Annotated in this window: 37 protein-coding genes; all 37 read left to right on the forward strand. The window is 40.8% G+C overall.

The features are described 5' to 3' along the window. Nucleotides 1-84: 84 nt before the first annotated feature. The 37 genes from H8S07_RS13020 (at nucleotide 85) to H8S07_RS13200 (ending at nucleotide 44,609) form a co-directional block, all read left to right on the forward strand. Nucleotides 85-567, forward strand: coding sequence for a hypothetical protein (locus H8S07_RS13020; RefSeq protein ID WP_186856171.1), 483 nt, complete (start codon nucleotides 85-87; stop codon nucleotides 565-567). Between the two features lie 177 nt (nucleotides 568-744). Beyond that, nucleotides 745-1,176 (forward strand): TIR domain-containing protein, encoded by a 432-nt coding sequence (locus H8S07_RS13025; RefSeq protein WP_173903444.1) that lies wholly within the window; start codon nucleotides 745-747, stop codon nucleotides 1,174-1,176. 115 nt (nucleotides 1,177-1,291) lie between these two features. Next, entirely contained in the window at nucleotides 1,292-2,278 is a 987-nt protein-coding gene (locus H8S07_RS13030; protein ID WP_186856172.1) for a DUF3991 and TOPRIM domain-containing protein, read from the forward strand. 15 nt (nucleotides 2,279-2,293) lie between these two features. Beyond that, the gene (locus H8S07_RS13035) at nucleotides 2,294-2,605 is read left to right on the forward strand and encodes a hypothetical protein (protein WP_186856173.1); all 312 of its coding nucleotides are present in this window, start codon (nucleotides 2,294-2,296) and stop codon (nucleotides 2,603-2,605) included. Nucleotides 2,606-2,793: 188 nt separating this feature from the next. After that, nucleotides 2,794-2,880: a DUF3789 domain-containing protein gene (locus H8S07_RS13040; protein ID WP_101872451.1), complete on the forward strand. Its 87-nt coding sequence runs from the start codon at nucleotides 2,794-2,796 to the stop codon at nucleotides 2,878-2,880. 120 nt (nucleotides 2,881-3,000) lie between these two features. Then, nucleotides 3,001-3,987 carry a DUF5688 family protein gene (locus H8S07_RS13045; RefSeq protein ID WP_186856174.1) on the forward strand — a complete coding sequence of 329 codons (987 nt, stop codon included), beginning with the start codon at nucleotides 3,001-3,003 and terminating at the stop codon, nucleotides 3,985-3,987. Next, nucleotides 3,984-4,646 (forward strand): plasmid mobilization protein, encoded by a 663-nt coding sequence (locus H8S07_RS14530; protein WP_243060418.1) that lies wholly within the window; start codon nucleotides 3,984-3,986, stop codon nucleotides 4,644-4,646. The genes H8S07_RS13045 and H8S07_RS14530 overlap by 4 nt, the downstream gene beginning before the upstream one ends. Nucleotides 4,647-4,664: 18 nt before the next feature. Continuing rightward, a complete protein-coding gene (locus H8S07_RS13055) occupies nucleotides 4,665-5,039 on the forward strand; it encodes a TnpV protein (protein ID WP_118519678.1) in 375 nt (124 codons plus the stop codon). A gap of 10 nt (nucleotides 5,040-5,049) precedes the next feature. Further along, nucleotides 5,050-5,340 (forward strand): hypothetical protein, encoded by a 291-nt coding sequence (locus H8S07_RS13060; protein WP_118519677.1) that lies wholly within the window; start codon nucleotides 5,050-5,052, stop codon nucleotides 5,338-5,340. Nucleotides 5,341-5,538: 198 nt separating this feature from the next. Further along, nucleotides 5,539-6,261, forward strand: a complete 723-nt coding sequence (locus H8S07_RS13065) for a TetR/AcrR family transcriptional regulator (protein ID WP_186856175.1) — start codon at nucleotides 5,539-5,541, stop codon at nucleotides 6,259-6,261. Next, entirely contained in the window at nucleotides 6,254-7,828 is a 1,575-nt protein-coding gene (locus H8S07_RS13070) for a hypothetical protein (RefSeq protein ID WP_118519676.1), read from the forward strand. The genes H8S07_RS13065 and H8S07_RS13070 overlap by 8 nt, the downstream gene beginning before the upstream one ends. A 421-nt stretch (nucleotides 7,829-8,249) precedes the next feature. Continuing rightward, nucleotides 8,250-9,134 carry an AAA family ATPase gene (locus H8S07_RS13075; protein WP_118519674.1) on the forward strand — a complete coding sequence of 295 codons (885 nt, stop codon included), beginning with the start codon at nucleotides 8,250-8,252 and terminating at the stop codon, nucleotides 9,132-9,134. Between the two features lie 190 nt (nucleotides 9,135-9,324). Continuing rightward, nucleotides 9,325-10,458 carry a plasmid recombination protein gene (locus tag H8S07_RS13080; RefSeq protein ID WP_243176034.1) on the forward strand — a complete coding sequence of 378 codons (1,134 nt, stop codon included), beginning with the start codon at nucleotides 9,325-9,327 and terminating at the stop codon, nucleotides 10,456-10,458. Then, nucleotides 10,413-11,294 (forward strand): site-specific integrase, encoded by an 882-nt coding sequence (locus H8S07_RS13085; protein ID WP_243060415.1) that lies wholly within the window; start codon nucleotides 10,413-10,415, stop codon nucleotides 11,292-11,294. Before H8S07_RS13080 ends, H8S07_RS13085 begins: the two co-directional genes overlap by 46 nt. 335 nt (nucleotides 11,295-11,629) lie before the next feature. Next, nucleotides 11,630-13,612 carry an excinuclease ABC subunit UvrB gene (gene uvrB / locus H8S07_RS13090; RefSeq protein WP_118519673.1) on the forward strand — a complete coding sequence of 661 codons (1,983 nt, stop codon included), beginning with the start codon at nucleotides 11,630-11,632 and terminating at the stop codon, nucleotides 13,610-13,612. Between the two features lie 83 nt (nucleotides 13,613-13,695). Then, nucleotides 13,696-16,536 (forward strand): excinuclease ABC subunit UvrA, encoded by a 2,841-nt coding sequence (uvrA, locus tag H8S07_RS13095; RefSeq protein WP_118660312.1) that lies wholly within the window; start codon nucleotides 13,696-13,698, stop codon nucleotides 16,534-16,536. 129 nt (nucleotides 16,537-16,665) lie between these two features. After that, entirely contained in the window at nucleotides 16,666-17,655 is a 990-nt protein-coding gene (mreB, locus tag H8S07_RS13100) for a rod shape-determining protein (protein ID WP_021861648.1), read from the forward strand. Between the two features lie 23 nt (nucleotides 17,656-17,678). Further along, entirely contained in the window at nucleotides 17,679-19,883 is a 2,205-nt protein-coding gene (gene recD2 / locus H8S07_RS13105; RefSeq protein ID WP_117538126.1) for an SF1B family DNA helicase RecD2, read from the forward strand. After that, complete coding sequence (locus H8S07_RS13110) at nucleotides 19,876-20,628, forward strand: ComF family protein (protein WP_021861646.1); 753 nt, start codon at nucleotides 19,876-19,878, stop codon at nucleotides 20,626-20,628. The genes recD2 and H8S07_RS13110 overlap by 8 nt, the downstream gene beginning before the upstream one ends. 57 nt (nucleotides 20,629-20,685) lie before the next feature. Then, a complete protein-coding gene (locus H8S07_RS13115; RefSeq protein ID WP_021861645.1) occupies nucleotides 20,686-21,081 on the forward strand; it encodes a hypothetical protein in 396 nt (131 codons plus the stop codon). A gap of 1 nt (nucleotide 21,082) precedes the next feature. After that, nucleotides 21,083-22,222 (forward strand): hypothetical protein, encoded by a 1,140-nt coding sequence (locus tag H8S07_RS13120; RefSeq protein ID WP_021861644.1) that lies wholly within the window; start codon nucleotides 21,083-21,085, stop codon nucleotides 22,220-22,222. Nucleotides 22,223-22,254: 32 nt separating this feature from the next. Further along, entirely contained in the window at nucleotides 22,255-23,139 is an 885-nt protein-coding gene (gene cdaA, locus H8S07_RS13125; RefSeq protein ID WP_021861643.1) for a diadenylate cyclase CdaA, read from the forward strand. Continuing rightward, nucleotides 23,117-24,406 (forward strand): CdaR family protein, encoded by a 1,290-nt coding sequence (locus tag H8S07_RS13130; RefSeq protein ID WP_186856176.1) that lies wholly within the window; start codon nucleotides 23,117-23,119, stop codon nucleotides 24,404-24,406. The genes cdaA and H8S07_RS13130 overlap by 23 nt, the downstream gene beginning before the upstream one ends. A 15-nt stretch (nucleotides 24,407-24,421) precedes the next feature. Then, nucleotides 24,422-24,685: an HPr family phosphocarrier protein gene (locus H8S07_RS13135; RefSeq protein WP_021861641.1), complete on the forward strand. Its 264-nt coding sequence runs from the start codon at nucleotides 24,422-24,424 to the stop codon at nucleotides 24,683-24,685. A gap of 75 nt (nucleotides 24,686-24,760) precedes the next feature. Further along, nucleotides 24,761-26,161, forward strand: a complete 1,401-nt coding sequence (locus H8S07_RS13140) for an LCP family protein (RefSeq protein WP_186856177.1) — start codon at nucleotides 24,761-24,763, stop codon at nucleotides 26,159-26,161. After that, complete coding sequence (locus H8S07_RS13145) at nucleotides 26,158-28,368, forward strand: SH3 domain-containing protein (RefSeq protein ID WP_186856178.1); 2,211 nt, start codon at nucleotides 26,158-26,160, stop codon at nucleotides 28,366-28,368. Before H8S07_RS13140 ends, H8S07_RS13145 begins: the two co-directional genes overlap by 4 nt. Before the next feature lie 154 nt (nucleotides 28,369-28,522). After that, entirely contained in the window at nucleotides 28,523-29,923 is a 1,401-nt protein-coding gene (locus H8S07_RS13150) for a sugar transferase (protein ID WP_021861638.1), read from the forward strand. Continuing rightward, complete coding sequence (locus H8S07_RS13155; RefSeq protein ID WP_186856179.1) at nucleotides 29,907-31,034, forward strand: CDP-glycerol glycerophosphotransferase family protein; 1,128 nt, start codon at nucleotides 29,907-29,909, stop codon at nucleotides 31,032-31,034. Before H8S07_RS13150 ends, H8S07_RS13155 begins: the two co-directional genes overlap by 17 nt. Nucleotides 31,035-31,048: 14 nt before the next feature. Then, on the forward strand, nucleotides 31,049-32,092 hold the full coding sequence (locus tag H8S07_RS13160) for an NAD-dependent epimerase/dehydratase family protein (protein WP_021861636.1): 1,044 nt from the start codon (nucleotides 31,049-31,051) through the stop codon (nucleotides 32,090-32,092). A 49-nt stretch (nucleotides 32,093-32,141) separates the two neighbouring features. Beyond that, on the forward strand, nucleotides 32,142-32,903 hold the full coding sequence (ispD, locus tag H8S07_RS13165; RefSeq protein WP_021861635.1) for a 2-C-methyl-D-erythritol 4-phosphate cytidylyltransferase: 762 nt from the start codon (nucleotides 32,142-32,144) through the stop codon (nucleotides 32,901-32,903). Between the two features lie 109 nt (nucleotides 32,904-33,012). Next, complete coding sequence (locus H8S07_RS13170) at nucleotides 33,013-33,819, forward strand: ABC transporter permease (RefSeq protein WP_021861634.1); 807 nt, start codon at nucleotides 33,013-33,015, stop codon at nucleotides 33,817-33,819. 21 nt (nucleotides 33,820-33,840) lie between these two features. After that, entirely contained in the window at nucleotides 33,841-34,662 is an 822-nt protein-coding gene (locus H8S07_RS13175) for an ABC transporter ATP-binding protein (protein ID WP_021861633.1), read from the forward strand. 296 nt (nucleotides 34,663-34,958) lie between these two features. After that, a complete protein-coding gene (locus H8S07_RS13180) occupies nucleotides 34,959-36,839 on the forward strand; it encodes a polysaccharide pyruvyl transferase family protein (RefSeq protein ID WP_186856180.1) in 1,881 nt (626 codons plus the stop codon). Further along, nucleotides 36,832-38,499: a CDP-glycerol glycerophosphotransferase family protein gene (locus H8S07_RS13185; RefSeq protein ID WP_186856181.1), complete on the forward strand. Its 1,668-nt coding sequence runs from the start codon at nucleotides 36,832-36,834 to the stop codon at nucleotides 38,497-38,499. The genes H8S07_RS13180 and H8S07_RS13185 overlap by 8 nt, the downstream gene beginning before the upstream one ends. Nucleotides 38,500-38,656: 157 nt before the next feature. After that, the gene (locus tag H8S07_RS13190; RefSeq protein ID WP_243176035.1) at nucleotides 38,657-40,681 is read left to right on the forward strand and encodes a L,D-transpeptidase family protein; all 2,025 of its coding nucleotides are present in this window, start codon (nucleotides 38,657-38,659) and stop codon (nucleotides 40,679-40,681) included. A gap of 130 nt (nucleotides 40,682-40,811) precedes the next feature. After that, nucleotides 40,812-43,652 (forward strand): CDP-glycerol glycerophosphotransferase family protein, encoded by a 2,841-nt coding sequence (locus H8S07_RS13195; RefSeq protein WP_243176036.1) that lies wholly within the window; start codon nucleotides 40,812-40,814, stop codon nucleotides 43,650-43,652. A 66-nt stretch (nucleotides 43,653-43,718) separates the two neighbouring features. Then, nucleotides 43,719-44,609 carry an acyltransferase family protein gene (locus H8S07_RS13200; protein ID WP_186856182.1) on the forward strand — a complete coding sequence of 297 codons (891 nt, stop codon included), beginning with the start codon at nucleotides 43,719-43,721 and terminating at the stop codon, nucleotides 44,607-44,609. Nucleotides 44,610-44,645: the final 36 nt, after the last annotated feature.

Consider the following 44,645-nt stretch of genomic DNA (forward strand, 5'->3'; position numbering starts at 1 on the left):
CAGTGGAACTAAAAAATTGTGGTGCTACAAGAGTTTATAGCTTTACTCATGATGAAATCGTTAAAGCGATAAGAGGATGGTAATATGGATTCGTTAGAAATTTCATATGATCATTATAAAGAGACGTGTGAATTAAGTAGGCAAGCGCAAAGTAGGAGAAATAAAAATTTTGTAATTTTATGTGTATTAGAGGCAACGTCATTTTTATTTTTAGTAGAACCTGAAAAAACTTATGAACTTATTCAGGAAGGAATACATCAAAAATTAAATATGACTGTACAATTAAGTAATACACTTATACAGACATTGCTATGGCTGATAATTACTTATGTGATGATTCGGTATATACAAGATATGTTGTATATAGAACGGCAATATAAGTATATGGAGAAGTTGGAAAAGCATATTGCTAATGAATTGGGAGTATTTGAACGAGAGGGGAAAAATTATCAAAAAAATTATCCAATGGTTCTTAATTTCATTGATTTGTTTTTTGAAATTTTCCACTCTGTATATATTTTCACTATATTAATTGCCAAAAAGAATATCGGCATTAACATCTTATAAAACAAATCTATAGCGTTGGTGAGTGATAGTATTTTATTTGTGGCAATTTTTATTATTGTATGGTTTTATTTCTTTGAAATACATTCTAAAATAACAAAATTTTGCAAGAAACATATACCGCTTGTAGAACGGGCTACAAATATTTTGAGAAAAATTCTTGAGGAGGTTTAGACGATAATGGCAAAGAAAAAAGTATGTTGTTCATTTGATTATGAAAACGATAGGCATTATTATAATTTGTTGGAAGCTTGGAATGAAAATGAAAATATAGATTTTTCAATAAATGATTGTACTCCGAGTGAGATTCAGAGTGAATCTATTTCAAAAATAAAGCAGGTTTTAAGTACGAAAATCGGCCAGGCAAATTATATGATAGCTATTATAGGAGAACATTCTAATGATGAACATCCAGATAGCGAAGAAATAGGATATAAAAATTGGCAAGCATATGAAATTGATAAAAACAATGAGAAAGGCAATGGTTTAGTAGTTGTCAGATTAGACAGCTCATATTCAGTACCAGATGAGGCATATGGAATAGGTGCGAAGTGGGTGTATTCTTTTAATTTAGATGATATTTTAGAAGCATTAGAAGAACTGAAAAATTAAAATAGATCATTTATACATAGCCAGTTGGTTCCAGCTCAAGGAATCACCTGGCTATTTTCATGCCTGGCTATTATTCCAATAATATCAATCCAAGGCAGGAAAGGAGATGAAAATTATGCCATATATACCACCATCAGTTGTGCAAGAGGTCAAGCGGATGGATTTGCTCACGTACTTGAAAAATTATGAACCATACGAATTGGTTCACTTTTCTGGCAACACCTACACTACCAGAACACACGATAGTTTGAAAATATCAAATGGGAAATGGATGTGGTGGAGTCAGAGAACCGGTGGCAGATCAGCACTGGATTATCTGATCAAAGTAAGAGGATACAGTTTTTTAGAGGCGGTTGAATTGCTTGCAGAACGGGCAAATATTCAGCCGCCTCTTTTTGTATCTGAGAATGTTCCGATGGAGAAAAAGTTACTGTTGCCAAAGAAAAATCAAGATGATCAGAAAGTGATTGCGTATCTTTTAGGACGTGGGATTGATAAGGAAATCATTCAGTTTTGTTTGGAGTCCGGAAGAGTTTATGAAAGTGCATTTCATCATAACGTAGTGTTTGTAGGGATGGATGAGAAAGATAATCCGAAATATGCAGCTCTTAGAGGAATCGGAACCAGCTTTATAGGAGAAGCAAATGGAAGCGATAAGAATTATTCTTTTTCCATTTTTGCAGAGAAATTCAATGATACGGTGCATCTGTTTGAGTCAGCCATTGATTTGTTATCCTATGCGACGTTGCAGAAATTAGACGGGAAAGAGTTGAGGAGAGAACATTTATTGTCACTGGCAGGTGTCTATCAGCCAGCAAAAGAAATTGAAAAAAGTAAAGTCCCTGCAGCGTTGGCCAGGACATTAAAAATGCATCCAGAGGTGAAGACAATCGTTCTGCATTTGGATAATGACCGTATTGGAAGACTTGCCACAAAAGCAATTTCTACAGTACTTCCGAAGCAATATCAGATAAAAGATGTACCACCAAAACAAGGAAAAGATTACAACGATCTGCTCTGCATCAAGTTAAATCTGGCAATTACCAAGAGAGAAAAAAGCATGAAAAAGAATATGTCTGGTCATGAAAAATATGAGAGATAGAAGGTGAAAAAAGATATGAAAATTGCAAGATATGAGCTGAAGGTTGTGTATAAGAAAGAACTGATTTTGATGATGGAAGACGATGTAGACAGCGAAAATCTGTTGAAGATTTTTCTGGAAACACAGTTGAAAGAGGAAAAAGAACAGAGTGAATTACTTGGAATTATTGCTGAAAAAGTGTCAGAAGAAAGCTGTACGGAGCAGTGTGAAAGTTGTCAAAAGTATTGTCCGGCAAGTGAAGAATGCATGGAAACTGATGAAAATGTACGATGCACAGAGTGTGAATATTTGTGTGAAACTTGCGGGATTTGTGAACTAAAAGAATAAAAAAGCATTTGCTTTTCGGCAAGTAAATCTTCTGATACCCGGAACCGTGAGACGGGTGCAGAAGAATACACAATACCAGCAAGCAACGCCTTTGGATTGCCACACAGGTTTCCTGTCTGTCAGTCCGGCGGCTGCTTGTTAGGGAGAATCCCTGTGACCCTCGGAAAATGAAAAAGGAGAAAGTAACAATGTTGAAGTTTATTTGTGGAGTATTAGTAGGTGGCATTATAGGAGTAGTGTTGATGTGCCTGTTGCAGATTAACAAGATTCAGTAGACAAAAAGAAAGGAGATACAAGATGCAGGTTGAAGTATCAATGAAAGACAAAAAGACAGCAGAAAGACGATATCAGGAATATTTAAAGAAAATGAACAAGAAGAAGGGAGAACAGAAGAAATGATTGCAAGAGAAATGATAGCAGAAAAAGTGTTTGCGGAAAGTGTAGCAAAGGACATCAGGAATTTTCTCCCAGAAAAATATGAGAATGCAGAATTTCAGGTAATGCAGATGAATAAAAATAATGGAGTCCAGATGATAGGAGTACAGGTAAGACTACAGGAAGAAAATGTGTGCCCAGTTGTTTATGTAGGGTCGTTCTTTAATGAAATACGTTTGGGTGAACCTGTTGAGAAAGTGATGAATGAAATTGCAAAATGCATGGAAGAAGCAGGCAATGTCCCGTTTGTGGACTGTGGTATCAACCCAATGGATTATGATTCAGTGAAAGAACATCTGGCAGTGATGCTTGTGAACACGCAGGCAAACAAACGAATGTTACAGGAAATGCCTCATGAAAATATGGAAGATCTGTCGGCTATCTGTTATGTGGATTTCCCGGTAGAGTCTAACGATGGAAAAGCGACTATGAAGGTGAAAAATGAACATCTTAAGATGTGGAATGTGGATGCAAAGGAAATATTTCGGCAGGCAAGAGTAAATACACAGCCTGTAAATATACCGATTCTTCAGTCAATGGACGAAATGTTGTTGAGTATTTTTAATGAAGAAGGACATGCAACAAATTTATTAGATGAAAATGTTGATTTTGGATTTCGTTCACATGATATGTTGTATGTACTTACGAATGTAGAAAAGCAATATGGGGCATCTATGATCACGCAGCCAGAAGTTTTAAATAAATTGGAACAGCTTTTTCCAGAAGGATTTTATGTGTTACCGTCATCTGTGCATGAAGTTCTGATCGTTCCGGATAATGGAGAGATGGAACCGAAAATGCTTGGTGAAATGGTACGGGAAGTAAATAAAAATGAAGTGGAACGGCAGGAAGTCCTTTCAGACAGAGTTTACAGCTACGATAAAGAAAAACACCAGATTCGCCAGGAACCAGATTCTATACAGAAAGTAAAGGAGCTGGAGCGTTGAGAAAACGTAATGTAGCAATCCTTTTTCGATTGAACAAAAAAGAAGCAGAGGTATTGGATAAGAAAGTAAAGAAAAGTGGACTGAACCGGGAAGCTTACCTGAGACAGTTGATTTCCGGTGTTGTTCCAAGAGACGCACCGCCACCAGATTATTATTCCATGATGCGGGAACTTCATAAGATTGGAAATAACTTAAATCAGATTGCACAGAAAGCACATGTGTTAAATGTGATAGATGCCGAGCAAGAAGCGGCGGAAAAAGCAAAGCGCAAGAAGAACCGGCAGCGTGAGAGCAATGCTGCGCATAGAGCCAAAACCAAGGCGGAACGCTGGGCGGCGAATGACGGGCATAAGTACCCGAAGCGTATCTGCGAACAGTGCGGTAAGGAGTTTTATCCGAACAGCACAAGGCAGAGGTTTTGCAACACCGACTGTACAAAAGCCCATCAGCAGGCAGAAAAAGAGAAGAAACGCTTTGCCGAAAAGGGAGAGCACACCTTCCGTCAAAAGGTCTGCAAGATATGCGGCAATCCCTTCTGGCCGTCCAACGGTCAGGAGGTGCTGTGCTCCGAGGAATGCAAAACCATCAATCGCAACCAAAGACAGCTTGCCTATTATCACCGTAAGCAATCCGGGCAGAAAGCCGGAGAAGCAATATAATTCAAGGAGGACGATACAATGGAAGAATTCATCACAGACGAAAGGACAGGCTTGCGCTATGAGCTTGTCGGGGACTACTATCTGATCGCCGGAGAGGACGAGCCGGAGGGCAGACCCATCGGCATTTGGGGACAGCGACACCTGCGATACATTCGCAAGCACAAGACCAGTCTGTATGCCGAGGTGCTGACCACCGGCAAGCTGAACGATTACCTTGCAGACCTCAATGAGCAGGCAGAAGCAATGCTTTCTCGGCTGGTAAAGCAGCTTTCCGAAAAGGAGGGCGTTATGGAAGCCCTCAAAGCGGAAAATCAAATGCTGTGGGTGCAGAGGATGAACAACATCCGCAGTGCTGCTATGGAAATCGTTGCAAACGATTTGATTTACTGTTAGGAGGACGGCTATGAATGTCAAGCTGGACGATTATGAGGTGCGAGTGCTGATAAACGGCTTGATACAGCAGCACAGGAGCTATGACGCAGAAACCAACGGTCAGATTGACTCACTCGCCCTTCGCCTGTGTGACATTGCTGAGGCAATGAAGCCGGGGCGAAAGAAGAAAATCCCCTTTGAGCCGGTAGAAATCAGAGTAATTTGTCAGTGCCTTATGGAGTGGCGAAATCGAGAGATACAGGTGAAAAGACACGGCGCAGTGGATGCTATAAATGAACTGCTGATACGGTTTACCCGCTAAAGAGAAAAGTCGCTGTCAACAGACGGCGGCTTTTCCTTTGCGGGTAGTATTCAAGAAGTCATAAAGTTCCGTGAGTAATGGAAGAAGCCAGCGTTTGCGGAAATGTCACAATTTACGGAGGTAAAGTTTCAAATACCGCTTGCCTTTTTGTACTTGCTATGATATTATTAGTATACGTACTAAAGCGTTTAAAGAGAGGTGATATATTTGCGGAGAGACAGCAGTGGAACAAAGAGGAAAATACTGACCGTGTGCGTCCGTCTCTTTCTGGAACAGGGGTATAAAAACACCTCTGTCAGTCAGATTGTGGATGAAGCAGGTGTTGCAAGAGGAAGCTATTTGAATCTGTTTCCCACCAAGGATAAAATTTTGCTGGACTTGACCGAAACGATGTTCGGCGGACAGTTCGGCGTGGCAAGAAGCATTGCAGACAGCAAGCTGCCGCCAGTTTACGCCTATGCGGTGGAAACGGCGATCCAACTGACACTGACTGAACTGAATGAGAACCTGCGAGAAATCTACATTGAAGCCTATTCCCTGCCCGACACGTCGGAATATATTTACCTGCAAACCACAGCAGAGCTGAAGCAGATTTTTGGTGAAAATTTTCCCGATGATACCGAGAGCGACTTTTATGAGATGGAAATTGGCACGGCGGGATTGATGCGCAGCTATATGGCGAGAAAATGTGATATTCATTTTCCGTTGGAACGCAAGCTCAGTCGCTTTCTGACGGCGGCGATGCGGGTGTATCGTATACCGGAGGAAGAACAGGCAAAGGTGCTTGCCTTTATTCAATCACTGGATATTGAAGCAATTGCTACAGAGGTTATGTATAAGCTGTTTGCAATGCTGGAAATGAAATACGATTTTAAGCTGTCAAAGGACAGCAAAGGAAAGGAGAGGAAACTATATGAATAAGAAAATTTTGAGCGTTGTGCTCATACTGTGCGTGATGCTGGCTGTTATGCCTATGACGGCATATGCGGCGGATATTGCGTTTTGTTCTAAATGCAACCGGATACAAACAGTAAGGTTGACTTATCAATACTCAAATGATGAATGGCACATATGCAATGTTACATGCACGGTGTGTAATAATATATGGTTTTACGGAATGTCACACAAATGGAGCGGAACGGCGACTTGCACAAGCGGAAGGACATGCACGGAATGCGGCGGATCTTCCGAACCGCTTGGGCACGACTGGGGCACTTGGACGCAGAACAGCGATGAAAAGACCCACACCCGAATCTGTAAGCGTGACACCAGCCATACGGAAACCGAGAATTGCCACGGCGGCACGGCCACCTGCACCCAAAGAGCAACATGCACAGTTTGCGGTGCGGAATATGGCGATGCTCTGGGACATGATTTTACTACCAGTTGGACACATGATGATAACGAGCACTGGAAGCAGTGTTCCCGTTGCGATGCAAAGGATGACGTAAGCCCTCATACTTGGGACAGCGGTACGATAACAACAGCGCCTACCTGCACAAAAGCGGGCAAAAAGACATATAGCTGCACCAAGTGCGACGCAACAAAAATAGAGCCGATTCCAGCTACGGGCCATAGCTGGAAGTCCGATTGGACGTCCGATGCAACGCATCACTGGTATGAATGTGACAATAAAAACTGCGATGTGACGGATAACGCGGGAAAGAAAGGCTACGCGGAGCACTCCGGCGGCAAAGCGACCTGCACCCAAAATGCCGTCTGTGAGTTTTGCAAGGCTGAGTATGGCGAAAAGCTGCCCCACGACTTCACGGCGGAGACAGTGGATGCAAAGTACCTGAAATCCGCCGCCACCTGCACGGAAAAGGCAGTCTACTACAAGTCCTGCGCAGTCTGCGGTCTGAGCTCCGAGGGCACGGCGGATGAGGCGACCTTCTTCTCCGGCAATGCGCTGGACCACAACTGGGGCGCTTGGACGCAGAACAGCGATGAAAAGACCCACACCCGAATCTGTAAGCGTGACACCAGCCATACGGAAACCGAGAATTGCATCGATGCAAACAAAGACCACAAATGTGATATCTGCGATTATATAATCAGCGAGTGTGCAGACGATAACAAAGACCACAAGTGTGATTATTGCGGCAAGAAGCTGACTGAGCACACCGGCGGGAAAGCGACCTGCAAGGACAAGGCAAAGTGCGAAGTCTGCGGTGCGGAATACGGTGAGCTTGATGCGAAGAACCACACCGACTTAAAGCACTTCCCGGCAACTACGGCGACCAAGACCACCGAGGGCAATATCGAGTACTGGTACTGCGAAGGCTGCGGTAAATATTACAGCGACAAGGACGGTACAAAGGAAATCAAAAAAGCCGACACCGTAACGGCGAAGCTGAAGGACGATTCCAAATCTTCGCAGACCGGCGATACAAGCAACCTTGCTTTGTGGATTGCCTTGCTGTTTGTCAGCGGCGGTGCAGCCATTGGCACAACGGTTGTCAGCAGAAAGAAAAAGTACAACAGATAATTGAATAGCGTTCCCTTGCCCCATCTTCCGAGCAAGACAAAAGCGTCGTAGCGATACGGCGCTTTTTTGTTACCCGGAAGCGACAAACAGCGGCTTTTGAATGGTTGGCGGTAAAGGATACCGCCGCTAAAACAAAGCCGCTCATATCGAAAGAAAACGCCCAAAATCGCCCCGAAACTATACAGTGGGAAACGGTTTTGGGCATTTCTGCGTTTCGGGAGCAAATCGGCAGTGAAAAGGAGGTGCTCGCTATGCCCCGTATGCCGAAATACCTCAAGGAAGAATGGGCGTTCTTTCTTGATGAGCGTGGCAGGAAGAAATACAACGAGCTTTGCAGGAAATGCGAAAGGAGCTGCAAGCAGAGCTTCCGTGCCGCCGTTATCCAATGCCCACACTATCTATCGAAAAGGAGAACAAGACAATGACAGACTATGCGAACAACACCCCAGCAAAGCTGGAAATCATCAAGGCAAGCGAGATTATACCCAAGGAGGTGCTCTGGCTGTGGTATCCCTATATCCCCTTCGGCAAGGTCACACTGCTGCAAGGCGACCCCGGTGACGGCAAGAGTAAGCTGATGCTTTCTCTTGTCGCTTTGCTTTCCAAGGGTGCGCCGCTGCCCTTTGCCGATGAGGACGAACAAGGCGAGCCGATGACGGTTATCTATCAGACCACCGAGGACGATGCAGACGATACCGTTGTGCCGAGATTTAATTCGGCGGGCGGTGACGGTGATAGGCTCATCTTCATCAAGGAGGACGAAAAGAGCCTGACCTTTGGAGATGACCGTATCCGTGAGGCCGTGGAGAAGTACAACGCCAAGCTGCTGATCCTCGACCCAATGAGTTCATATATCGGTGACACCTGCTCGATGAACAACGCCAATGAAACGAGAGCCGAGTTCAACCACCTGATTGCCGTTGCCAAGGACACCGGCTGCGCCATCGTCATCATCGCCCATATGAACAAGGCGAAGGACACAAGCCCCCTCTATCGCACCAACGGCTCTATCGACATTGCCGGTGCAGCGAGAAGCATTCTTGCTGTCACACGCACGGCAAACAAACAGAACCCCGCTGAGCGTTATCTGGTGCAGGTCAAGAGCAATCTTGCGCCGATGGGCTCGGCTATTCTCTTTGAGGTAGCCGACAAGGGCGTGAACTTTCTTGATGAGCTGGAGCTGAATGCGGAGGATGCTTTCTCTGCTTCTGCGCCGAGGATGGGCAGACCGAATGCCTGTGAGGAAGCGGCAACGGACTTTATCCGTTCCCTGCTGGCGGGCGGTAGGCGGCTGGCTTCCGATTGAGAATGGGCAGGAAGTCACGGACGAGGACGACCTGCCTATTTGATTGAGGTTTTGAGGGAGGTCAAGGGAGGAAAGCCCTTGCCCACGACATCTTTGCAGCGAAGCTGAAAGTGTCATAGTGGGTTACGCACTTTGAAAAAGTTGCGTAACCCGCACCCCCCTCCCTTTCCGCTGACTGGAGGTGATGAGAATGGCGGAAGGAAATTGGAGCGTTATCCGAGTGGAGAAAATCTCCGCAGAGGGAGCGCAGAAAACCGAGCGACACAACGAGCGCAAGAACGAAAGCTACGCAAATCTTAATGTGGACACCGAGCAAATTGCCCGCAATGTTCACTTTAAGGACACCGGCGGTCTGACCTACAACGAGTATTTCCAGCGGCTCATTGATGAGGGCAAAATCTCCACAAGAGGACAGAAAGCCGGGGCAACGGTCTTTAACGAGCTGGTCATTGATGTGAACACAAGGTACTTTGAGGAGCACGGCGGCTACGAATATGCCAGGCAGTTCTACGAGGAAGCCTACCGTTTGGGCTGTGAGATTTACGGCGAGGAGAACATCGTGTCGGCGGTTATGCACGCCGATGAAATCAACAAGGCGGTGTCCGAAGAACTGGGCAAGCCGGTCTACCACTACCACCTGCACATCGTGGCAATCCCCACCGTCAGAAAAGAAATCTTGTGGTCGAAACGCTGCAAGGACGAAGCCCTGAGAGGAACGGTCAAGGAGGTCATCAACCAAGTTTCCCACTCGAAGAAATGGAAGAACGCCGTTCCTCTGCTGGACGAAAACGGGCAGCAGGTTATCAGCAAATACGGAAAGCCGATGTTCCGCAAGTCCTACTCCGTTCTGCAAGACAAGCTCTTTGAGCATATGACCGAAGCGGGTTTCACCGGCTTTGAGCGTGGCGTATTGGGCAGCACAGCGGAGAATTTGAGCAGCCTGGATTATCAAATTCAGAAGGACAAGGAACGACTTGCCCACATTCAGGAACGCATTGAAGCCGAGCAGGTACGCTATGAACCTGCTCACGAAGTCCGCAAGACAATGGCAGAGATTGAGGGTATGGGGCAGAAAACCATCACCGGCAAGATTTCCGTTTCCAAGGACGATTATCAACAGCTCACGGCACTTGCCAAGGAGGGTATCACAAGCCGCAGTGAAATCCAAGATTTGAAAAGCAGCGTTTCCTACTATCAAAGGCAATATTTCAATGCGTCCTCTGCCGTGGAACGATTGCAGGAACGCTATGACCGGCTCAAAAAAAATGCCAGCCGTTTTTGCAGGCACTGGAACACTTCCCAAAGCTGGTGGAGGTCTTTGTAGAGAAGGTCAAGGAGCTTTTCAGTATCAAGGAAGCACAGGAAGGAATCAATTTACCGAAGAAAATAAAAAAGACAGAGTATCGTGTCCTGAAAATTGACGAGAAGAAAACATTGACACTTCCGCAGGTGCTTCGGTTGATTGAGGCAAGCAAGGAGACACCGATTCATATGCAAATTCTGTTTGCGGTATTGATGGGACTCAGAAGAAGTGAAATAAATGGTCTGAAATACAGTGATGTCGATTACATTCACAGGATGTTGAGAGTAGAGCGTCAGTTGGGAAAGAAGCCAAACAGTAAAGCAGAAGACTGTGCACCTAAGATGCTGACAAAGCAGGAAATTAAAACAAAAACACCTGCTGGTGTGCGTGAACTTCCAATACCGGATTATGTATTTGAAGCAATTCTGGAAGAACGGAAAACTTATGAGAAGAACCGCAGACGCAGACCAAAAGAGTTCCGGGACTGGAATTATATTTGTTGTTCTACATATGGGAATCCAAGGAGTAAAGGTTTTCATCAGAAATACTATAAAGACTTGTTGAAATCCTTGGATTTGCCGGATATTCATTTTCACCAGTTGAGAAATACCTATGCAACTATTTTGCTGAAGAATAGCTTTAATTCAAAAGGTGTTTCGCATTTATTGGGACATGCCAAGGAAATCATATCAGTAGATGTCTATGGAGATACGCAGGAAATCATAGAAGACTGTCTGGATGTATTGGAACCATTTATTGAAGAAGTTATTCCAAAAGAGAGGAAAGATCAGTATTATGATTATTCAGAAGTGATTGAAATAGACTTAATTCTGGAGGAATATTTCAACGCAGCATGATAAAAAATAGAATAGTAGTAAGATAGAAAAGTACAAATGAGAATCGAACGTTTGTACTTTTTTCTTGCTTTCATCTATATACTTTCAAAAAAATGTTTGATATAATAGGGACTGTTACAAGAACAAACAGTAAAAATATGACAGAACCGGAGCCTAGTATCATCAGGCATTTCCGAGTGCTGTTTTATCCGCAAAAATGAATTTTGTGACTTTTATTCGTAACGAAACAAAAATGACCTCTATTCGAGACAAAAATAAGCATTTCGTTACGAATCTGATTACGAATTTTTGGCTGATAGTGATCGTACTAAAAGTCATAAATGGAGGAATTTACCATGAATGAGTTCAAATTAAAAGCCCCATATGAGCCAACCGGAGACCAGCCACAGGCGATTGCAGAGCTTGTGAAAGGGTTCAAGGAAGGTAATCAATGCCAGACTTTACTAGGGGTTACGGGTTCTGGAAAAACTTTTACGATGGCAAATGTGATTCAGCAATTACAGAAGCCGACGCTTGTCATCGCTCATAATAAGACGTTAGCAGCTCAGTTATACGGAGAGTTCAAGGAGATGTTCCCCGAGAACGCAGTGGAATATTTTGTATCCTACTATGATTATTACCAGCCGGAAGCCTACGTTCCGTCATCCGACACTTACATTGCGAAGGATTCTTCTGTAAATGAAGAGATTGATAAATTAAGACTGTCGGCAACAGCGGCGTTGATCGAACGGAGAGATGTAATCGTAATTGCCAGTGTATCCTGTATTTATGGTTTGGGCGAACCGGAGAACTTTGAGCAGATGATGGTATCATTAAGACCGGGAATGGAGAAAGACCGGGATGAAGTACTGCGTCAGCTGATAGATATTCAATATGACAGAAATGATATGGATTTCAAGCGTGGAACGTTTCGTGTGCGGGGAGATACAGTAGAGATTGTGCCGGCAGACCGTGGGGATACTGCGATCAGAGTTGAGTTTTTCGGGGATGAGATCGATCGGATTTCAGAGATTGATATGCTTACCGGTGAGATTAAAAATACATTGAATCACATTGCAATATTTCCGGCTTCTCATTATGTCGTTCCAAAGGAACGTATGGAGAAAGCAATTCATGATATTGAGCTTGAATTGGAAGGCCAGGTGAAATATTTCAAAGGCGAAGGAAAGCTTCTGGAAGCACAACGTATTGCGGAACGGACAAATTTTGATGTTGAGATGATGAGGGAGACTGGCTTCTGTTCCGGAATTGAAAACTATTCCAGACATCTGGCAGGACTGCTTCCGGGACAGCCGCCGAATACGCTGCTGAATTATTTCCCAGACGATTTTGTAATGATGATTGATGAGTCGCATAAGACAGTTCCGCAGATTGGTGGAATGTATCATGGAGATCAGTCGAGAAAACGTACCCTGGTGGAATATGGTTTCCGTCTGCCATCGGCACTGGATAACCGTCCGCTTAGTTTTGATGAATTTGAAAATAAGATTGACCAGGTACTTTTTGTTTCGGCTACGCCAGGCACTTACGAAGAAGAGCATGAACTTCTCCGGGCAGAGCAGGTAATCCGGCCGACCGGGCTTCTGGATCCTGAGATTGTAGTGCGTCCGGTAGAAGGACAGATTGATGATCTGATTGGTGAAGTGAATAAAGAGATCGTAAAAAAGAATAAAGTACTGATTACAACACTTACGAAACGAATGGCAGAGGATCTGACCGATTATATGCGGGAAGTAGGCATCCGTGTAAGATATTTACATTCGGATATTGATACGCTGGAGCGTACAGAGATTGTCCGTGATATGCGACTGGATGTCTTCGATGTGCTTGTCGGAATCAATCTTTTGCGTGAAGGTCTGGATATTCCGGAGATTACACTTGTGGCAATTCTTGACGCGGATAAAGAAGGATTCTTACGTTCAGAGACGTCACTGGTACAGACGATCGGCCGTGCTGCGCGTAATGTGGAAGGACATGTTATCATGTACGCGGATACGATCACGGAATCTATGCAGAAAGCGATGGATGAGACGTCAAGGAGACGTGAAATCCAGATGAAATATAATGAAGAACATGGAATCACACCAAAGACGATACAGAAGAGCGTCCGTGATCTGATCAGTATTTCAAAGAAAGTTGCTGCATCTGAGATGAAGATGGAAAAAGATCCGGAGTCTATGAGTGCAAAGGAACTGGAGAAGCTGATCGCAGATGTGACAAAGCAGATGAAGAAAGCGGCAGCAGAGCTGAATTTCGAAGCGGCAGCAGAGTTGCGTGATAAATTAATAGAATTAAAGAAGCTACAGAAGGAAGAATAAAGAAAAATGGCAGATAAAAAGCCAGATAGAATAAAAAATGCAGCAGCTGCAGAAACAATTAAAATAAAGGGGCATAAAAAACGGTGGATAGAAAAGAGAACAATCGATATATAAGAATACGGGGAGCCAATGAGCATAATCTGAAGAATGTAGATTTGGATATTCCAAGAGATAAACTGGTTGTCCTTACAGGACTTAGTGGTTCGGGAAAGTCTTCTTTGGCGTTCGATACCATTTATGCGGAAGGACAGAGACGATACATGGAATCGCTGTCTTCTTATGCAAGACAGTTTTTGGGACAGATGGAAAAACCGGATGTAGAGAGCATTGAGGGACTTTCACCAGCAATTTCTATTGACCAGAAATCTACGAACCGGAATCCGAGATCTACGGTTGGAACGGTAACGGAGATTTATGATTATTTCCGATTATTATATGCAAGAATCGGAATCCCGCATTGTCCAAAGTGTGGAAGAGAGATCAGAAGACAGACGGTCGATCAGATGGTAGACCAGATTATGGCACTTCCGGAACGGACGAAGATCCAGCTTCTTGCGCCTGTAGTCCGTGGCAGAAAAGGACGCCATGAGAAACTTTTAGACCGTGCAAAGAAGAGTGGATATGTCCGTGTGCGGATTGACGGGAATCTGTATGAACTCTCGGAAGAGATCAAATTAGATAAGAATATCAAACATAACATTGAAATTGTCGTAGACCGTCTCGTTGTAAAACCTGGAATCGAAAAACGACTGACAGATTCGGTGGAGAATGTGTTACACCTGGCAGAGGGCCTGATGATGGTAGATATTATTGACGGAGAAACGATGAATTTCAGTCAGAGCTTTTCATGTCCGGATTGCGGAATCAGTATTGATGAGATCGAACCAAGAAGCTTTTCTTTCAATAATCCGTTTGGTGCGTGCCCGGAATGTTTCGGACTGGGTTATAAGATGGAATTTGATGAAGATCTGATGATTCCGGATAAGAGACTGAGCATCGCCGAAGGTGCGATTACGGTACTGGGATGGCAGTCGTGTACCGATAAGAAGAGTTTTACCTATGCGATTCTCGATGCTTTAAGCAAGGAGTACAAATTTTCACTGGATACACCTTTTGAGGAATATCCGAAAAAAATCCACGATATACTGATTCATGGAACGGATGGAAAAGAAGTGAAAGTCTATTACAAAGGTCAGCGTGGAGAAGGTGTGTATGATGTCGCTTTCGAAGGGCTGCTCCGCAACGTGGAACGCAGATACCGAGAGACGGGTTCCCAGACAATGAAAGCAGAATATGAAGAATTCATGAGGATTACGCCGTGCAGTGCCTGCAAAGGGCAGAGGCTAAAACCGGAAGCGCTGGCAGTAACTGTCGGAGGATGCAATATTGCCGAACTGACAGACCTCTCTATTGAAAAACTGCATCAGTTCCTGGAAACATTGGAATTAGACAAACAGCAGATGTTGATCGGGGGACAGATTTTAAAGGAAATCCGTGCAAGAATCCGGTTTCTTCTGGATGTTGGGCTGGATTATCTGACACTTGGAAGAGCAACCGGTTCGTTATCCGGAGGGGAAGCGCAGAGAATCCGGCTTGCAACACAGATCGGTTCCGGCCTGGTAGGTGTGGCATATATTCTGGATGAGCCGAGCATCGGACTTCATCAGAGAGATAATGATAAATTATTAAATACGCTGAAACATCTGCGTGATCTGGGTAATTCAGTTCTTGTAGTAGAGCATGATGAAGATACAATGCGGGAAGCAGATTATATTGTTGATATTGGACCGGGAGCGGGAGAACATGGCGGAAAAGTTGTAGCAGAGGGAACTGCTGAAGAAATCATGGCGAATCCGGATTCGATAACAGGAGCATATTTAAGCGGCAAGAAGAAGATACCGGTGCCGGAAGTGCGGGAGAAACCATCAGGCTGGCTGAAAATTACCGGTGCAGAAGAGAACAATTTAAAAGGGATCGATGTGGAGATTCCGCTTGGCATTATGACTTGCGTAACCGGTGTCTCAGGTTCGGGAAAAAGTTCTCTTGTAAATGAAATTTTATATAAAAGACTTGCCAGAGATTTGAACCGTGCCAGAACAATTCCGGGAAAGCACAAGAATATTGAAGGACTGGAACAGCTTGACAAAGTAATTGCCATTGACCAGTCTCCAATTGGGCGTACACCGAGGTCAAATCCTGCCACGTATACCGGTGTCTTTGATCTGATCCGTGATCTTTTTGCGTCAACAGCGGATGCCAAAGCAAGAGGCTATAAAAAAGGAAGATTCAGTTTCAATGTGAAGGGCGGACGATGTGAAGCCTGCAGTGGAGACGGTATTTTAAAAATAGAGATGCATTTCCTGCCAGACGTATATGTGCCTTGTGAAGTTTGTCACGGAAAGAGGTATAACAGAGAAACTCTGGAGGTAAAATACAAGGGTAAGAGTATTTATGATGTGCTGAATATGACGGTGGAAGAAGCATTGCATTTTTTTGAAAATGTACCAAGTATCCGCAGAAAAATGGAAACTCTGTACGATGTAGGACTTTCTTATATCCGCTTGGGACAGCCTTCGACACAGCTCTCGGGAGGAGAAGCGCAGAGAATCAAACTTGCAACAGAACTGAGTAAGAGAAGTACAGGAAAGACCATCTATATTCTGGATGAACCGACAACCGGACTGCATTTTGCAGATGTGCACAAACTTACGGAAATTTTGCGCAGACTTTCCGCAGATGGAAATACCGTTCTTGTGATCGAACATAATCTGGATGTTATTAAGACTGCGGATTATATCATTGATATGGGCCCGGAAGGCGGAGATAAGGGCGGAACTGTTATTGCGCAGGGAACACCGGAACAGGTGGCTGACAATCCGGTTTCCTACACAGGCAGATATATCCGACAGGTGTTAGATAAATAATAGTTCCATTCGACAGGATACACGTTTGCTTCACAAATAATTAAGGAAAAAGGGCTTTCTATTTTAGAGGAATTTGATTATAATGATACATGCATGAAAACCAGATGCAGAAATGAAAGGGGATTGAACATGTCGGTCGATATTGGGATTGATTTAGGCACTGCCAGTGTTCTGGTATATGTAAAAGGAAAGGGAGTTATCTTAAAAGAGCCATCTGTTGTGGCTTTTGACAGAGATTCAAATATAATAAGAGCGATCGGAGAAGAAGCAAGACTGATGCTCGGGAGAACACCGGGAAACGTTGTAGCGATCCGTCCGCTGCGCCATGGTGTGATTTCAGATTATACTGTGACGGAAAAGATGATCAAATATTTTGTACAGAAAGCAATGGGAAAGCGTTCATTTAAAAAGCCACGTATCAGTATCTGTGTACCAAGCGGTGTGACAGAAGTGGAGCGTAAAGCGGTAGAAGAAGCTACTTATGCGGCAGGTGCGAGAGATGTGAAACTGATCGAGGAACCGGTTGCGGCAGCGATTGGTGCCGGAATTGACATTTCCAAGCCATGTGGCACATTACTCGTAGATATCGGTGGAGGAACAACAGATGTAGCTGTGATCTCTCTGGGGGGAACAGTTGTGAGCGCCTCACTGAAACTTGCAGGAGATGATTTTGATGAAGCCATTGTCCGTTACATGAAGAAAAAACACAATCTTCTGATTGGTGAGCGGACAGCAGAAGATATTAAGATTAAGATCGGAACGACCTATCAGATGATGGAAGACGAAGTGATGGAAGTGAAAGGCCGTAATCTTGTAACCGGATTACCAAAAGTCGTAACAATTTCTTCGTCGGAGACGGAGCAGGCATTAAGGGAGACAACGGGACAGATCGTAGAATCAATTATGAACGTATTGGAGAGAACTCCGCCGGAGCTGTCAGCAGATATTTTGGAGCGTGGCATTGTTCTGACTGGTGGAGGAGCAATGCTCCGCGGGCTGGAAGAGCTGATTGAAGAGCGTACCGGTATTAATACAATGACTGCTGATGAACCGATGCAGGTAGTTGCTATTGGAACCGGACAGTATGTTGAATTTATGAGTGGACAGAAAGAATATTAAAATACAAATACGAAGAAGCACATATGGAAGAGATAAAAGGTTATGTAGAACACATTGTATACCGGAATGAAGAAAATGGTTATACAGTTTTTAATTTAAATAATGAAGATGGTGAACTGACCTGTGTAGGAAAGTTTCATTATATAGAAGAAGGCGAACTTCTGGAGCTTGAAGGCGAATATACGGTACATAAGCTGTATGGAACACAGCTTCAGGTATCGGCTTCACGAGTATGTGCGCCGGAAGATCTGATTTCCATTGAGAGATATCTTGGCTCAGGCGCAATTAAAGGCGTGGGAGCGGCACTTGCGGGACGTATTGTCAAGAAGTTTAAGGAAGAGACATTCCGGATCATTGAAGAAGAGCCGGAACGTCTGGCAGAAGTCAAGGGAATCAGCGAGCGGAAGGCAAGAGAGATTGCTGTTCAGGTAGAAGAGAAAAAAGAAATGCGGGAGGCAATGATCTACCTGCAGAATTATGGAATATCTACGACTCTTGCAGCAAAGATTTATCAGCATTACGGGCAGAATGTTTACCGTGTGATAGAAAATAATCCATATCAGATTGCAGATCATGTGCCGGGTGTTGGCTTTAAAACTGCTGATGAGATCGCATCAAAAGTTGGAATCCATACAGATTCCGATTTCCGGATCCGCAGCGGTATTTTTTATACTTTGCAGGAAAGTGTCATGGAAGGACATATTTACCTGCATAAGAAGGAACTGCTGTATCGCGCGGGCGAACTGCTTGGCGTACGAATTACAGATCTGGAGCCATATCTGATGGATCTTTCTATGGAAAAGAAAATCGTTGTAAAAGAAGACAGAATCTATGCTTCGCATTATTATTATATGGAACTGAATACAGCAAAGATGCTGCATGATCTGAATACAAGGGATGAAATTGCAGATGTAGTCCTTCTCCACCGCATTCATGAAATTGAAAAAAATACAGGGATGCAGTTGGATGAAATGCAGCAAAAAGCGGTCATGGAGGCGGCGAGAAACGGGATTATGGTGCTGACCGGAGGCCCGGGTACAGGAAAGACAACAACCATCAATGCAATGATTCATTTTTTTGAAAGCGAAGGAATGGAGATTGCGCTGGCTGCGCCTACCGGACGTGCTGCAAAAAGAATGACAGAGACAACCGGATATGAGGCACAGACGATTCATCGTTTGCTGGAAGTGAATGGAAATCCGGAGGAGGAAGACACTCCATCCGGATTTGGAAGAAATGCGGAGAATCCGCTGGAAACAGATGCAATTATCATAGATGAGATGTCGATGGTGGATCTGCCACTGATGTATGCACTGCTTGGTGCGATTGTTCCGGGAACCCGTCTGATCCTTGTGGGTGACCGGAATCAGCTTCCAAGTGTAGGTCCGGGAAGTGTCTTAAAAGACATTATAGCTTCGAAATGTTTTCCGGTCGTTATGCTGACAAAGATTTTCAGACAGGCGGGAGAAAGCGATATTGTAGTGAATGCGCATAAGATCAATCAGGGAGAACCGATTGTACTGGATAATAAGAGTATGGATTTTTTCTTCCTGAAAAGACAGGATCCGAATGTGATCATTAGTATTGCAATTACACTTGTCCAACAGAAGATGCCCAAATATGTACACGCAAAACCATATGATATCCAGGTCCTGACACCGATGCGCAAAGGTCTTCTTGGAGTGGAACGGCTGAATCGGATTTTACAGGAATATCTGAATCCGTCACAGAAGAATAAAAAGGAAAAAGAATATGGAGAACGGCTTTTCCGTGAAGGTGATAAAGTTATGCAGATTAAAAATAATTATCAACTGGAATGGGAAGTATCTACAAAATATGGAATGACCATAGACAAAGGGCAGGGCGTTTTTAATGGAGATACCGGAATTATCCGTGAGATTAATACATACGAAGAAACTGTGACGGTAGAGTTTGATGAACAGCGGAAAGTCAAATATCCGTATCAGCTGTTAGATGAACTGGAACTTGCATATGCAATCACGATTCATAAAGCGCAGGGAAGTGAATATCCGGCGGTTGTCATTCCGCTTTTGCAGGGACCAAGACAACTTTATACGAGAAATCTTTTGTATACAGCAGTGACACGGGCAAAACAATGTGTGACACTTGTGGGGAGTGAAACCGTATTTCAGGAAATGATTCGTAATACACACGAACAGAACAGGAATACGAGCCTGGCAGAACGAATCCAGGAGTTTATTGATTAAGAATAAAGACAGCAATAGTAAAGCAGATAATAAAGAAAAAATATGGAAGTGGCTGTTAAAACTTTTATGGCCGGAGAGGTGTCCATTCTGCATGAGGGCATACAGAACGGGGATCTGCCCTGAATGCCAGAAGAAGCTTAAGCCACTTTTTGTGACTGAACCAAGATGTGTACAGTGCGGAAAGCCACTGCATGTATCTGAAAAAGAATACTGCTATGACTGTGCAGAGGGACAGCACTATTTTGATGCCGGAAGTGCAGTGTGGGTGCATAAAGAACCGGTGAGCAATTCTATATATCAATTTAAATATCATAATCAAAGAGCATTCGCTAAAGAATACGCAAAAGTACTGGTCGGACAATTTGAAAAAGAGATCCGAAGATGGAATCCGGATGTACTCATACCGGTTCCGTTACATAAAAAGAGAAAAAAGAAGAGAGGCTATAATCAGGCAGAACTTCTTGCTGCAGAGATCGGCAGACTTATGAACCTGCCTGTGGAAACAGATCTTGTAGTCCGCACAAAGAATACAAAGCCACAAAAAAACCAGGGACACAGAGGAAGAAAGCAGAACCTGAAACAGGCATTTGGACTAAAATACCGCTTCCGGAAAGGCTGTACGATTGTTGTTGTAGATGATATTTATACAACCGGAAATACGATCGATGCAGTATCATTTCTGCTGAAAAAAGCAGGCGCTGAAAAAGTCTATTTTTTAACTATAAGTATTGGACAAGGATACTGATATTTGTTATACTTAAAATGATGTTTAAAAGTAGAAAATAGAAGTTTGAGGTGGATTATGTTAGATAGAAGCAAAGTGAAGTTGATGACAAAACTTGCTTTATATGAACAGACACAGGGAAAAGAAGATTTTAAGATCAGTGAATACTATAGAAAAGATTATGTCGGCTTACATTCAATCTGCTCATTTTTGTGGGTTACGGTTGGATATATCTGTGTGTGGATGCTGATACTGTTGGCGGGATTTGACCTGATCGTAGGTCATATGTCATTGCTGTTAATGCTCATTATGATGCTTGTTGCAGTAGTAGGATATGTTGTGATACTGGCGATATATGCCGGTGTGACAAGCCATGTGTATAATCAGAAACATAAGGATGCAAGACAGAGAGTGAAGATGTATAATCATGATCTGATAAAACTGCTTAAACTGTATGAAAAGGAGAAACAATAATATGGATAATCTGTTTGTAATACGAGAAAAAATGCGGGAACTGTATGCAGCACATTCCAGAGTATTCGATAAGGGAATACAATTTGTGCTCGCACTGGTGACGTTTTATCTGATCAATGGTAATGTCGGCTTTATGAAAGCGGCGGCATCACCGGTAGCAACGCTGGCTCTTGCTGTGATCTGTACATTCTTCCCGATGATCATCACGGTACTTCTTGCTACAGCGCTGATTCTGGTACATATGTTTGCAGCATCCGTTTCGGCACTGGCAGTTACAGCGTTGATTTTTCTTGTTATGTATATTTTTTATTTACGCCTGACACCGAAAATGGCAATTGTAGTATTGCTGACACCAATCGCATTTGCGTTCAATATTCCATACATTATTCCAATCGCATTAGGTCTGGTTGCAACACCGATCAGTCTGGTAGCTGTAATTTGTGGAACGATTGTATATTATATGATGGCATATGTGAAGAAAGCAGCTCCGGGAATGGAAAGTTCCGGGAAAGCAAAAATGATGACAGAGATTACTGCTTATGTAAAGCAGGTGTTTCAGAATAAGGAAATGTGGATTGCAATTGCAGCATTTATCATCTGTTTGTTCCTTGTATATACGATTCACCGTCAGGCGGCAGATCATGCATGGAAGATTGCAATTGCTGCCGGAGCAGTAGCGAATATTATCGTGATTGCAATCGGAGATGTGGCACTGGGAGTTCATACTTCTTATGTAGGTTTGATCTTTGGCAATATATTTGCGGTGATCATTGGACTGATTCTTGAATTGTTTTTCTTCTCTGTGGATTATGCAAAAAGTGAGAATTTGCAATATGAAGATGACGAATACTATTATTATGTAAAAGCAGTTCCGAAGCTTTCAGTGGCAACACCGGAGAAGACCGTAAAACGGATCAATGAAAGACATGGAACGGAGATCATGGATACAAATAAGATCCGCAAGAACAGACAGCCTAAGAATGACAGAGCTGAAAAAGTACATCCGAATCAGAGGCAGAGCAATCAGGGACGGAAGAGACCGACAGCTAAAAAAGGTCCTTCTGCAAAGAAACATGATATTGATGAAGTAAATAAACTGCTTTTGACACAGAGTTTGAAAAAAGATCTTAATATGAAATAAAGAATGCGATAAAAAAAGAAGGAGGTGACAGAATGGAACAGCGTATTTCTCATTTTTTGCAGAAATATGTAACAGAGGTGTATTTTCCTAATATAAGGATTACAGATATTGTAGAAGTATTGATTCTTACATTTCTGATCTATCAGTTGATGATCTGGGTAAAGAATACAAAGGCATGGATGCTGATGAAAGGAATCCTTGTGCTGGCTGTGTTTATTCTTGTTGCCGCAATTTTCCAGATGCATACGATTTTGTTCCTTGCCAAGAACGCAGTTACGGTTATGGCGACGGCAGCAGTTGTCGTTTTCCAGCCGGAACTTCGTAGAGCTTTGGAAAAGCTGGGAGAAAAAAGTGTACTTTCTTCTATGGTTCCGTTTGATACGACAAGAGACAGAGTGCGGTTCAGCGAGGATACGATCACAAGTATTGTAGAAGCTTCTTATAGTATGGGAAGTGTGAAGACAGGTGCGCTGATCGTAGTAGAGCAGGCAATCCGTCTGACAGAGTACGAGAGTACAGGAATTCATTTGGACTGCCTGATTTCCAAACAGGTTCTGGAACAGATTTTTGAACATAATACACCACTTCATGACGGTGCGATTATTGTGCGTGGAGACAGAATTGTGTCGGCAACCTGTTATCTGCCGTTGTCGGACAACATGGAACTTAGCAAAGATCTGGGAACAAGACATCGTGCAGCTGTGGGGATGAGCGAAGTCAGTGATGCAGTGATCATTGTTGTTTCTGAGGAAACAGGTGCTGTTTCAGTTGCGCACAGTGGAAAACTTCTTCGTGATATTACACGAGAGGAATTAAGAGCGAGTCTGGAACAGATCCAGAACCGCAAGGTGGAGTCCGGTAAATGGTATTCTTTGCGGAAAGGAAGGCGTAAGAATGAGAACAAGACTGTCGAATAATTTTAGTCTTAAGATATTAGCCTTTCTGGCTGCAGGTTTGTTGTGGCTTATAGTGGTTAATATTGATGATCCGATCATGGATCAGAATTTCAGTAACATTCCTGTAACAGTGATCAATACAGAAGTGCTTGCTTCAGAGGATTCTCCAAAGACGTATCAGATTCTGGATGATACACAGAATGTTACAGTTACGGTAAAGGCAAAACGTTCTGTTTTGAGTAAATTAAGTGCAAATGATATCACTGCTGTTGCTGATATGAAGGAACTTACATTGGAGACACAGATACCGATTGAAGTTACGGTGAAAAATTATAAAGTAGCGGATGCATATGCGACACCACGCAATATGCAGGTGAAACTGGAAGATGAGGAGACAAAGAAATTCCCAATCGTTCCAAAGACAACAGGTACGGTACGTGATGGATATGTTTTAGGACAGATTGAGGCTATGCCGGAGAAAGTATCGATCCGTGGACCGAAATCCGTAATTGATAAGATCAGTAAAGTAGAAGCTACAGTCAGTGTGTCTGGTTTATCCAAGACATCAACGCTGGAATCTGAGCTGAAACTATATGATGAAGATAACAATGAGATTGACCAGAATCTCTTGAGCAATAATCTTGGTACAGAAGGTGTAGACATTCACGTTGAACTGCTTCGTACAAAAAACGTACCGTTGAATTTTGACACTTCAGCGATCCAGGCAGCAAATGGTTATGAATTTTCAAATATTAAATACGAACCGAAAGAGATCAGTGTGTCAGGAGATGTTGATAAGCTTCAGCAGCTATCAGAGATTCAGATTCCGGCGTCAGCGCTGGCAATGGAAAATCTGAAAGAAAAGACAGAAAAGGTTATAGATGTTTTGGAGTATCTTCCGGATGGAATCGTACTGGCTGATGAGAATGCAAATTCTGTGGCAGTAACGATCCTGATAGAAAAGGACGGAACAAAATCTTTCGAAATATCAGTAGGTTCTGTATCGGTTCTGAATCTTGACAGTGATTTGTCTATCAATTATGAATCCGCAGATGCACTGGATATTCAGATTCGTGGACCGGAAGATGCGCTCAATAAGATAAATATCGATGAAAGTGTAAGTATTGATCTGGCAAAATATACGGAACCCGGAACTTATAATGTTCCAATTCAGGTATCACTTCCGGAACATTGTACGTTGGAGAAGAGTATGAGCATTAAAGTAGTGCTTGAAAATAAAGCGAAGGCGAATGTCAAGGACGAAGAAAAAACGAAAGAAAACAATTAAGAGAAAGGCAACAATATGTTAAAGCAGGAAGTAACGATCAGTAATCCGACGGGGCTTCATCTGAGACCTGCGGGGGTATTCTGTAATACGGCGAGCTATTATAACTGCAAAGTGCTGTTTCAACATGAAGAGACAGTAGCAAATGCAAAAAGTGTGCTGAGTGTGCTTGGAGCATGTATAAAAAAAGGGGATAAGATTGTCTTAATCTGCGACGGCGAAGACGAAGCTGATGCAATGAAAGCGATGGTCAGCGCTGTAGAAGACGGATTGGGAGAGTAAAAGTAAAAACAGTTTTTCCAACAGGAAAAACTGTTTTTTGTTAAGGAACTCGGATATACAGAAGGGAGATAAATAATGGCTAAGGATATAGATGAATTGTATAATGAATTAGATCATTTGCCAAATCAGGAACGAAAATACAAGAGAAGCAGGAAAGGATACAGTGAAGATCTGTATGATGAATATAGCAGACGGTCTGGAAAACAGAGATATTGCGATACGGATCCGTATACAACAGGACGGAGATACCGTGATGCAGATCCGTATACAGCAAGATCCGGTAATCAGAAGAGAAGAAAACGTAAAAAACGCCGGGATGACTGGAGACCGGTAAAGATTGGTGCAGTTTCTCATTTGTTGTGGATTCTGCAGGTTCTTGCTTCCATTGCAGCTTTTGGTTCCATGATTATTCTTGGAATTTTACCGGTGCCATATATGGTGGGATTTGCAGCGATATTGCTGATATTTGCATGTATCGTTAAGATTATGCAGATGCGGGCTGTGCGTTACGGGAAACGCAGAGTGAATGGCAGATGGAAAAAGAAATCAACCGGAAAATGGATTTCTCTTGTGACGGCGGCGTTGATGTGTATTCTCTGTTTTTATGGATTAAAAGTTAATTCGGCGCTGGATACGATCGCAATTGGTGAAGAAAGCGGTAAATACACGGAAGAAAAATCAATTGATGTAATACAAAAGCCGTTCAACGTTTATATCAGCGGTATTGATGTTTATGGTAATATTAATAAAAAGAGCCGTAGTGATGTGAATCTGATTGCAACTGTGAATCCGCAGACACATAAGATTCTTCTTACGACAACACCGAGGGATTATTATGTGACGATTCCGGGGGTGTCCGGAACACAAAAGGACAAGCTTACGCATGCAGGAGTATATGGAATCGACACATCGATTGCAACTTTGGAAAATCTATATGATATAGAGATTCCGTTTTTTGTACGTGTAAACTTTTCTTCGGTAGAAAATATCGTGGATATTATGGGAGGAGTAGATGTAGAATCCAAGCTGGCATTTACAACAGGAAAAGAATCCGGAACAGTAGTGGATGTAAAAAAAGGAACGAATCATTTTAATGGAAAGCAGGCGCTGGCGTTTGTAAGAGAACGACATGCCCTGGCAGCGGGAGATAATCAGAGGGGGAAAAACCAGCAGGCGCTTCTGACTGCACTGATTCATGAAGCGATGTCTCCGGAGATCGTCTTACATGCAAACAGTATAATCAACAGCGTGGCAGGAAGCGCAGATACGAATATGTCTGAGAATCAGATCAAGTCGCTGATCCGCATGCAGCTTGGCACAATGAAAGGCTGGGATGTTCAGTCTGTGGCGGCGGAAGGAGATTCCAGCGGAAAACAGTATTGCTATTCTTATAAAGGAAAAGCGTTATATGTAACTGTTCCATATGAAAGTTCTGTGTCAAAAATTAAAAAGAAAATGAGGAGGGCTTTGCAATGAAAAATAAGAAAATAAGGCAGATGTTTGCAATGACATTAACAGGTGTGATGCTGTGTACTTTGCCGGTCTGTGCGGCAGAGCCCGCAGAAAATACAGAAACGGCGGAAACTGCGGAAATGCAGAGCCCGGATTCGGCAAAGACGGAAACATCAGAAAAAACGGAAGAGCCTGCGAAGCAGGATGAAGAGACAAAAGAGCTGGTACAGGAGTATACAGGCTGGCTCAAGGAGAACAAAGCAAGAGCGGTGACAGGAACTTACAGCAGTGAACTGAAGAAATTTCCTGCTGATTATCAGAAGCTGCTTGCCACACTTCATAAAGCACATCCAAACTGGATGTTTATTGCGAAAAATACAGGGCAGGACTGGAATGAAGTCGTGGCTAAGGAAAGTATTTCTGGTGGAAAGAGCAGCACGAATAACAGTCTTCTGCCGAAGACAGCAGGAAGCCTTCTGCTCAGTAAAAAGAGTACAGATTATAATACTTCTACAGGAGCCTACATAGGAAAGGATGGACCAAACTGGGTATCGGCAAGCAGACCGGCAGTTGCTTATTATGCAGATCCAAGGAATTTTCTGACGGATCGATATATTTTCATGTTTGAAGCGTTGAATTATAATTCCAAATATCATACATTGACTGGTGTGGAAAATATTTTAAAAGGGACAGATCTTTATAAAAAGAAGATCAGTTATCTGGACAAAAAAGGAAAAACATTTAATTTGAAACGGACGTATGGCGAGACGATTCTTGCTGCCGGTGCAAATGCGGGCGTCAGTCCACTGTTCCTGACATCCAAGATCCGGCAGGAGACAGGCGCTAAGCTGACAAATGGAAGTATTTCCGGCAAATATTCCTATGGCAGGAAATCTTACCGTGGATATTATAATTACTATAATATAGGTGCAGTGCCGGGAGGAGCTACCGGTTCAGCGGTTGCCAATGGTCTTATTTTTGCAAAGGGCGGATCGAGCGGGAAGAACACTTCCTATACAAGACCGTGGATGTCTCCGGTCAGTTCCATTACCGGAGGGGCGCAATGGATCGCAGAAAAATTCATCAAGCGCGGACAGAATACGATTTATTATGAACGCTTTAATACAATTGTAAAACCATATTACAGCCATCAGTATATGCAGAATCTGACGGGAGCGGCAGCGGAAGCAAATTCTACTTATAATACATATAACAATATGAATATTGTCAATGATGCTTATGTATTTTACATTCCGGTTTATAAAAATATGCCGTCACAGGGAGCGACCGTGACGATTTCCAAATCTGTGAAGAGTGGAACTGTTACAACGAATGTCACGCTACGCAAAGGCGTTTCGTCCAGTACGCCTTCACTTGGCACGATACCGAAAGGAAAGAAAGTGACAGTCAGTGGCGGAAAATATACGGACAAGAGTTTGGCGGTTTCCACGCAGGAGGCAAATCCGTACTGGATGAAAGTAACGTATGCCGGAAAGACAGGTTATGTATCCAGCCGTTATCTGCAGATGAATACGAACACGAAGATTGTGGCAGGCAATACAAAACAGCTTAGCGCAAAATCTTCAAAAGCAGGAAAGATTTATTATGAGACAAGTAATCCGGCAGTGGCAACTGTGAATGACAGTGGTAAAGTCACAGGAAAGAAAGCCGGAAAATGTATGATCTATGCAGTGACAAGTTCCGGAAAAGCAGTTGATGCTATTGGAATTGAAGTGACGAAAAAGAGCGGTTCTTCGAATGACAAACCAACGCCAAAACCAGATCCAAAGCCTGCACAGGCAAAAACATATTCAACATACCAAGCAACAACAAACGTTAACTACCGGACAGGAGCCGGAACAAAGTATGCGACGAAAGGAACACTGAAAAAAGGACAAAAGATCAATGTAGAAAACGGCTATTCCAAAAAGGCGGACGGTTATACGTGGTATCGCTTTAAGATGAACGGTAAAAAATATTATGTTGCTTCAAAATACCTGAAAAAGGTAACAGCGGCAAAGAAAACATATACAAAATATGTGACAACAACAAGTGTCAATTACCGGACAGGAGCCGGAACGAAGTATGCGACGAAGGGAACTTTGAAAAAAGGACAGAAGCTCAACGTAGAAAACGGCTATTCCAAAAAGGCAGATGGATATAAGTGGTATCGCTTTAAAATGAATAGCAAAAACTATTACATTGCGTCAAAGTATTTGAAAAAAGCATAAAAATATTTACATAAAAAAAGGAATGAAACGGCATCGTGTAATCCCATGGGAGAGCGCGGTGCCGTTTGTCGTGCCGATAAACCTTGAAATATCGTACATATTCGTATATAATGTTACAGGTATATTAAATATATGCGTATTTTGAGGTGGCTGAATGAAAAAACATTTGCATAAATTTGAGACAACATTGTGGTTATTTATAAAATTTATTTTCTATATATCTTTAATGATGGCGTTTGTCCGTATCATGGGAAGAGAGAGTATCGGACTGACCAGATTGTCCCGTACACTTGGAATTACTGTATCAACATTCGCGATTGTTGGATTGCTGTTCCTGTCTGTATACGGGAAATATGATGTGGGGCGCAGAAAGAGTAAGCCGATCATCTATTCACTGACACTTGCCGTGATCTGCACAGATATTGTTACTTATCTGCAGTTAATGATCATGAGAACCAATGTACCGAGCGTATGGCAATTCCGTCTGAACAGTCTGGGACTTTTAGGACTCGCTCTTTGTGTACAGCTTGTTCTCATTATCTTTTTTTCATATGCGGGAAACTGGTTGTTTTTCCTGATCCACAAGCCGGAACAGTGTTGCGTGATCACATCTTCACAGCGCAGGCTGGACGAGCTTGTATTTTCTATGCAAAAATTCAAAAAGCAATATCAGATTTCGTCTGTTGTGGATTATCGCAATCCGGATAAGCGAAAGTATATCAAAGAAGCGCAGACTGTATTCGTATATGATGTACCGGTAGAAGCGCGTACAGATATTATGCGCTGGTGCTATCAGTACAATGTGAATCTTTATTTCAATCCGGAGATCGAAGATATTATGGAACTGAATGCGGAACAATATGTGTTGAATGATGTATATCTGCTGAATAAGAATGTAAAAGCACTTACTATGGAGCAGAGAATTGTAAAACGGAGCATGGATATTGTTCTGTCGCTTGTGCTAGGAATTTTATCTTCCCCGTTCTGGATCCTTGGAAGTCTTGCAGTGAAACTTAATGATGGAGGGCCGGTTCTTTTTAAACAGGAGAGAGCGACCATTCACGGCAAGCGTTTTGAAGTGTATAAGCTTCGCACCATGAAGCCGAATAATGATAACCATTCCGTTACAAAGGATGATGACCGTATCACGAAGCCGGGCAAGTTTCTTCGCAGAACAAGAATTGATGAACTTCCACAGCTTTTAAATGTATTAAAAGGTGATATGACATTTGTTGGTCCGAGACCAGAGATGATCAAAAATGTAAAGGAATATACCGAAGAACTTCCGGAATTTGAGTACCGTCTCCGCATGAAAGCCGGTTTGACCGGGTATGCGCAGATCCGAGGCAAGTATAATACGACACCGAAAGATAAGCTGATCATGGATATGATGTATATTGAACAGTTCAGTATACTGAAAGATATCCAGCTTATTTTCCAGACGGCAATTGTATTACTGAAATCAGACAGTACAGAGGCGTTTGATAAGAACAACAAACACTGTCCGTATAAATTTGAAAAATGGAAAGAAAAAAAACATGGTAAAAATAATTAAAATAGGTACGGCAGGGCTGCAGCTTTTATATAATGGTATGAAATTATTGCCGACACAGAAAAAAATTGTCATGCTCAGCCGGCAGAGTAATGAGCCATCGGACGAATTCCGTATGGTGGAACATGAACTCTTAAAACAAAACAAAAGTGTTAAGGTTGTGTTGCTGTGTAAAACACTGGATGGGGGCGTGGATTCCAGCCTTTTCGGAAAGATTCGTTATGGTTTCCATATGCTGACGCAGATGTACCATCTTGCAACCGCACAGGTAGCGGTGCTGGATACTTACTGTATTCCGGTCAGCCTGCTAAAACATAAAAATTCGCTGACGGTTATCCAGATGTGGCATTCCATGGGAACAATGAAAAAGTTCGGCTATACAGCACTGGATACAGCAGAAGGCAGCAGACGCGAGATAGCCGAAGTAATGAAGATGCATCAGAATTATGATTATGTATTTGCGAGTGCAGATGCGTACAAGGATCATCTGGCAAAAGGATTCCGCTGTGAGATTGAAAAAATCGTCACTATGCCGCTTCCAAGACTGGATCTGCTAAACAGCAGGTCTTATCAGGAAAAGACAAAAGAGAAGATATATGCAAAATATCCGAAACTGAAAGAAAAGCCGGTGATTTTATACATTCCGACATTTCGGAAAGATGAGACAGCATTTGGTCCGGCACTTGAAAAATTGATTCATGCAGTCGATACAGACAGATATAATCTGGTTGTGAAATTACATCCGCTGTCGAAGATGAAGCTTCAGAATGAGACCATGAGCGCTGACGGATTTTCAAGTTTTGAGATGCTGTCCGTAGCAGATTATGTAGTCAGTGATTATTCCTGTATTATATACGAAGCAGCAGTACTCGGCATTCCGCTGTATTTCTATGATTTCGACATGGATTTTTATAAAAATGGCAGAGGACTTGCGATTGACTATGAAAACGAACTGCCGGGTGTGATATCCGAAGATGCAGCTGAGATCGTGCGTGCGATCGAAGAAGACTCTTATGATAAGAAAGCCTTAAAGCAGTTTGCAGATAAATATGTAACACCAACAGAACATGCAACAAAAGACATTGCAGATTTTATATTTCGATTTATTAAATAAACGGAGGAACGAAGATGAACAGAGTTTTAGAAGACGATTTAAAGACAATTATTGCAGAAGATCTTTCATGGGAGAAACTGAAAAATAAAACCGTAATGATTACCGGTGCAAGCGGTATGGTAGGTTCTTATATGTTATATGTACTCCTGATGCTCAACGATGAGAAGCATTATGGTATTAAAGTGGATGCTGTTATGAGAAATGTAAATAAACTTCCGGAAGAGATCAGAAACCGTGAAGATGTGAATGTTGTAGTAGCTGATGTGACAAAAGATATCCCGGATGTCGGAGATATTGATTATATTATCCATGCAGCAAGTCCGGCAAGTCCGCTTATTATGCAGAACCAGCCGGTGGAGACAATTGCCGCAAATACAATCGGAACATTTAAAACACTGGAACTTGCAAAAGAGAAAAATGCAGAAGGATATCTCTTTATTTCATCCAGAGAGATCTACGGACAGCCGGATGAAGGACAGGAATTCTTCTATGAGAATACTTACGGATTTGTAGACCAGTTGAATCCAAGATCCTGCTATTCCGAAGGAAAGAAAGCAGCAGAGACGATGTGCGTATGCTTCCATGAAGAGTATGGCTTGAATACAAAGATTGCCAGACTGGCACACACATACGGACCGGGAATGTCTATTTATGATGGACGTGTACAGGCAGATTTTCTGAAAAATGTATATCATAATGAAGACATTGTATTGAAGAGTGAAGGAACAGCAGTCAGAACTTATACTTATATTGCGGATGCTATCGCAGGTATGTACCGGATTCTGTTAGATTCGGAAGATATTGTATATAATATTGGTAATGAAGCAGGAAAAGTTTCCATCCGTGATCTGGCAGAGATTCTTGTAAGCATTTATCCGGAGAGAGGACTGAAACTTGTATTTGATATTCCGGAGGGCGGAACAAAGGGAACTGCGCCATATACACTGGGAATCTTAAGCAGTGAGAAGCTCAGAAAACTTGGATGGAACCCAAAGTATTCTGTAAAAGATGGATTCAAGAGAACTCTGGAATATCTGGAACTGGAAAACGTTGAATAGCTAATATAGAACAAAAAGAAAAACAACAGGTAAAATAAGGAGAAAAGACATGAGTAAAAATATTGCAATTGTATTCGCAGGTGGAGTGGGAGCCAGAATGGGTTCCGGACTTCCGAAACAGTTTATCGAAGTAAACGGAAAACCAATCATTATCCATACACTGGATATTTTTGAAGAGCATCCGGACATTGACGAGATTTACGTGGCATGTAAAGAAGAGTATATTCGCAAATTACAGAAGATGGTACAGCGCCATATGATCGACAAAGTGAAAAAAATCGTTCCGGGCGGCGCAACCGGACAGGATTCCATCTACAATGCATTACAGGCAGCAAGAGAGAACAATACACCGGATTCAATTGTACTCATCCATGATGGTGTACGTCCATGTATTTCAAAGGAAGTCATTGATGATGACCTGGCATGCGTAAAAGAACACGGAAATGCGATTACATGTACACCGTTATTTGAGACACCGGTCATCAGCGAGGATGGAAAAACAGTAGATGAAGTTCCACCGCGTTCCAAATTCTATACAGCCCAGGCACCACAGTGTTTTTATCTGGGTGATGTGCTGGAAGCACATGCACAGATGCGTATGAATAACCCGGGATATGAAGGCGTCGTAGATACATGCAGTATGATGAAAATGCTTGGAAAGAAGGTTTCACTTGTAGCCGGCCCAAGAGGTAATATTAAAGTTACAACGCCGGAAGATCTGTATACATTCCGCGCAATGATTCAATACAGAGAATCCGAACAGATTTTCGGATTTGCCAACAGAGAAGTTCCATCCGGATTAAAGAAATAAAGAAAGTTTTGACAAACGATACCTATTTGATTATAATAGGTGAGGTGTGCGTAAAAAGCACAGTGACATGAAAACGAAAATAGGGTCTAAATATCTAGGAGGAAAAACGGTGTTTACAAGTGTTAGATACGTGATAAGAGAGAATACGCAGAATATGTATCGTATTTTTTCTATCGCAAAATATGAGCTGCTGGCAGATATGCGTGACAGTAAGCTTGGATGGTTCTGGAATTTTGCCAATCCGGCGATTCAGGTAATGACTTATTGGTTTGTATTTGGTTATGTATTTAATAGAAAAAGCGTAGGGCATATTCCTTATTTGCTCTGGATGCTTGGCGGAATGGTTGTATGGTTTTTCATCAGCCCATGTATTACGGACGGATGTAATGCAGTCTTTAAAAAGATAGATGTAATTACGAAGATGAAGTTTCCGGTCAGTGTTCTGCCGATGACAGTTGTTTTACAGAAATTGTTTGATCATTTTTGCCTGATGATTATACTGATTGTAGTATTTGCATTATATGGTTATTATCCAACCTGGCACTGGATCGGGTTGATTTATTATCTGCTGTGTGCGATTATATTTGCAGTATCGCTTTCATTGACGACATCTGTATTAAATATGCTTGCACGTGACACGAGAAAACTGATTCTTGCATGCATGCGTCTGCTTTTGTATTTAACCCCTATTTTATGGGATATTGACAAATTAGGACATGGACGTTTGATGAAACTGATGACGTGTAATCCAATTTATTATGTAGTACAGGGATTCAGAGACTGCTTTTTCTACCACAAAGGTATTATGGCATATAGTTGGTCTATGGGATGGTTCTGGGGAATTACTTTAGTACTCTTCTTTTTTGGAAGCTATATGATGTATAAATTTAAAACACGTTTTATTGATCTGATCTAATTTACGAGGAGAATATAAGTGATGGGACAGCAGGATATTGCAATTGAATTTAAAAATGTATCAAAAATATATAAATTAAAACGAAAAGATAAAGAAGTAAAAAAGGATGAAAAGACACAGTTCTTCTATGCATTGAAGGACTTGTCTTTTCAGGTAAAAAAAGGACAGGTTCTCGGTATACTGGGAACGAACGGTTCCGGAAAATCTACAATGGCACTTGTTTTATCCGGAATTGCATCTCCGGATGAAGGAGAGATCATTGTCAATGGTGAACAGGCACTGGTCGCCATTAATACAGGACTTAATAAGCAGCTTACAGGTCTGGAAAATATAGAACTGAAAGGTGCTTTGCTTGGTTTATCAAAAAAAAGAGTGCAGGAAATTGTAGATGGAGTAATTGAATTCGCGGAGATTGGAGATTTCTTATACCAGCCTGTCAAGAAATATTCCAGTGGTATGAAATCCAGACTTGGATTTTCAATTAACCTTTGTCTGAATCCAGAGATTATGATTATAGACGAAGCATTGTCTGTTGGTGATAAATCTTTTGCTAAAAAATGTCTGGATCGTATGCAGGAATTAAAAGAAGATGGAAAGACAATTGTATTTATTTCACATTCACTTCCACAAGTGCAGGAATTTTGTGATTCAGCAATGTGGTTGGAAGGTGGAAAAATGAGAGAATATGGTGACATTGACACAGTGTGTGAACATTATGCTGAATACATTGAAACTTATAATACACTTACAAAGGCACAAAAAAAAGCAGAGCGAGATGAAAAGTTTAAGGAACGTATTATAAAAGACAGAAAGCCAGGATTATTTGACAGACTTTTTGGGTAATTTTATCTGTGTTATTTACATGGAAAATGGAGTGTAGGAGTAGGAAGAAATGAAGATAGGTATTATTTCGATTAATATGTTCTCGAAGGGATTAAATTTTGCTTGCCCTTTGCATAATTTTGCTTTTCAGCAGTTTTTGTTAAAATATACAGGTGTATAACTGATAATTGTATTATCAATTTTATTTTTTAACAAAAAATAAAATTGATAATACAATTATCAGTTATACACCTGTATATTTTAATGATTTTAATCTCAGACATCCATATGAGTATTATAAAAAAATATGCGATAATATGGAAAAAAACGGAAAAAAAGAATTGGATCCGGATAATTGGCAGCGTTTTACTGAATTAAGGGACGAATATCAGGCGCTATATAATGAACGTGAAAGAAGATATGATAAATTTCAGAATTTTATTGATACCAATTATATTAAAACAGATAAAATTTATGATGCAGATTTGTTAGAAGTGGAAGATCCGGGATTTGATTGTTATATCTGCTGTACAGATGTTATCTGGAAGAAAGAGCCGGGTTTTGGTTTTGATCGCGGTTTCTTTTTGGCGTGTTCTTCTTTGGAAAATAAATGGAAAATCTCCTATGCGGCGAGCAGAGGTGTATATCATAGTGAAAATGAAGAGGATGAAAAGACATTTCTTCATTATATTGACGACATTGATGCTGTTTCCGTCCGTGAAAAATTTCTGGCAGAATATTTAAGAAAGAATATAAGTCAGGATGTTACGGAAGTGCTGGATCCAGTACTGTTACATGAAAAAGAATTTTATTATGATTTTATGAAAAAACCGGAAGAAGAACATTATTTGTTCTTATATTATGTACAGGAAAAAGCAGAGGCTACGATTGAACAGGCTGTAAAATATGCCAGAGCACATAATTTAAAGATTGTCGAAATTACAGATCGTCCAATTAAAGGTGGACGTCTTCAGCAGTATACTGATGTAGAAGTTATTTATAATTATGACATGGGAATTGAAGAATGGCTGGGGTACATCCGCTATGCAGATGCCGTGTTTACAAATTCATTCCATTGCTGTTGTTTTAGTATTTTGTTTGAGAAAGAACTTTTCGTTGGCTTTCGTATGGGAGATAAAGTTACGCATGTATTAGAAATGTTTGACATGTTAGAACGTAAATTTGAAAGGAAAAGTGATTTGATTAATAATCCACTGCCTAAGACAGATTACGAAAAAGTAAAAAAAATCATGGCTGAAAAGAGAAAAGAATCATCTGAATTTATTTTAAATGCAATTCATGCGATGGAGAATAAAGAAAAGCAAAAAAAAGATTATGGATGGTGGAAGCGCAGACAAACATATCCAATTCATTATAACAGCGGCGTAAAAGATGAAGTAAAAGTTGGTACATTTGCTTCGGTACCGGGAGAAACCAGGAGATTTTCTTCGGGAAGTACAGAATTTACTCCTGAAAGATATGCAGAGAATGATGGGATGTTTAAATTACTTTTCAATGGATTCGGATATCATAATCACGTTCCGGCAGGATGGAGGATTCGTTTCCGAATAGGAAAACGCTGGTATTGGTACTTAGAAGATCATACGTATGTTGAAAGAACGGAATATAGTGAAAATAATGAAAAATATAGTCCATTAAAAATTTTCAGAGAAGGTGAACGGATTCCGTTTATCCCACTTAATGGAATAAAGGGAATTGTAGCAGAGGCAATCTGGGAAGAAGGAATGAATTCTTTTGATGTTGTTTATAACGGAGGCAGGAAATCCCGAAAATTACAATATCAGTTCGATGAATCAAAAGGAACAGTATTTGCCAGAAAGGATCTTTCTGTTGAATATCGAATGTCAGAAGCAGGCATTAATGATGGTACATCAGAACTCCTTAATGAACATTATTCTATCCCACATTATAAATGTTTAGGCAGAAAGATGCGAATAAAGGATAATGATAAATGGTATTGGTACATGGCAGATGGTTCTTTAAAATTAATTGAGCCAGGAACGCCGGAAACAGGTGAACGTTATATATTTAAAGAAGAGTCAAAGATTCCATACATTCCGGCAGGAAATGTAAGTGTTGTTGTATTTGAATCTATCTGGCAACCGTCTGTTTCAGCAAAATTCTGGCATAAAGTTAAGAAGCTGGTTCGTCCTGCGAAAGGAAAAGAAAATGAATAAGCCAGATGTATTTTTTGAAATTTGTAATTTAAAATGGGAAAGAATTTTCCTGTCACTTGAAGTGCGGACAAATTGTAAGGATAATGCTACATTCAGTTTGGAAAGAATTGGAAAAATTATACATGAAGAACAGGAAGGCACAGAGAGTGTCCGTGCGGAGATTCTGGAAAAAATCCCGGTTTCCTATGAAAAGAAAGAGAATGGATGTTATTATTTTTTCTTGAATATTTCCGCGATGAATGACAATGCATTTCTCAATAATGGAAAATGGAGAATCGTGGCGCATACAGCAGATAGTGATTATGTATGTGTTACGTCTCATAAAACGGGGTATCTTTTAGACGATTATTCGAGAATATTCCGTTATGGAAAAGGAAAGTATGCATATAATATTTCGTTCAGCTCTTTGGAGGACGAAAAGAATTTCTGGTTTTTGATGAATTCTTATTTTATGATACAGAATAAGCATTGGAAAACCCGCCGTTATGTGCAGGAAGCGATGACTTTAAAGGGTAAATTCAAGCGTTTGAATATGTATACTGCGATTGTTCTGATGCGGGCATTTTACGTTGTATGGTCGCATATCTTTCCAAAGCGTGGAAAAAATATTCTGTTGATGAGTGAAACGAAAGATTATTTGTGGGGCAACCTGAAGTCAATAGATGAAAGGCTGCATGCAAGAGGACTGGATAAGCAATTTCATATTTCGTATTCATTCAGAAGAGCTGTTGGATCCCATATGAGCATACTTAGCTGGGCAGGGCTGATATTCAAGATCGCAAAACAGGATTATATTTTTGTTGATGATTATGTACCGGTATTCGGTTTTTTGAAATTATGTAAGAAAACGAAGTTGATTCAGGTGTGGCATGCAGGTGTAGGTTTCAAATCAGTTGGGTACAGCCGCTTTGGTAAAAGTGGCACACCGTTTCCGGCAGGTTCCTGCCATAAGCAATATGATTATGTACTGGTAGGTGCTCCAAAACTGGTTGAGGTATATGCGGAGGTATTTGGACTTCCGGAAAATCGTTTTCTCCCGGTTGGAATGCCGAGGCTGGACGGATTTTTAGATGAAAATAAGATCCGAAATTTCAAAAATGAATTTTATAAAGAATATCCAAATCTGCAGAGTAAGAAAATTATTCTGTTTGCACCGACATATCGTGGCGACGGACAGAAAACAGCAAATTATAATTATGACTGGCTGGATTTGAAAGAGATTTATGATTTTTGTGGAGAAGAATATGTATTTTTAGTAAAGATGCACCCGTTTGTAGATGATCCGATTCAGATTCCGCAGGAATATCAGAACCGAATCATAGATTTTGCATCTTATCCGAATATTAACGATCTGTATTATGTGACGGAAATTCTGATCACAGATTATTCTTCAAACTATTTTGAATATTCTTTAATGGAGCGCCCGATTTTGTTTTACACACCGGACAGAGAAGTTTATGAATTGTCACGCGGTGTGCACAGAAGTGTAAAGGAATGCGCACCTGGAAAAGTGTGTGATACATTTGAAGAAATGATGCGTGCACTTCGAAATAAGGATTATGAGATTGAAAAGGTACATCAGTTTGTAAAAGATAACTATGATGAATATGACGGTCATGCGGCAGATAAGGCAATTGATGCTATCTTATTAAAAAAGTAGAAAAAGAAATGACAGAGGACTGAAACCAAAAATCCTTTGTCATTTTTGATTTTCTAATGTATCTTAATATATAATTCATAAAGTTGGTGTGGAATACAGATGAGATTATGGTATAATCATAGTAATATGCATAAATTATTAAAAAGGAGAAGAAAAGATGCAGATGAAAAAACAATTAAAACGTATTTTAGCGTTTGTTATGGCGTTCACTTTCATAGTGTCTACACAGGTACACGCCGCAGATGGCGAAAGTAGCGCACTGATGGATATCAAATCTGATGGATATGAGATTCAGATTGCTGATTCCGCCAGTATCACATATACTGGTAAAGAAGTCACACCGGCGATTAAAGTTGTGAGAACAGATGAATCAAAAGAAGAAACAGTTCTTGATGAGAACAAATATGAGACTGCATATTCTGATAATGTGAATGCAGGAACTGCCAAAGTTACTGTAAAGGGAAAAGAAAATGAAGGCGTTACCGGAGAATTAACAAAAGAATTTACAATTTCTCCGGCATCTTTGAAAGATGCAGCGGTTACAGTGGCAAACAAGTCAGCTACATACACAGGAACAGCCGTGAAGCCTGCAGTTACAGTAGAACTTGGTGGTAAAGTGTTAAAAGAAAATACCGATTATAAAGTGTCTTATGCGAATAATAAGAATGTCGGAACTGCGGAGATAACCGTAACCGGAATCGGTAATTATACAGATACTGCCAAAGCAACATTTTCGATTGTAGTTGGAACTTCTGATATCAAGACAAGTTCTGTATACAATAAGGTTAGTCTTTCGTGGGGAAAGGTTACAGGAGCTTCCGGATACAAAATCTACCGCAGTACATCAAAAGACAGTGGATATAAAGCAATAAAAACAGTTAAATCCGGAGCAACAGTAAATTATAATGATACGAAGGTTACTTTTAATCAGACGTATTATTATAAAGTGCGTGCATATCGTATAGTTGGAGATAAAGCAGTATTTGGAGAGTATTCACCAGTTTCGAAGCAGAAAGTAAAAGTAGGAACTTCTTCAGTAAAGCGTACTGCATCTGCATCTACGACATCTTACAATGCAGTTACTGTAAAGTGGAGTAAAGTCAATGGTGCAAATGGCTATAAAGTATATAGAAGTACATCTGTAAATGGAACTTACAAGGCATTAAAAGTTATAGCAAATGCAACCTCATATACAGATAAGACAACAACATGTGGAACTACTTATTACTATAAGGTGCGTGCATATCGTCTTTCAGGAAAGACAAAATGTTACGGTGATTTATCAAAAGCAAAATCCGGTCGTGCACTTCCGGGAACAACAACGATTAAGGCAAGTTCTGAGTGCTTTCAGACAAAGGTTAATTTAAAGTGGGTAAAAGTATATGGCGCGAGTGGATATGAGATTTACAGATCTACGTCAAAATCAGGGAAATATACACTTGTAAAGAATATTAAAAGTGGACGTACTGTAAAATGGACTAATTCGGGCCTGAAAAAAGGACAGTATTATTACTATAAGATTCGTGCATATCGTACAGTAGATGGCAAGAAATTATATGGCGGATATTCTAATCGTTTCCGTAAAGGAACGGCAGGATGGAAATATATAAACGGATTAAAATTATATTATGATGCGCAGGGAAAACTTGTAAAAGATGTCAGCAAGATTATCGGAAAACAGTCCTCTTATGTGATTAAAGTTAATAAAAAGATGAATGTTGTTACTGTTTATGCAAAAGACGGAGATAACGGCTATATTATTCCGGTAAAATCATTTGTATGTTCAGGCGGTGCGGCAACACCGGTAGGTACATTCTATACACCGGCAAAATATCGCTGGCAGACATTGATGGGACCATGCTATGGACAGTGGTGTACAAGAATTCATGGCGGTGTATTATTCCATTCTGTGTTCTACAGTACAAGAAGCAATTCTACATTAAGTGTGAATGCTTATAATAAACTGGGAACAACCTGTTCGCATGGATGTGTAAGATTAAGAGCGGGAGATGCAAAATGGATTTATGATAACTGCCGGTTGAGAACAAAGGTAATTATTTATAACAGCTCTTCGGTTGGTCCGTTTGGAAAACCGAAAGCAGCAAAACTTGCATCATGGCATACATGGGATCCGACAGATCCGACAGCAAGAAGCAAATGTAAAGCTCGTGGATGCCACTAAAAGAATCAAAGAAGAATATGAAAATGGCTACAGACTATTGAAAGTTTGTAGCCATTTATATTATAATACAAAAGTATGTGCAGAATCATTTCTAATGAGAAATAATTATAGAAATAACAGGAGATGCTTTATGAACGAAATAAGATATGAAATAATTATCACATTTCTTGAAAATGCAGATAAATTAAAGAAAACGGTACAAAGCTGTGAAAATCAGATATTAGAGAATGACAGAATTATAATTGTTGGAACCGGTAATCTGGAACAGATAAAATCATTAAAAGAGATTAAGAAATATAAAAAACAGATTACATTCAAACAGACAGCCACCGTTGCGGATGCTTATAATGAATGTGTGAGAGAAAGTGAGTCACAGTATACAATTTTCATGAAAGAAGGAGACTGGCTGGGTGAAGGGTTTCTGAAACATGCAGCCAGTGTAATGGAAGATGAAAAAGAACAGCAGATAGAAGAACCGGAAGCGGAATCAGAGTCACAAATTGAATCAGAGGATGAACATGAGGAAGAACATGAGACGAAAGGTGTAGTATTACAGAACGAAATCATGAATCCGGGAGAAGTATCTGTTCTGCTCCCTGTACAGTATTGTGATAATCTGCTGGTTTCTGAAAAGCCTAAAAAACATATTTTAAGTAAAAAAGTAATTAAAGGAACTTATGGAGTAGATATTACAAAGAATTACTGGGCACTGCAAACTGCTTTGCCAGGTGCGGTAATACGGACAGCATGTTTAAAAACATATACCTTTAATACTGAAATCATGTTTGAATATGACACGGATGTGTTGCTGCGCATTTTGAATAATGAAAAAAAATATCTGGTAACAGACAGGGCAGAGTATTATTATTTTGATCCGAAGGAAAATCAGGTATTATATCACATTCCTGCGCATTATTCACAGTGGTATGAAGAATCCGCAGAAAAATATTTATTGCCATTATTAAGGGATTCGGAAGATAGCCTGTTTATACAAAATTATGCGGTATATTATGTTCTGAACCGTTTCTTATGTAATCTTGATAATCGCAATAAAAAACAGCTTCTTGGAAAGAAGTTTGATAAATACTTAGAGGTAGTAAAAGAAATTTTCGGATTTGTTGATGATTATTATCTTACGAATCAGGACCTACATAAGTATTTATCGAAGAATCCGCAGATTTTATGTATGTTCCTTCGAATCAAATATGGAATTGATAATGTGAAATATGAGTATCGACAGGAGATTGATCCGGAGACAGAGGAAAAGGATCTTGTGATGTACTTTAATGGAAATCGTATTTCTTCTGTAAACAGTCATTATTTTTCAATCGGAATGATGAATTATGTAGATGGAAAAGTCTGGCTGGATGGTTCTCTGATCAGCATATTTGCGCAAGGAGGAATTGATTTTTATGCTGAATTTAACGGAAAGATGATAAAGGTAGAGGATACAGATTCTTATTCCCTTACAAAATATTTTGGAGTTCCGGCTTACAGAAGAATTACTTATCATCTGGAATTGCCCTTGAATCCAAATAAGAAAAATCAGGCAGTACGGTTTTATGCAAAAGATAAAAATGACAAATATCAGTTGAGAATTACATTTTCGGATCACTGGGCGAAATTAAGTAAAATACCAAGATATTCCTACTGGCATTTTAATAAATATTTATGCCATCATGCGGAAAATTCGATTGTATTTAAAAAAGCAAATATTGTAAATGTTTTGAAAAGAGAGATACAGTTCCAGTTGAATCTGCTGAAGATCAATTCTAAATACAGCCGCCATGCATTGGCACTCCGGTGGTTATATTGGATTACAAGACCATATTTTAAAAAGAAAAAAATCTGGTTGATGTTAGACAAATTATACAAAGGAGGAGACAGTTGCGAATATCTGTACCGCTATTCGGCAAAATTAGAAGATGGTGTTACAAGATATTATGTAATTGATAAGAAAACGCCGGATTATAAAAAATTGAAAAAAGACGGATATAAGCCATTGGCAACAAATTCGCTGATGCATCAGCTTGCATTTTTAAATGCAGATCTTGTATTGATCACAAATTCACATTTGTTCCCGTTTAATGGATTCCGTAAAGAAAAGTCCAAATATTTCAGAGGACTTTGCAATTTTTCATCTATGTGTCTGCAGCACGGATTATCTGTGCAGAAGTGTGCAATGGCACAGAGAAGGATTATTGATAATACGACAGGATATTTCCTGGCATCGAAATATGAATATGAAAATCTCTCCAAACATGCATATGGATATCAGAATTTTGATGTGTTGAAATTAACAGGAATCGGACGATATGATGGATTGATCAGTAATGATCAGAAACAGATTTTGCTTTCACCAACCTGGAGAATGTACAATGCACTTCCGGTAACAACGAGTGAAGGTGATCAGAGGGGATATAATCCGGAGTTTAAAAACTCTACATATTATCAGGTGTATAATAATCTGATCAATCATAAACGATTGATTGACTGTGCAAAGAAGACTGGATATAAGATTAAATTCTTACTGCATCCGATTTTGAGTTCACAGGCAGATGATTTTACACCGAATGAAGAAGTAGAAGTAATTCCATCTGTTGGAGATTTAAGCTATGAAAAGATATTGACAGAATCTAGTTTGATGGTTACGGATTATTCAGGAGTTCAGTTTGATTTCGCTTACATGAGAAAGCCGATTGTTTATTTCCACCCGGAAGAACTGCCACCACATTACGAAGATGGAATCTTCTTCTACGATACAATGGGATTCGGTGAGATTTGCACGAAGACAGAACAGCTTGTGGATCTGCTGTGTGAATATATGCAAAACAATTGTGTTATGAAAGAAAAGTATGTAAAGCGCGCAGATGATTTCTTTGTATATAAAGATTATAATAACTGTAAGAGAATTTACAAAGAGATAATGAAGAGTCAGAAACAGATTGATATAGACAAAATGCGAAAGTAACAGGTGTGTATTATGAAAAAACATTATTTTGCATATGAAATGTTCTCGAAATACAGGGGAGCAATTATGGGAATACAGATTTTATTGATTGTGTTTTTCCATTTTACAGAAGATTGCAAGGGATATAACGTCAGATATTCTGGTATAGTTTACTGGTTTTATAATTATGTTAAAAGTTCCGGAGTAGATATATTTCTTCTGGTATCAGGTTTAGGACTTTATTATTCCTGGAAGAAGAGGGCAGAGCTGAAATCGTTTTATCAGAGGAGATTTGTAAAAATACTGATTCCATATTTTCTGGTTGCGGTACCGGCATGGATATGGCTGGATCTGATTGAAGAACATAATGGATTAGTACAGATGTTTTCGGATCTATTTTTTCTTACATTCTTTGTTGGAGAAAATAAATGGTTCTGGTATATATTATTATGTGGTTTTTGTTACCTTATTTTTCCATATATATTCGATGTGATTGAGAAAGTCCGGGATCATACAGAAGCAAAGATGCGTGTACTTGTATTGTGCCTGACAGCTACAATTGTTACAATGATGCTGCAATTGTATGCAAAAGATCTATATATGAATATCAGTATTGCAACAAAGAGGGTTCCGGCATTTATAATCGGTGTATATATTGGAAAATTAGCCTGGGAAAAGAAGGGAAAACCCATATGGAGCGTCTGGTTACAGCTGATACTTTTATGTTGGATGATGATTCCATTGCAGCTATATAACAAAAAGATAATGGGAGTATATTTACTTGCATTGATGAATTTGACAATCTGCGAGATTCTAATGTTGCTCTTTGAATGGACAGAGAATAAATCTTCTGTGATTTTAAAGTTGAGAAATGGTATTTTGGCAATATTAAACTGGTTTGGTAAATATACGATAGAGATTTATTTGATACATGTTGCATTCAGAAAAGTATTTAAGACTTTGGATTATCCTACATAAAAGTATCAGCTGTAACAAGACGCTCCATATGGGTTT

The sequence above is a fragment of the Dorea hominis genome (assembly GCF_014287705.1).
In the GTDB taxonomy this organism is placed as follows: domain Bacteria; phylum Bacillota; class Clostridia; order Lachnospirales; family Lachnospiraceae; genus Dorea_D; species Dorea_D hominis.

What these genes read in the sequence shown, in the direction of transcription:
- H8S07_RS13020 (WP_186856171.1), top strand. Translation starts at nt 85, where the DNA reads ATGGATTCGTTAGAAATTTCATATGATCATTATAAAGAGACGTGTGAA.
- H8S07_RS13025 (WP_173903444.1), top strand. Translation starts at nt 745, where the DNA reads ATGGCAAAGAAAAAAGTATGTTGTTCATTTGATTATGAAAACGATAGG.
- H8S07_RS13030 (WP_186856172.1), top strand. Translation starts at nt 1,292, where the DNA reads ATGCCATATATACCACCATCAGTTGTGCAAGAGGTCAAGCGGATGGAT.
- H8S07_RS13035 (WP_186856173.1), top strand. Translation starts at nt 2,294, where the DNA reads ATGAAAATTGCAAGATATGAGCTGAAGGTTGTGTATAAGAAAGAACTG.
- H8S07_RS13040 (WP_101872451.1), top strand. Translation starts at nt 2,794, where the DNA reads ATGTTGAAGTTTATTTGTGGAGTATTAGTAGGTGGCATTATAGGAGTA.
- H8S07_RS13045 (WP_186856174.1), top strand. Translation starts at nt 3,001, where the DNA reads ATGATTGCAAGAGAAATGATAGCAGAAAAAGTGTTTGCGGAAAGTGTA.
- H8S07_RS13055 (WP_118519678.1), top strand. Translation starts at nt 4,665, where the DNA reads ATGGAAGAATTCATCACAGACGAAAGGACAGGCTTGCGCTATGAGCTT.
- H8S07_RS13060 (WP_118519677.1), top strand. Translation starts at nt 5,050, where the DNA reads ATGAATGTCAAGCTGGACGATTATGAGGTGCGAGTGCTGATAAACGGC.
- H8S07_RS13070 (WP_118519676.1), top strand. Translation starts at nt 6,254, where the DNA reads ATGAATAAGAAAATTTTGAGCGTTGTGCTCATACTGTGCGTGATGCTG.
- H8S07_RS13075 (WP_118519674.1), top strand. Translation starts at nt 8,250, where the DNA reads ATGACAGACTATGCGAACAACACCCCAGCAAAGCTGGAAATCATCAAG.
- H8S07_RS13080 (WP_243176034.1), top strand. Translation starts at nt 9,325, where the DNA reads ATGGCGGAAGGAAATTGGAGCGTTATCCGAGTGGAGAAAATCTCCGCA.
- uvrB (WP_118519673.1), top strand. Translation starts at nt 11,630, where the DNA reads ATGAATGAGTTCAAATTAAAAGCCCCATATGAGCCAACCGGAGACCAG.
- mreB (WP_021861648.1), top strand. Translation starts at nt 16,666, where the DNA reads ATGTCGGTCGATATTGGGATTGATTTAGGCACTGCCAGTGTTCTGGTA.
- recD2 (WP_117538126.1), top strand. Translation starts at nt 17,679, where the DNA reads ATGGAAGAGATAAAAGGTTATGTAGAACACATTGTATACCGGAATGAA.
- H8S07_RS13115 (WP_021861645.1), top strand. Translation starts at nt 20,686, where the DNA reads ATGTTAGATAGAAGCAAAGTGAAGTTGATGACAAAACTTGCTTTATAT.
- H8S07_RS13120 (WP_021861644.1), top strand. Translation starts at nt 21,083, where the DNA reads ATGGATAATCTGTTTGTAATACGAGAAAAAATGCGGGAACTGTATGCA.
- cdaA (WP_021861643.1), top strand. Translation starts at nt 22,255, where the DNA reads ATGGAACAGCGTATTTCTCATTTTTTGCAGAAATATGTAACAGAGGTG.
- H8S07_RS13130 (WP_186856176.1), top strand. Translation starts at nt 23,117, where the DNA reads ATGAGAACAAGACTGTCGAATAATTTTAGTCTTAAGATATTAGCCTTT.
- H8S07_RS13135 (WP_021861641.1), top strand. Translation starts at nt 24,422, where the DNA reads ATGTTAAAGCAGGAAGTAACGATCAGTAATCCGACGGGGCTTCATCTG.
- H8S07_RS13140 (WP_186856177.1), top strand. Translation starts at nt 24,761, where the DNA reads ATGGCTAAGGATATAGATGAATTGTATAATGAATTAGATCATTTGCCA.
- H8S07_RS13145 (WP_186856178.1), top strand. Translation starts at nt 26,158, where the DNA reads ATGAAAAATAAGAAAATAAGGCAGATGTTTGCAATGACATTAACAGGT.
- H8S07_RS13150 (WP_021861638.1), top strand. Translation starts at nt 28,523, where the DNA reads ATGAAAAAACATTTGCATAAATTTGAGACAACATTGTGGTTATTTATA.
- H8S07_RS13155 (WP_186856179.1), top strand. Translation starts at nt 29,907, where the DNA reads ATGGTAAAAATAATTAAAATAGGTACGGCAGGGCTGCAGCTTTTATAT.
- H8S07_RS13160 (WP_021861636.1), top strand. Translation starts at nt 31,049, where the DNA reads ATGAACAGAGTTTTAGAAGACGATTTAAAGACAATTATTGCAGAAGAT.
- ispD (WP_021861635.1), top strand. Translation starts at nt 32,142, where the DNA reads ATGAGTAAAAATATTGCAATTGTATTCGCAGGTGGAGTGGGAGCCAGA.
- H8S07_RS13175 (WP_021861633.1), top strand. Translation starts at nt 33,841, where the DNA reads ATGGGACAGCAGGATATTGCAATTGAATTTAAAAATGTATCAAAAATA.
- H8S07_RS13180 (WP_186856180.1), top strand. Translation starts at nt 34,959, where the DNA reads ATGGAAAAAAACGGAAAAAAAGAATTGGATCCGGATAATTGGCAGCGT.
- H8S07_RS13185 (WP_186856181.1), top strand. Translation starts at nt 36,832, where the DNA reads ATGAATAAGCCAGATGTATTTTTTGAAATTTGTAATTTAAAATGGGAA.
- H8S07_RS13190 (WP_243176035.1), top strand. Translation starts at nt 38,657, where the DNA reads ATGCAGATGAAAAAACAATTAAAACGTATTTTAGCGTTTGTTATGGCG.
- H8S07_RS13195 (WP_243176036.1), top strand. Translation starts at nt 40,812, where the DNA reads ATGAACGAAATAAGATATGAAATAATTATCACATTTCTTGAAAATGCA.
- H8S07_RS13200 (WP_186856182.1), top strand. Translation starts at nt 43,719, where the DNA reads ATGGGAATACAGATTTTATTGATTGTGTTTTTCCATTTTACAGAAGAT.